The organism is Clostridium sp. SHJSY1, assembly GCF_031626875.1.
Classification (GTDB): domain Bacteria; phylum Bacillota; class Clostridia; order Clostridiales; family Clostridiaceae; genus Clostridium.
The window spans coordinates 1-57671 of record NZ_JANDMF010000034.1; the positions used below are offsets into that span (position 1 = coordinate 1).

Here is a 57671-nt window from a genome sequence, read left to right on the forward strand (position 1 = left end):
TAATTTAAGTTTATTTTTCTATAAAAGTAGTTCATGAAATACTTTAAATACTATCTATTTTTCTACACTAGATTTTTTCATTTTAATTTTTATAAAATAGCATATCATATTTTATCTTAAGTAAAATAGGGAGGTAATGTTACTTCATAAAGACAAAAGATTCAAATTCAAATAAATGTCTTCCTTTAAACATATCAGTAAACCAGCCACCAAAGTTGTCATTTACAACAAAATATATAGCATGTCTACCAGTTACATTCTTCACAATTGCATTGTAAACACCATCATCGGGACCTATTTCACAGCTGCCTATTTCTTCTCCAGTTTTATAATCATCAAGTAAAATTTTAAATTTTGATTTGCATCCAGTCCCTTTTACTAAAGCAATAAATTTCATGGTTTTGCTAGAAAAATCATTACCGAAATCAAAATACTTGTAGCCAATTATACAACCACTTGTAATAGATGTAATTAGTCGTGAAGTTACATTTTTCTCTGTTATAAAGCAGTTTCCTTTTAGGGTGCAAGCAATTTCAGCAGGTGTAATTTTATAGGGAGAAAGGGAATCTTCAAAGCCCAAAGATGTCATTTCAACTTCTGGGATAGTTCCATCAGGTAGAATTTTAATTTTCTCTACACAACCACGTCTTGACATAATTGTGTTATTTGTCATACGGTGATAGAAAATATACCACTGATTATTAATATGGCAGATAGAACCATGATTGTTTCCACCTGGATAATCAATACTATTGTCAATAATAACACCCCTATATTCAAAGGGACCTTTTGGTGACTTAGATGTTGCATATACAAGTCTACTGCTCTTTCTTGGGCAATAGATCAGATAGTATGTATCTTCTATTTTTCTTGGAGAACAAGCCTCAAAAAATGTAAATGGTTCTTCTATAGGAATAATATCATATTGATATGTTCCATCAATAATTTCATACATATTATTTGGGTTGATTTCTGCAACAAAGGAACGCTCATATCCACAGTAAATGTACACTTTTCCATCATCATCAACAAGTACACCAGGATCAATAAACCAGCCATTGTTGAAGGCTTCTTTGTCCATATTGTCTGAGATATTGTATTTATATTGTGAAATTAATTGAAAGGGACCTTCAGGTTTATCACTTATAGCAACACAGCCCTTTGCATTCATAATGTATGCATAAAGATAGTATTTCCCATCTTTTTCAACTACATCAGGGGCATAAAGATCACAGTCTGTCCATGGAGTATCTGATTTATGATCTCTATCATCTCTTGTATGAAATATATGACCATGGCAAGTCCAATCGTTTAGATTATCAAGTAGTGCTGACCATACTTTAAGTTTATAGTCACAAAATTTATCTGAGCCTGCATTATCATGAGAGCCATAAATATATACACGTTCACCAAAAACTCTAGGTTCACCATCAGGAATATACTCCCAAAATGGAAGATATGGATTTGACATAAAAATACCTCCTAAAAATTATAATTTATGCTATACTTTGTATATTAGCATGTTCAAATGTTAAATTCTATGAGGATTACAACGTCTTATAGCACAAAACGGACAAAAATAAAGGAGGATATATGTTTGAAATGAAACTCGGTTATTTTACAAATGATGAAAGTTTTCCTCTTTTCATTCAGTATGGATATCATGATGAAGGGATTTTCAGGCACAAACATAAGGATTTTTCAGAGCTTGTCATTGTAATAAAAGGCAGTGCAAATCATATTGTTGATGATGAGAAATTTTATATTAAAAAAGGAGATGTATTTGTTATTAGTAATGATACTATCCATGGTTATGAAGAGACTGAAAATTTTAGAATTATTAATATAATGTATCGTCCTGAGATTTTATTTTCAGCTGATTATGATATTAAGAAAAGTGCAGGGTTTCATGCATTATTTGTATTAGAGCCATATTGTACTAAAGAACATGGATTTAAAAGTAGACTTGGGCTTAAACCAAAGGATTTTGATAGAATTAATGTTCTAATAGATTTTATGGTTTCAGAGTATGCAAATAAAGCTGATGGGTGGCAAACATTATTAGGAGCAAATTTTATGATTTTAGTTACAATATTATCAAGGCTATATAGTTTTGATGATAGACCTGAAAAAAGTAATATAATTAATATTGCTAAGTCTATTTCATATATAGAAAATCATTATACAGAAGACATTTCTATAGATGTCCTTGCAGAAACTTCACATTATTCTTCAAGACATTTTTCAAGGATTTTTAGTGAGACTTATAATACAACACCATTAAACTATATTCTTTCACTAAGAATAAACAAAGCATGTAGACTATTAAAAGAAAGGGGTCTTACTATATCTGATGTAGCATTTCAATGTGGGTTTAGTGATAATAATTATTTTAGTCGTATTTTTAAAAAAAGAGTGGGACTCACACCAAAACAATTTAGAGTTTCACAATAAAATGTATAAAAACAGTCCAAGAGCAATATATTATTTTAATGCACTTGAACTGTTTGTTTTAATTTATTATCAATTCAATTTATTCTTTTAATAAGGAGCTACTTGAAAATCTATCATCTGTATTTTTAGAAATATTAGTTTTATATTCTAAGTTATAATTATAATTCATCTTAAATAAACAAGAATATAAAATATCTAAGATTAAATGAATAGAATTATTACTAGAATATGTTCCAATCTTTGAATAGAGTTTTTCACGTGTTGTTATAGTAAAAGTACAATCAGCAAAAGTTGTTAAAGTATTTTCACCCATACTTGTTAGTACAATCATTGGCGTTTTTCGTTCCTTTAGAATATTTGTAATTCGTATTAATTCATCTGATTCTCCTGAATATGAAATTAATATAGCACAGTTAGCAGGAGTAGAATTTGAAGCCACAACAAGCTGTTCACCAGGTAAGTTCATTATTTCAACGTGGCGATTAATTCGAAGCATTTTATGCTTAAAATCATAGGCCATAAGCAAAGAATTACTTATTCCATATACATTAATTGTCTGGGCTTTACATAATAAGTTAACTGCTTTTTTTAGGTCATCATGGTTAAGTAGTGATAATGTATCTTCAATACTTGTTACAGCGAGATGAGAAACCTTTGAAGCAATATTCATAAATGTATCATGAGCTTCAAATGGGAAATTAGGGTCAATTTCAGAAAAATGTTGATTTAAATATTGAAGTTCTTTAAGGTACTTTTCTTTTAATTCATTCCATCCACTAAATCCTAATTTTTGAGATAAACGAACTACAGTTGATGGGGAAGTGTAAGTTGCATTTGCTAAGTCTTTAGTAGATAAATGTTCAATGTTTTCCTTTTCATTAAGGATATAATTAGCAAGAACTTCTTCAGATTTAGATAAAGAATCCATAGATTCAAGTTTATTTGAAATTAGCATATATACACCTCTTTTCTATAAAATGATATATATTTAGAATAGTATTTCATTATTTAATACAAAAAAACTAATAAAAATGAAATCTCATTTCAATATGCATATAAAATATTTTAATTTAATCAATAGTCATATATGATTATAGCATAGAAGTAAGAAAGTTATTTTTATTTAACAAAAATACTCAATATCATTGGATTTAAAGGGTTAGTATAAATTAGATATTTATTAACATATGAGGAGGAAAAAATAATGATAGGCGTAATAGCGGCATTTTTAACAACATTTTCATTTGTACCACAAGTAATCAAGGTGCTGAAATCAAAAGATGCTTCAGCAATATCTTTAGGAATGTATTCAATGAGTGTAATTGGTATATTTTTATGGATGGTACATGGAATTAGAATTGGTGATATGGCACTTATAGCAGCAAATGCAGTTACATTTGTTCTAGCATCTATTATTTTAATTTGTAAACTTAAGTATAAGTAAATTTCTAATATAAATAAAAAATATATAAAAGTTAATTGGTTAAATAAAATATAAACAACATGGGTAAATTTATAATACATAAATAAATTAAATTTTAACATTGATTATCCAAAGTTAAAAAAGAGAGGAGATTATAAAAATGGGATTTAGAAAAGATTTTTTATGGGGTGGCGCTACAGCTGCTAATCAATTTGAGGGAGGATACTTAGAAGATGGTAAGGGATTAAGTACTGCTGATGTTATGACAAATGGTAGTCATACATCTGCAAGAAGAATTACTTATACAATGCCTGATGGAACTAAGAAATCACAAGGAGTATTTCCCTTTGAATCAATTCCTGATGGAGCTATATTAGAATGTCATGAAGGAGAATATTATCCAAGCCATCAAGCTATTGATTTTTATCATCATTATAAAGAAGATATAGCACTATTTGCAGAAATGGGTTTTAATTGCTTTAGACTATCTATTAACTGGGCAAGAATTTTTCCAAATGGTGATGATGCAACACCTAATGAAAAGGGTTTAAAGTTTTATGATAATGTATTTGATGAATTATTAAAATATAATATTGAGCCTGTAGTGACAATTTCTCACTATGAAACTCCACTTGCTTTGACCAATAAATATGGAGGATGGTTAGATAGAAAGGTAATTGATTTTTATGTAAAATACTGTGAAACTATTTTTAATAGATATAAGAATAAGGTTAAATATTGGATGACATTTAATGAAATTAATATAATGGATCATATGCCTACTTTTGCAGGAGGAGTTATTAAAAATGATCCTCAATCAAGAGCACAAGGAGTCTATCATCAGTTTTTAGCGAGTGCAAAAGTTGTACAATTAGGCCATAAGATTAATTCTGACTTTAAAATTGGTATGATGACAGCTTATGGGTCTACTTATGCACTTACATGCAATCCAGCAGATGAATTAAAGCTAATGAAAAGTGATCAGCAAAGACATTTCTTCTCAGATGTTCAATGTCGTGGTTTCTATCCTGAATATAAGTTAAAGGAATATGAGAGATTAGGCGTAAAATTAGAAAAACAAGATGGTGATGATGAGTTATTAAAGAATGGTACAGTTGATTATATTGGATTTTCTTATTATTCAAGCTCAGTTGTAAGTACAGATGAATCAAAAAAAGTTACTGATGGAAATATGGTAACTTCAGTTTTAAATCCTTATTTAAAGGCAACAGATTGGGGATGGCAAATTGACCCTATAGGTTTAAGACTTGCCTTAAATAGATTACAAGAAAGATATAATTTACCACTATTCATTGTTGAAAATGGCATGGGGGCAATAGATAAAGTAGAGGCAGATGGGTCTATTCATGATAATTATCGTATTGATTACTTAGCTAAACATATTGAAGCAATGAAGGAAGCTGTTGAAGAGGATGGGGTTGACTTAATTGGATATACTCCATGGGGATGTATTGACCTTGTATCTGCAGGTACTGGAGAAATGAGAAAACGTTATGGATTTATTTATGTAGATAAAAATGATGATGGGAATGGTCCTCTTACAAGAAGTAGGAAAGATTCATTCTATTGGTATAAAAAGGTTATAGCATCAAATGGAGAAGATACTAGTCTTTAAAATATATTATTAATGGAAATTACAAAAGCTGATTCTGTTTAATACAGAAATCAGCTTTTGCAATTTGAGGAGTTATAGTTCCTTTTTAGTTGCTGTAATGAATTCTTTATATTTTTCTACACGTCTTTTATATTCATCTGTTCTCTTTAATTCAAAAACTTTTGCCATATTGTTTTCAATATCAGCAGCATGAAGTAATTTTCCAGGTAAAAGATCATGTGCATGTTCTAATTGTTCTTCTGGGAATTCAAATTTAATTTTTCCATCAATAATCTTAATTTCACCTTCAATACCACATAAACAACAATTAGCCTTTGTTGTTTCACTATCTAAGAAAAAGTTTTTTGAATGACAGTGTGGACATATTCCTTCTTCTCCTTGATATGAAGCATTTTCAATATCCTTTGCAGCATTTGCAATGTTTATTCCTATTTGATGTATTCTTTTAACTTGTTCATCATCCATAATAATTCCAGTGGACCAAGAGAATCTTTCATTATTTATAACTTTCCAGGCAGGTGTCATTGCCTGCATAGCTGCATCACATTGAAATCTAGTAGTCCAATCAGATCCTCCAAGACCAATATATGAAACTACTTTATCTTTTAATATTCTAGGGTCAACCCTTTTTCCACCAGTTTCCTTAGAAATTTTATCTGCAACTACATTACATCCTCTATCCATTCTTGGGCCAAAACGATCAGTGATTGTTCTAAATATTCCTGCTACACCTTTTTCAAAAATTGGAATTGAAAAAACAACTCCATCTGCATCTAACATTTTATCTAATAACCAATCAAAATCATCTTTTAATGCACATAAATTTCCTTTTCCTGTTCCTTGAGCAATACAACATGCATTACATCCAGTACAGTGCTTTATATTTAAATCTAAAAGCCTAATAAATTCAATATCTGCTCCCATTTCTTTAGCTCCCATTAGAGCTTCTTTACACATTGAATCATTATTACCATTTTTAGTTCCAGCAGAAATGCCTAAAATTTTCATATCTATTCCTCCAAAATTCTAATTATTATTTCTTGGTATTAATTTTAGCATTAGAGAAATACCTAAATAATCCATTGGAGCATTTTTATAATGGTAAGTTTCTATAAATATTATTTTTAAAATTACTTAGGATTTTTTGTGTGTACATAATTTTGCATATTAAATGATTGAATTTTACAGTCCTAATTGTTATTTTACAATTATAATTAATATGTGATTGTTTTATATGATGTAAATATTTATTAGAGTATACTTAATGGAACTTATATATTGGGGAGGTATTTTTATGGAATATAATCAAAAAAAATTAAATTTCAAAATTTCTTCATCTGTGGATTTATCTATATATTCTATTAAAAAATTAGAAAGATTTTGGCATCAAGAAATTGAATTAATATATGTACTATCAGGGTCTATCAATGTTAGATGCAGAAATATAGAATATAATTTATATGAAGATGATATTATACTTATAAATATGTTTGATATACATACCTTATCTGCAAATGATAGTGAGATTTTATCATTAAAAATTAATATTTCTACATTAGATTCAGAAATCTTTCATTTTTCACAAAATAGATTTGATTGTAATTCATCTATAGATTTAGACAAATCAAAATTCATACCTATAAAACAGCTTTTAGCCTCACTTGTGAAATCTAATGTTAATCTAGATGATAATTTAGAATTTATAAATAAATCTTATATTTATAAACTGTTATATATATTAACTACATATTTTAAGATTGAAGATAATCATTCAAATTATATAAATAAAAGTTCAGAGAAAATAGTAAGTATTTTAAATTATGTAAATGATAATTTTAAAAATAAGATATCAGTAGATGATTTAGCTAACTCATCATATATTTCTAAATCATATATTTCAAAACTATTTAAGAAATTTATTGGTCTTAGTTTTAGTGAATATTTAATGGAAGTTAGACTTTCTTATGGAGTAAAAGATTTATATAATCCTAATTTAAAGATTGAAATTATTGCTGAAAAAAATGGTTTTCCCAATACACGTTCTTTTGTTGCAGCCTTTAAAAATAAATATGCTTGTCTTCCAAGTATATTTCGTAAAGAAATAAATAATAGTTCTTTTAAAGAAGAAAAAAGTCACACTATGAGAATTAATTATTTAACTTTGCAACATACCAATTCTTTTAATAAATTAGTAGATTATCTCAAGGAGGATGCTAGTATTCCAGAGAAGAATACTAATTCTACTAGGGTTTATGAAATAAGTCCAATAGATGTTTTATCAAAAGGTACATTATTAAAGCATAAATTTAAAAAGCTTATTTGTATTGGAAAAGCTAAGCACATATTAATTTCTGAAAATAGAGATATGCTTAATGAACTACAGAAAGATGTAGGTTTTGAATTCATTCGCTTTCATGGCTTGCTTGATGATGACATGATGCTTTATTCTGAAGATGAAAAGGGGAAGCCTCAGCTTAGTTTTAATTATATTGATTTAGTAATAGATTATATTCTTTCAATTAAATTAAAGCCCTTTATAGAACTTTCTTTTATGCCAAGAGAACTAGCCGAAGATCCAGATCGTACAATGTTTTTTATTCATTCAATTATTAGTTTGCCTAAAGATATGGATAAATGGACTTATATGATTGAAGAACTTATTAAACATCTTATTGTGCGATATGGTAAAAAAGAGGTTGAGTCATGGCCAGTTTTTCTATGGAATGAACCAGATGTTACAGATATGTTTGGCTTTGAAAATAGATATGACTTTTTCAATTTTTATAAAGAAACATATAATGCAGTAAAAAAAATTAATCCTTCTATTTCTTTTGGAAGTCCTCCTGTTTTTGGAAGTACATTGGAAGGTTCAAATGATTGGATAGATACTTTTATGAATTTTTGTGAATTAAATGATTGTTCTCCAAATTTCATTAATACACACTTTTATCCTATGGAACTAAATGGTGGTGATTCAACTAGTATTTCAAAAGATTCTCATATAGAAATGAGTAAATCTCTTAAATATGTGGAGTCAGAAAATGCATTGAAAGAAACTATTAAAAGCATAAAGAAAAGGGTTAAAAAGAATGATTGGAAAACTAATAAGATATTTTTAGCTAGTTGGAATTCTTCTATATCTCACAATGAATTGTTAAATGATACTGTATACAAAGCAGCTTACACAGCTAAAAATATATTAGAAAATTATGATGAACTTGAAAGTTTTGGATATTGGCAGATATCAGATTTCACTGATGAGGTAAAAGTAAAAAATAAATTGTATCATGGTGGACAAGGTCTTTTTACCTATAATGGAATTAAAAAATCTCACTATTATGTTTTTAAAATGTTTAACAAACTTGGAGATAAATTAATTGAAAAGAAGGATGGTTACTTTATAACTACAGATGGGTCTTCATTTCAAATAATTTTATATAATTATCAGCATTATTCAAAGTTATATGCATCAGGAGAATTATTTGATATGACTTTTGAAAATAGATATGCACCATTTTCTAATCCCCATACAATGAAAGTAATTCTTCCACTTACCAATATTACTGAAGGAAGCTATCAATTAACAGAAACAATAGTAAATGAGAGGCATGGAAGTTCTTTTGATAAGTGGATTGAACTGGGAGGTGTTGATTTGGAAACTAATGAAGATATTGAATATTTAAAATGTGCCTCTATTCCAAGGATACAGAAAAAAACACTTTTCACAGAGGATAACTCTTTAAAAATAATTGCAGAATTGAAACCACATGAGGTACGTTTAATAGAAGTAAAACCTATTAATAAATTGATTTAAACTAAAATAATCTTGAGATTTCCATTAAAAATATAATATTAATAAAAATTAGAAAAGCTGATTTCTTCAATACAGAAATCAGCTTTTACTAATAAGTGAAAAGATAATATATTAATTATTATTTCTCTCAAATATAGCTTTACCAGCACAAACTTTAGATTGTCCAAACCACATACATTTAGCACATTTTAAGCACTTACCAGTATCCTTACCTTCCTTAGCATCATTTGCCCAGTTAGGATTTATAAGAGCACCTCTACCAATGTCAACTAAATCTACATTTGTTTCATTTAATATTTCTTCGGCATTTTCAGCTGAATTGATTCCATCAACTGCAAATACTGGAACAGAAACTTCTTTCTTAATTTCTTCAGCTGCATAAACTGCATTTGAGAATTTATATCCTTCAGGTGTATTCATTTCTAGTTCACTAAAGAAGCCATAAGAAATATCAAGGAAGTCTATGCCACTCTTTTCTAATGCTTTAGCATGACGTAATCCATCTTGAAGTGTTGGTTCAAATCCACCTAAACGAATTCCTACAACAAATTCTTCAGGAGTTACTTTTCTAATTCCTTCTAATATTTCTATTACAAAGTTTTCAGGATTCTTTCCATATGCATCAGTTCTTTTATTTACTCTCTTATTTAAGAATTGGCTAATTAAATATCCGTGACATCCATGAAGTTCAATCCCATCATAGCCAGCTTCATAAGCCCTTCTAGCAGCTTGAATGTAGTCATTTTGTATAGATTTTATATCTTCTATAGTCATTTCACGTCCAACAGCAGTTTTTAATGGATTTCTATATTCATAAGCGCTTGGACATAATGGAGCTTCAGATATTCCAACAACTCCTGCATGATGAATTTGAATAAATATAGCACAGTTTTCTTCATGAACTACATCAACTATAGTTTTTAATCCTTCAATTTGCCCATCTTCCCATATTCCAAGCTGTTTTGGAGATAATCTTCCATCTGTATTTATACATGTAGCTTCTTGAATTATTAATCCAGAACCACCTTGAGCTAACTTTTTATAACGTTCAACATTTTCAGGTGCCACATATCCATCAGGTGAAAATCCAACTACCATTGGAGGTATACATACACGATTTTTTACTTTCACATTTTTAATATTAAATTCTGAAAACAACTTTTTCAAAGATCCCACTCTCCATTTCATTATTATTTACATTAAATTTGATATTTGATATGTTATTAGTATATTTTACATAGAAACAAAATATCAAGTACGCACATTTTTGTGCCTTACTTTTGGGGGGAGACTTATGGAAGAAAAATTAGAAGAAATAGTAAATACTTGTCATAGAGAATGTCCTGTTGTTGATGCACTTGAAGTTATTGGGGGGAAGTGGAGAATTCCTATAATTTGGAGTTTATATACTGAAAAAAAACTAAGATACAATGAACTTAAAAGAAGTGTACCTGGAATAACTAATATTAAGTTAACTCGTTCTTTAAAAAATTTTATAAAAAAGTGAGCATCTCATTAATTTTTGTATATATCTTAGATGAAATATATTAAAGGGAGATTGATGAGAATGAAAGAAAGAAAATACGTAAAATTAAGAGTTGATATGTATGAGGATACTAAATTTAAAATGATAGATATGAAACCAGAAAGGGACCTTATACATTATGTTTGGTCTAGAATTATTACTCTAGCTGGAAAGGTTAATTTAGAGGGGGAGCTATATCTCTCTAAAAATATGCCATATACAGAAGAAACATTAGCTATTGAATTTAATAGAGATGCTTTTCAAGTAAAATCAGCACTAAATATATTGATTGAGTTAGAAATGCTTGAATTAAGTGAAGAAAAGGTATATAAAGTAAAAAATTTTGCAAAGCATCAAAATATAAAAGTAACTGAGAAAAAGAAGGCTCAACATAAAGAAGAGATTAGAAAAGATGAAACTATTGGAGAAAATGATAATGTTAATAATGAGAAAGAACAAGTTGAGAAAGAGATAAATAATGAAAAAATCATAGAGGGCAATATTGTAACTGAAATTTCTGATAATGATGCATCTACTAAAAAAGGAACTAATATAATAGCTGATGATTTCCTAGGAAATTTTCAGGTTAAAAAAGATAAGAAAGTATATAAAAGTAAAAATAAATCTAATAAGAAAGAAAATGTGGATAGTATCACAGATGAAATATCAGAAGATTTTCTAGAAAGCTCTTTTACAGATGGAGATTCAAAAATCGAAGGAACTATTGTTAATGATTGGGATTTTTGTTCTTCATGATTAGAGTTTACAAAATAATGGTTTCTAGATAAAATTAAGGCATATATGGGGATTCTAAAAAGATTCATAAATACTGTTATTATTGTGATTAATCAATTTAGAACAAAATAAAAATTTAAATTGAATAGAGGTGATTTCTTACGAGAAAATATATGGTAAAATCTAGGTTTTTGAGGCAAATAGTTAAATCGTATTCAATTGTATTAATAATAATTACTTCTATATTTACATTAGTATTATATTGTTTTGTTGAAGCAAGGATACAAAATTCAACGATTCAATATCAAAACGAACTTACGGAAAAAACTACAAGGCAGATAGATGACTTCTTAGGAAGAATGGATGATGTGGCTAATCGTGTGACATCTGATACTGATACAGTTGTACTTTTTTCAAAATTAAATAATGAAAATCACATAAATAATTATTTTAAAGAGAATGTGGTGAAAGCAATTGATATAGGAAGTAAATTGAAAACCATTAATGGATCAACAGATCCAGTGTGGCGTATAAATGTATATAATCAATGTGGCGATTTTATATCATCAGGAGCTATTACGGAAGGTTATGATGAAATTAAAAAAACACTAAATACAATGAATATAGGTGATACTATGATGAATTTGAAATATTCTAGTAGAATTGTATTGCCGCCCAATAAAGATAGATGGTCTAATTATTTTAAATCACAATACATATCTATATTTCGTCCAGTTATGAATAAGTATGGAAAAGATGTATATGCAGTTGTAGAAGTTCAGGAGGATATATCAAAACTTGAAAGTTTAATACAAAGTGGAGTTAATAATATGCAAGTTCGTATATATGATAAAGATGAAAGATTGATTATATCTCAAGGAGAAATCCCAGATATAAATAAAGGGCTTCAAACTACTTCTAAGTCAGAAATTTCTGGTTGGAGAGTAGAGATTATTTCAATCAATCAAGGTAAATCTTTTTATGGTATTATAGGAATTTTTATACTTACCTATTTGCTATTCATAATGTTTATTTTCTTAATAACATATCTTATTGCAAGTAAAATAACACGTCCTTTGCAAGAGTTACGATTAGCTGTTAAAAGAGTTTCACCAACTAATATCTCAATTAAAACAAACAAAGGTGTTATTGATGAAATAAAAGAACTCAGTGATGCTTTTTCAGATGTGCTTATAAGAATAGGAGATGCAGCTATTCAGGAAAAGAAGGCATATCTACTAGCAATGCAAGCACAGATGAACCCGCATTTTGTATTTAATATATTATCTGTAATAAGTGTGGCAGGTATGGAAGTTGGAAGTGATAAGATTGTAGATATGTGCCAGCAGATATCAGATATACTCAGATATGTTGCTTCATATGAAAGTTCAGTAGTACATTTTAGGGATGAAATAACTCATACACAGAATTACCTAAATTTAATGAAGGCAAGATACGAAGATTGTTTTTCTTATGAAATAATTGTTGATGATAGAATTAATGACATTATGATACCAAAGTTAATTTTACAACCTCTAGTGGAGAATTGTTTTAAAGATGCTTTCAGTGAAGTTGAACCACCATGGAAAATTAATATAGTATTAGGGATAGAAGAAGATTTTTGGTATATTAAGGTTGAAGATAATGGGATTGGATTCTCAGAAAGCAAAATAAAAGATGTTGATTTAAAAATTGAACGATTTAGAAAAGGTATAAATGAGAACTATAAAGAGTTAAAAATTGGAGGATTAGGATTAGCAAGTACTATTACTAGACTTAGATTATCATGTGATACAGATGTAGAATATAATATTGAAAATTTATGTGGAAAGGGGACTAGGATTATTATTAAAAGTAAAATAAATAAGTTAAAATATTAAAAAAATAAACAAGCACACGAGATAGGACAAGGAGTGGTAAAAATGATAAGATTACTAATTGTTGAAGATGAACCACCAATTATGCGTGCAAATGTATCAATAATTAAATCATTTAATGAAGAATGCAAGGTAGTTGCTACAGCTATTAATGGCAAAAAAGCAATTGAAGAATTAGAAAAGCAAAAAATAGATGTTGTATTTACTGATATTAAAATGCCAATTATGGATGGATTAGAGCTTGCAAAATATATTAGAGAAAATTATCCTGAAATAATAACAGTTATAACAAGTGGATATTCTGATTTTGAATATGCGAGAAAAGGAATAGAGTTTAAGGTCATGGATTATATATTAAAACCTATATCAAAGGCAAAAGTAGTAAAAGTTTTAGAAAATATAAAACATGAAATTAGTAGGCGAAATTATGAAAAAAAGAAGGAAATGCTGTTTGAAAGACTAGAAGATGATGATTCTGAGATAATGAATTCACAATGCTCTGTGATTTTAGCTTGTGCTGGACCACTTCCTATATATGGAAGTGATATGCTGATTCCAGCAGTAGCATTTTGGGATAGAATAGATCTTAATAAAGTTGTATCAGATATTTTGAGGACAGGAGAAGAGTATATTATTTCTAGAGGACATACTATTGCAGAACAGGTAATTGTTATTGAATCAATAAAAAGTAATATTATAAAAAAATTTCTTGAAGAATTGTTTAATACACTTAGAAATGATGAGATTACAATTACTCTTGAATATAAAATAGGTGTTAAGATGTCAGAAATGAATAAAGTGATAGGTGATTTACATAATGATTTGAGCAGAAAGATTATTTTAACCAAGTCGCAAATATTGTGTAGTAATGACTCCTTGGAAGTTCATATTGAACAGAGATATTTTAAAAATCAAATAGAGTTTATAAGAAAATGGTTAAAAAAAGGAGATAAGGATAAGGTAAAAAGTTCTATTTTAGAAGTGTTTAAAATAATGGAAAATAAAAATGCTACACAGTATGAAGTGATAAATTTTTTTGATATGATTATAAATTATTTCTATTTTAATGAAAAATTAGTAAAAGGAGAAATAAGCGTAATTATAAAGGAACTTTATGAAACAATAAATAATTTTGAGGATTATTATAGTGCGGCAGAGGATATGGCATCAGTTCTTTTGGATATTGTTGAAATTGATAAGACAGGTAAACAACCAAAACTTATTGAGGATATTCAAGAGTATTTAAAAACTCACTACCAAAAGAGTATAACAAATATGGTACTCTCAAAGGAATTTGGATTTGTACCATCATATATAAGTCAATTGTTTAAACAGTATAATAATGGAATATCACCAGGAGAATATTTAAGTAATTATAGGATTGAAATGGCAAAGAAAATAATGGAGGAACAGCCAGAGTTATTAGTAAAAGAAATTGCAGATATGGTAGGATTTCATGATGCATATTACTTTTCTAAAATTTTTAAGAAGAAAACTGGAATGTGGCCAACAAATTATTACTAGAATAGAGAAATGATACACTAAATAGGATGATTTTTATGTTTTTACAAGGTACCTATTTATTTTTTAAATAAATTGTTTAGATTTTTACATCTTTAGTTTAAAATATTACATTTATAAATCTTAATGTAAATGATATCATGAGTGAGTGGACAAGCAAACCATAAATTTAAGAGAGTGTGGTGATGGGGGAGATAGTGAATATGAGAAGAGTTTTATCTGTTTTTTTTAGTGTAATGTTAAGTATTTTTTTACTAGCAGGATGTGGAGTGAAAACTGAATCTGATGGTACAAGTGATAAGGATAAAGAGAATTTACATGTCACATATGCATTTGTAGCAAAGGAAGCAGAAAATCCATACATGAAAAAGGTTTATGAAGGCTTTGAAAAAGCATGTAAGGAAAATGGTGCAATATCGCTATATAAAAGCCCAGAAGAAGCAACCTCTGAAAAGCAAAATGAAATAATTAATCAATTAATAGAAGAGAAAGTATCAGGAATTGCTATAGTAGCTAATGATGCTAATACCCTAGAATCAACGTTAAAAAAAGCCATGAAAGCAGGAATAAAAGTAGTTTCAGTTGACTCAGCTGTAAATGCAGAATCAAGAGAAGTACATATACAACAAGCAGATTCTGAAAAAATTGGTAGAGGGTTAATTCAAGCAGCTTATGAAATGATAAATGGTAATGGTGGTATTGCAGTACTTTCTACAACAGAGCAGGCTGCCAATCAAAGAGTGTGGATTAGTTGGATGGAAGAGGAAATAAAAGAACATCCAGATAAGTATGCCAAAACACCACTTGTAAGAATTTCATATGGTGAAGATGATCCAGTGAAATCAAAATCAGAAGCACAAGATATTTTGAAAAGCACAAATGCAAAGATAATAATTGCTCCAACATCAGTTGGGATGTTAGCAGCAGCTAAGGTAATAAAAGGTAATAATTCGAAAGTTCTATTAACTGGTCTTGGATTACCTTCAGAGATGGCTACATTCATAGAAAATGGTACTTGCCCATGGATGTATTTATGGAATCCAGTTGAAGTAGGTTATCTTGCAGGTTACACAATCAATGAATTAAAAAAAGGTGAAATTTCTGGGGTGAAAGGTGATACTTTTAAAGCAGGCATACTTGGAGAAAAAGCTATAACTGAGGTGGATTATGGTGGAACTGAAGTTATGCTAGGTGATCCTTTCAAATTTGATAAGAGCAATATTGATGAATGGAAGGATGTTTATTAATTATAAAGTTTTTATTTAGAAAAAATGTTTTATTTAGATTAAATGTAAAGGATTAAAGGAGGAATAGCTAATGAGTACTATTAGTAGAAAACAGTCATCTTGGAAAAATACCATTGCTGCATCAATGACAAGTTATATTGATGCAGGATCAATAGTTGCAGGATCTGCAGGGTTATCACTTTGGACTTCTTATCTTGGAATGAATGATTTACAAATTGGTTTATTGGGAGGATTAAGTGCAAATGCAGTTTCAGCAGCTGTTGGAGCATTAATTGGTGGATATCTTTGTGATAAATTTGGACGTAAATTAGTTTATAAATATGATTTATTATTTTATATGTTAGGTATGTTAATAGTAATTTTTTCTAGTAGTTTTCCAATGTTACTTACTGGATATATAATTGTAGGATTGTCAGTTGGTGCTGATGTTCCAACTTCTTGGACAGTTTTAGCTGAAAGTGCACCTGCAGAAAATCGTGCAAAACACTGTGGCTCAGCACAAATAGCATGGTCACTTGGGCCAGTTGTGGCATTAGTTCTTTCAGTTTCGTTGGGGAACTTAGGATTACTTGGTAATCGAATTGTGTTTGGACATTTAGTGGTAGTTGCATTTATTACATGGCTATTAAGAAGGGGAGAGACAGATTCAGATTCCTGGAAAATTCAAAAGCAAAAAGAAGAAGAACTTATTGCAAAAGGAATAATGAAAAAATCTTCTCCAAAAGATTTATTAAAACCAGTTAATCTTAAATCAATGCTATTTTTAGTTGGGGTATATCTATTTTGGAACTTAGCAGCAGGAACAATGGGATTCTTCATGCCATTAATATATCAAACAGTTGGTGGTGTTTCAGATACAACTGCTAATTTACTTCAAGCAGGGTTATTTGTATGTACAGCTATAGGTACTTACTTAGTATTTATGCGATTAGGGGATAAAGTAAGTCGCAGAGGTATTTATGCGACATCAGCTATAATGGCAATTGGTGCCTGGTCAATATTTATGCTACCACAATCTAGTATGAAACCTAGCATGCTTTTAATATTTGTTGTTGGATATGGATTTTCTTGTGGATTTGGACAACAAGCATTTTATCAATTATGGTCAAGTGAATTATTCCCAACAAGATATAGGGCATCTGCAGCAGGTGTAATGTTCTGTGCAGTACGTGCAACACTTGGAATATGGAGTGTTATTGTACCAACGATTATGACACGGTTTGGCTTCCAATTAGCAGCAGCCTGTATGGTAGGATTCCTTATAATTAGTGCAATAGTTGGTATTGCATTTACACCAAATACTTCAGGAAAAACACTTGAACAAATTGAAAAGGAACGTTATGGAGATTTAACAGCTTAATAAGTCTTGTAACAATTACAGTGGTTATTAAATGTAAAATTATTTTAGTTAGATTGTACTATTATAATATGAGTTTATAAATAGTAAAATATAATGTGAAAATATAAAAGATTTGTTTTGGGGGAAGAGGTTATGTTAATTAAAAAAATTCAATTATGGGAAGGCAATAAGAATGTAAATTTAGTTACATATCTATTGGAGAATTCAAAGGAATTTAAAACTGATAAAAAAAGACCAGCTATAATAATTTGCCCTGGAGGAGGATATTTGGGACTTTCAGATAGGGAAGCAGAACCTATAGCAATAAAGTTTTCATCAGAAGGATATCATACATTTGTACTTAGATATAGTACTTGCTTTAATGAAATGTCAGTGGATTTTAATAATTTGCCAAAATTAAATGAAAGATCCATATATCCAGGTCCATTATTTGATTTAGCAAAAGCTTTTATGATAATAAAAGAAAATGCTAAAGAATGGTTTGTGGATAGTGATAGAATTTCTATATGTGGATTTTCAGCAGGGGGACATTTAGTTGCAAGTATGGGAGTTCATTGGCAAGATGATTTGTTAAAAGAGAAATTTGGAGTAGATAGTGATATGTTTAAGCCTAATGCACTTATTCTTGGTTATCCAGTAATAGATTATACAATTATGAAAGAAAAAGTAGATGAAGAATCAAATGAATTTCTAAATGAATTCTGGAAAATTTCTAATAAAGCGATTTCAGGAAAAGATAATCAAACTATGGAGGAATTATCAAAACTTAGTCCTACAAAGTATGTAACTAAAAATACACCTCCAACATTTATTTGGCATACAGCTGATGATGGAATGGTATATGTGGAAAATTCATTAGCTTTTGCTTCACAGTTAACTAAACATAAAGTTCCATATGAATTGCATATTTTTGAAAGTGGACCTCATGGTTTGGCTTTATGTGATGAAACAACAGCAAATCAAGATATTCATATTAGTTCACATTGTGCTATGTGGTTTGATTTAGTTAAAAGTTGGCTTAAAAAGTATTAAGGTTGAAAAAATGAAAATATATATAAAATAAAAATCGTGAATCGTGCATATTTGCACGATTTTTATTTTATATATTATTAATATTTTATGAAAAAGATATAACTTTTATAGTTATTTATTTCTAATAATGTTATATAATTATAGTGTTGCACCTTAAATTTCAATAAAAGATAAAATTATGTAATTAAGAAAATTTGCTTATGGTTTGGGGGGAGAGAAATGTTCAATAATAAAGCAATAGATGAGGGTGGCTATAAAAAAATATTTAACTTAACCAAAGAAATATTATGTGCATTTTATTTTAATGGTGAACTTGAATATTCGAATTCTGCGTTTAACAATATCTTTGGATATGACACTACTGATATAGAAGAGTTAAATATGTTTTCTATTCTACATCCACAGGATGAAAGTATCTTAAAAAATAGGATATTAGAGATGAAAGAAGGACAAGACATTGTAAATTTGAGGTTAAGATGTAAGTGTAAAGATAAAAAATTTAAATGGATTTCTTGGAATGCAAAATTTGAATTAAAGGAAAAGATTATTTATGCAGCTGGTCATGATATTAGCGATAGCATAGAACTAGAACAAACAGTAATTGAAGGGAATGAAAAGCTTAATACAATAATTGAAAACATATCAGATTTACTATTTATTTGTGATAAACAAGGAAAATATACTAAGTTTAATAAATCAGCTAGAAATATATTTCCTTTCATGAATCACAAGTCAAGCAAAATAGGAGATAGTCTTAAAACAAATACATATTATGATCTTTCAGGAAATTTGGTTACATACGAAGATATTCCAGGGGTTAGAATATTAAAAGGAGAAAAAGTAATAGGATATAGAGTCATGAGGGATGTGGAGAATATCAAAACTTATTATGATATAAATGCAAGTCCTATCTATGATGATAAAGGAAATTTTATTGCAGGAGTACAGTGCTGGCGAGATATTACAAAAGAGGCTATTGCTAAACTTGAATTGGAAAATAACATGAAAATGCAGGAAGAGTTCTTTCTAAACATATCTCATGAGCTTAAAACTCCACTGAATGTAATTTATGCAACCATTCAGTTATTTAATTTATACATAAAAGATGGTTCTCTAACAGACAATAGTGAGAAATTTAATAAATATATAAATATTATAAAACAAAACTGTTATAGGCAAATAAAATTAGTTAATAATTTAGTAGATTTATCTAAAATTCAATCTGGATTTTTTAAGTTACACTTATCAAATCAAGACATAGTTAGTATTATTGAAAATATTGTTCAATCTGTATCAGAATATGTTGAAACTAAAGGGTTAAAAATTATATTTGATACGAACATAGAGGAAAGAGTAATAGTTTGTGATCCTACCAATATTGAAAGAGTTATGTTGAATCTTATTTCGAATGCAATAAAATTTTCTAGTATTGGAGACGAAATACTAGTAAAAGTTCTTGAGAAAGGGGATAAGATTGAAATATCAGTAAAGGATACAGGTATAGGAATTAATGAAGACGATTTGATGGAAATATTTAAAAGATTCAAACAAGTAGATAAATCATTATCAAGAAATTCAGAGGGAAGTGGTATAGGTTTATGTCTTGTTAAATCAATAGTTGAACTACACCAAGGTAAAATCAGTGTAGAAAGTCAAATAGATAAGGGAAGTAAATTCATAATAGAACTTCCAAACAAAACATTAGAAGTTCCTTATCACAGGAAGAAAAGCATAAAAAGTAAAATTGAAACTATTAATATAGAGTTTTCAGATATTTATTCATAATGTCTATTAAATCCATCTAATGTAAATATAATTAGGTGGAATTTTTTTGCCTCTTGATAAAATTGAGATGTCATTTATAATATAATCTAATTAGACAAATTTTTAGTAAAGGTTGTGATTAATATGATAAATAATATGATGGTGAGAGAATATTAAGAAAAAGCTAGGATAATAGCTTAAAATAATTATTCTCTCAATAAGAAAAGTAGTTTATATATTAAAGGAGAGAATATTTTAATGCATAAAATAATATACACAGAAAAATCATGGATGGAAAGTGAAGGAATAGAACAGGTAAAAAAATTATCAACACTAAAAGGAGTTGTTTTAGCTGTAGGGTATCCAGATTTACATCCAGGGAAAACTCCAGTTGGCGCAGCATTTATTACAGAAGGTATAATTTATCCTCATTTAATAGGAAATGATATAGGATGTTCTATAAGCTTATTTCAAACATCTACTTTAAGAAAAAAATTTAAAGTAGAAAAAGTGATGAAGAATTTAAATAATATAGACTTGATAAAAATTTCAGACAGGGATAAATTTAACCTTGGAACTATAGGAAAAGGGAATCATTTTGCAGAGTTTACTATAGTTGATGAAGTAGTAGATAAAGAAGAATTTAATGATTTAAATTTAGATAAAAATAGAGTGCATCTATTAGTTCATAGTGGTAGTAGAGGGTTAGGTGAAAGTATTTTAAGAAAGCATATAGAACAATTTAGTTGTCAAAATGGTTTGGTAGAGGGCAGTAAAGGATTTCGGAGTTATATTAATGATTATAATGAAGCAATAACTTTCTCTAAAAGAAATAGGGATTTAATAGCTGAAAGGCTATGTGATGGCATTAATAGTTCAGTAGAAAAACTTGTAATTGAAGCTATTCATAATGGGATAGATTATAAGGACAAGTATTATATTCATAGAAAAGGAGCAGCACCTGTAGATAGTGGATATGTTGTTATAGCTGGATCTAGGGGAACTGGTTCATATATAGTAAAACCTATTAATGGATGTTTGGATACAGGATTTTCAATTGCACATGGAGCAGGTCGTAAGTGGCAGAGAAATGGTTGTAAAGAAAAGCTTTTTGGGAAGTATTCAAAAAAGGATGTTAAAAGTGGAAACTTTAATTATAATCTAGTATGTAAAGATTATAATTTAATATATGAAGAAGCTCCAGAAGCATATAAAAATATAGATAGAGTAATTGAAGACCTTATTAAATTTAACATGATTAAGGTAGTAGCTAAGTTGAAACCAATCATTACTTATAAAGATTAAATTACTTAATATATATTATGATAATTGTAGTTGTTTACGAAGAGTGGTACAATATTCACATTATAGTTTTGTTTTTAAAATTATTTTTATAACAAGAGATTCCATAATTTTGGGGGGACATAGGAAATGAAGGATGAAAAACAAGTTTCAAGTGAAGAGTTACATAGAGGCTTAGAAGAAAGACATATTCAATTAATGGCCATTGGTGGTGCCATTGGAGTAGGATTATTTTTAGGATCGGCAGGAGCAATAAATAAAGCAGGTCCAGCATTGATATTAACATACATAGTTGCAGGAGCTATATTATTTTTTATAATGCGTGCTCTTGGAGAAGTTGCAGTGGAAAAGCCAGTTGCTGGTTCTTTTAGTTCTTATGCAAATGACTACATATCTCCTCTTGCAGGATATTTAACAGGATGGACTTATTGGTTTATGTGGATTGTAACTTGTATGGCAGAAGTTACTGCAGTAGGTGTTTACATTAACTTTTGGTTTCCGTCTATTCCACAATGGTTATCAGCACTTGGCGCAGTTATTTGTATGACACTTGTAAATTTAGTTGCAGTAAAAGCTTTTGGTGAATTTGAATTTTGGTTTGCTCTTATCAAAGTAGTAACAATTGTTGCAATGATTATTGTAGGAGTAGTAATGATAACTACTGGATTAGGTAATGGTGGTGTGGCCACAGGAATTTCAAACCTTTGGAGTAATGGAGGTTTTCTTCCAAATGGAATTAGTGGACCTATTAGTGCTTTAGCTATGGTGGCTTTTGCTTTTGTTGGAATTGAACTTATTGGAGTTACAGCAGGTGAAGCAAAGAATCCAGATAAGACTATACCATCAGCTATAAACAAAGTTTTTTGGAGAATTATGATATTTTATGTAGGAGCATTAGCTGTTATGATGTCTATATATCCATGGGACAAGATAGGAACTCTTGGTAGTCCATTTGTTTTAATATTTAATAATCTTGGAATTAGTGCTGCAGCTGGAATTATTAACTTTGTTGTATTAACTGCTGCATTGTCAGCTTGTAATAGTGGTATTTTTACAACAGGACGTATGCTTTATAACTTATCTCGTGAAGGTTCAGCACCAAAAATGTTTGGAGAACTTAGTAAATCACAAGTTCCTAAAAAAGGAATTTTAGTTTCATCATTTTGTATGCTTATAGGAGTTTTCCTTAACTATGTTGTTCCTGGTAAAGTATTTTCATATGTAACAAGTGTTGCAACATTTGCAGGAATATTTGTATGGTTTATAATTTTACTTGCACAAATGAAATTTAGAAAGAAGCTTAATAAAGAGCAAGTATCTAAATTAAAATTTCCAATGCCATTATATCCATTAACTAATTATATAAGTATGGCATTCTTACTTTTTGTACTTGTAGTAATGTGCTTTAATCCAGATACTTTAATAGCAGTTATTGTTGGACCAATATGGTTATTAATATTAGTTGCTTGTTACTATGGATTTGGAATAGCTAAAAAGGCAAATAAGGAAATTGCAGCTGAAGAAGAAATTAGTAAAGTAAGTTAACTATATAATTACTAACAAACAATAAAAAATATACAGTTTATTTAAGTGGGTTTAATACTTTAGGGTATTGGCCCATTTTTTATATGCAAGCATTTTAGAAATATTGAAGCAAATGAGAAATGAGGATAAGTTAGAATCTTCCACTAGATCATAAAAAATTGAGTCATTAAAAGTAGAAAAGTATGCATTATATTCGTATAATTCCAATGATTTCGTTAATAATTGCAATTTTCAGCATAATTAAATTGCAATTTTCAGCAAAATATATTGAAAAATACTGTATTCAATCCCATATCTAATGGTATAATAATATGAGTAAAAAACACCGAATTAAGAAGGGGGCATAATTTTGAAAAAATTTAAAAGAGTTTTAGTGGCAAATAGAGGAGAAATTGCTATTAGAATATTCAGAGCTTGTAAAGAGCTAGGAATAAGAACAGTTGCAATTTATTCTAAAGAGGATAAGGTTGCGTTATTTAGAACAAAAGCAGATGAGGCATATGAAATTGGTAAAAATAAAGGACCTATTGAGGCTTATTTAAATATTGATGAAATCATTGCTGTTGCATTAAAAAAGGGTGTAGATGCAATCCATCCAGGTTATGGATTCTTATCTGAAAATGCTGAATTTGCTAGAAAATGTGAAGAAGCAGGTATTGAGTTTATTGGACCTACTGGCGAAATGATAGAGATGATTGGGGATAAAATAAAATCAAAACTAGTTGCCAAAGAAGTTGGAGTTCCAACTATACCAGGAGTTGAAAAGCCTATAAATACTGAAGAAGAAGCAATAAAATATGCAAACTTTTGTGGATATCCAGTAATGTTAAAAGCTGCAGCTGGTGGTGGCGGAAGAGGTATGAGAATTGTAAGAAAAGAAGAAGAGCTATTAGAATCATTCAATAGTGCAAAGAATGAAGCTAAAAAAGCTTTTGGAATAGATGATATATTTATAGAAAAATATATTGAAAAACCAAAACATATAGAAGTTCAAGTATTAGGAGATAAAAATGGAGATATAGTTCACCTATATGAAAGAGATTGTTCTATTCAAAGAAGACATCAAAAGGTAATAGAATTTACTCCAGCTTTTGCTCTTACTGAGGAAAAAAGAAAAGAAATATGTGAAGATGCATTAAAGATTGCAAAGCACGTTAAATATAGAAGTGCAGGAACATTAGAATTCTTAGTAGATGCTCATGGTAATCATTACTTTATAGAAATGAATCCAAGAATACAAGTTGAGCATACTATAACAGAATTAGTTACAGGAATAGACCTTGTACAAAGTCAGATTTTAGTAGCAGAAGGTTATGGCTTAAAGTCTAAAGAAATAGGAATATTTAGTCAAGATGATGTAAAAACAAGAGGATATGCAATACAATGTAGGATAACTACAGAAGATCCATCTAATAACTTTGCACCAGATACAGGGAAAATTGAAGAGTACATAACAGGTTCAGGTTTTGGAATTAGACTTGATGGGGGAAATGGTTTTACAGGAGCAATTATAAGTCCATATTATGATAGCTTACTTGTTAAAACATCAGCTTATTCAAGAAACTTTAATGATGCTTCAAGAAAAGCTATTCGTGCAATAAAAGAATTTGTTATAAATGGTGTAAAGACAAATGTAGACTTTGTAATTAATGTATTAAATCATCCAACATTCTTAAATGGAGAATGTGATACAAACTTTATAGCAGATAATCCAGACCTTTTCCTAACAACACCAAAGGTTGATAGTGAATTAACTATACTTAAGTACATAGGAAATAAAGTTGTAAATGAAACTCTAGGTACTAAAAAGGATTTTGACGTTCCTAAGGTGCCTAAGATACATTTGACAGAACCATTAAGTGGAACAAAGCAAATATTAGATACACAAGGTCCTGATGGAGTTGTGAAGTGGATAAAAGAGCAAAATAAGTTGCTACTTACAGATACAACAATGAGAGATGCTCATCAATCATTAATGGCTACAAGAGTAAGAAGTACAGATATGATTAAAATTGCTCAGGCTTCGGCAGCACATGGAAAGGATTTATTCTCATATGAAATGTGGGGAGGAGCTACTTTTGATGTAGCATATAGATTCTTAAAGGAAGATCCTTGGGAAAGGCTAACAGAGCTTAGAAAAAGAATTCCTAACGTATTATTCCAAATGTTAATTAGAGGAGCAAATGGAGTTGGATATAAGAATTATCCAGATAACGTTATTAGAGAGTTTATTAAAGAATCAGCTAATTCAGGTATAGATGTATTTAGAATATTTGATTCTTTAAACTGGATAAAGGGAATGGAAGTTGCAATTGATGAAGTTATTAAAAATGGTAAGATAGCAGAGGCTTGTATATGCTATACTGGAGATATTTTAGATAATAAGAAAGATAAGTATAATTTAGATTATTATATTAAGATGGCAAAGGAGATTGAAAAGACAGGAGCTCATATACTTGCTATAAAGGATATGTCAGCTTTATTGAAACCTTATGCAGCATTTAAGTTGATTAAAGCTTTAAAAGAAGAAGTTTCAATGCCTATACATCTTCATACTCATGATACAACAGGAAACGGTGTTGCTACAGTATTAATGGCTGCTGAAGCTGGTGTTGATATAGTAGATACAGCATTTAATAGTATGTCAGGATTAACAAGTCAACCTGCACTAAATTCTGTAGTTGCAGCATTAAAGAATACAGATAGAGATACAGGAATTAATTTAGAGGGTATTCAAAAGATATCAGATTATTGGGGTGCTGTTAGACCTGTATATGAAGCCTTTGAATCTGATTTGAAATCAGGAAGTGCTGAAATCTATAAGTATGAAATACCAGGAGGGCAATATTCAAACTTAAAACCTCAAGTTGAAAGTTTTGGATTAGGACATAGATTTAATGAGATAAAAAGTATGTATAAGAAAGTAAATGATATGGTTGGGGATATTGTTAAAGTTACTCCTTCTTCAAAGATGGTAGGTGACATGGCAATATTTATGGTTAAAAATGATTTAACACCTGAAAATATCGTTGAAAAAGGAAAAGGTATGGCTTACCCAGATTCTGTTACAGCTTACTTTAAAGGTATGATGGGTCAACCAATGGGAGGATTTCCTAAAGAATTACAAAAGCTAGTTCTTAAAAAGGAAGAGCCAATAACTTGTAGACCAGGAGAACTTCTTCCACCAGAAGATTTTGATAAGATTAAAAAACATTTAGACGAAAAATTTAATATAGATTCTTCAAGGAAAGAAATCTTAAGTTATGCTCTTTATCCAGATGTTTTTGATGAATATATGAAAAATGTTAAAGAGTATGGAAACTTAAAGAGAATGGGTAGTGATATCTTCTTCCATGGATTAAATGAAGGTGAGACTTGTGAAATTGAAGTATCTGAAGGTAAAGTATTAATTATTAAATTGCTTGAAATAAGTAAGCTTGATAATGAAGGTAAGAGAACTGTTGAATTTGAAGTAAATGGTAACAGAAAAGAAATTAAAATACAAGATAAATTAAGTACAGTTAAAGCAGAAACTATTGAAGTTCCAATGGCAGACCCAAGTAATAAATATGAGATAGGTTCAAGTATTCCAGGAACAGTTGTAAAGGTACTGGTTGCAGAAGGGGATACAGTTGAAGAAAATCAAAATGTTATAGTGGTTGAAGCTATGAAAATGGAAACAATAATCAATACTTCTGTTCCAGGTAAAGTTAAAAAATTATTTGTTAAAGAAGGGCAGCAAGTAAAGACAGGTCAGGCTTTAATGATTTTAGAATAAATAAGAGGTAGAATATGAGTAAGATAATATTTATTGATGTAGATGGAACATTGGTAGACTATGAAAATAATATCCCAGAATCAGCTATTCAGGCAATTAGAAAAGCAAGAAAAAACGGACATAAGGTATATATAAGTACAGGAAGAAGCAGGGCAGAGGTTTATCAAAATCTTTGGGATATTGGATTAGATGGAATGATAGGTGGAAATGGAAGCTATGTTGAAGATAATAATAATGTGATAATGCATCAACTAATTACAAAAGAGCAGTGCAAGAGGATTGTGGATTGGCTACATTCTCGTGGTCTTGAGTTTTATCTTGAAAGCAATAATGGCTTATTTGCTAGTGAAAATTTTGAAACTAGAGCAGATTCTACTATAAAAGAATATACAAAGAGAAAAGGCAAAAATCAATCAGAAGAGGTTACGGTGCGTAAAGCTTTCCCTGAGATGATTTTTAATGAAAATCTATATAGAGATGATTTAAATAAAGTTAGTTATGTTTTAGATTCTTATCAGGATTTTTTGGATACCAAAGATGAATTCCCTGATTTAGAGTGTAGGACTTGGGGAGGAAAAGGTGAAGAAGCACTTTTTGGAGATTTAGGTGTAAAGGGAATTAACAAGGCAAATTCCATTGAACATTTACTAAAACATCTAAAAGCAGATATATCTGATACCATTGCATTTGGTGATGCAAAAGTTGATATTCCAATGCTATCTTATTGTGCATATGGTGTTGCAATGGGAAGTGGAGGAAAGGAAATTAAGGAAATGGCTGATTATATTACAGATGATGTTGATAAGGATGGATTATATAAAGCATTTGTAAAATTAAATTTAATATAGTATCCATATTAAAACCTTTTACTAAAAAAATATTATGGCTCAACATTAAAATATGTTGAGCCATAATAATATACTTTTATTTAGTTGATAAACATATATTTGAAATACCATTTAAATGCCATACAACACTTTGATAATCTCCTTGTAAATCAGGGATGATAAGACCTGCATACATTAACTCATCGCCACCATAGATACTATCTTTATCTGACACTAAGTATTCTTTCTCTGAATCTAATCCTTTTAATTTAAGTCTTTTTATTGAGCCATTTGGTGATGCAAGAACTCTAAAGTATGATACAAGAGCTTCAGTCTTATCTTCTGATACAAACATCCACGCAGCTTCATTACCTTCAAAAGGACTTAAAAGACGATACATTTCTCCAAATTGGATAAGTTCTCTTAACTCTTTGTATTGTGATATTTGAGCTTTAACTTCTTCTTTTTCTCCATCAGTAAATTTTGTTAAATCTAATTCATAACCCAAGTTACCTGACATAGCAACATCTCCTCTCATTTTTAGAGAAGTATTTCTATGAACTTGGTGATTTGGAATTGCAGAAACATGGGAGCCCATAGTACTAATAGGGTATACAATGCTTGTACCATATTGTATTTTTAATCTTTCTACTGCATCTGTATCATCACTAGTCCAAGTTTGAGGCATATAGAATAGCATACCTGGATCAAAACGACCACCACCACCAGAACAACTTTCAAATAATACATTAGGGAAGCTTGATGTAATTTCATTCATGACTCTATATAATCCTAACATATATCTATGAGCTGTTTCTCTTTGTCTTTCTATAGGTAAAAGCTGTGAACCAATTTCAGTCATGTTTCGATTCATATCCCATTTTACATAGCTTATATTAACATTACTTAGAATATCTGATATGGATTTAATAATATAATCACAAACATCTTTTCTAGATAAGTCTAATATTAATTGTTTTCTACCTTCTGAAGGACTTCTATTTGGAACATGTAAACACCAATCAGGATGAGCTCTATACAAATCACTATTAGGAGATACCATTTCAGGTTCAAACCATAGTCCAAATTGTAATCCAATATCATTTACTCTATTTGCTAAATCATCTAATCCATTAGGAAGTTTTCGCTTATTAACAGACCAGTCTCCAAGTGAAGAATCATCATTGTCTCTTTTTCCAAACCAGCCATCATCTAGCACAAAAAGTTCTATGCCAAGTTCTTTCCCAACCTTTGCAATATCCTCAATTTTTTCAGCAGTAAAGTCAAAATAAGTAGCTTCCCAATTGTTTACAAGGATTGGTCTTGTCTTATCTCTAAATTTACCTTTGCATAATCTTTCACGGTAAAGCTTATGGTAGGTTCTAGACATATCACCTAAACCATTTGAAGAATAAACCATTACAACTTCAGGAGTTTGGAAAGATTCTTTTTCATTTAAAGCCAAAGTAAAATCAAATGGATTTATTCCAAGAGATATCCTTGTAGTTTCATATTGATCAACTTCAGCTTGAGCTAGAAAATTACCACTATAAACTAAGCTAAAGCCATAGACATCCCCATAATCTTCTGTAGCATCTTTACTTAAAAGAGCAATAAATGGGTTATGCTGGTGGCCACTTGCACCTCTTCTACTTTCAATAGATTGAGTACCTTTAAAAAGAGGTCTTCTTTCTATGTGTCTTTCTCTTGCCCATGAGCCATAAAGGTGCATAAAATCATAATTGGAATTATTAAAATCCACACTCATGCTTAATCCACGAAGAAGTTTAAGCTTTGTAGTTCCTGCATTTATAAAGCGTACATTTCTTGTAATAGCATCATAGTTTTTATAAGCTGTGTAAGAGAGAATAGCTTTTAGTCCAATTAAAGAATCTATTAATGTAATCTCTAAAGTTTCAGCTTCCTGGTCTTTTTCTACATAAGTAGCTGGCAATCCTTCTAAGGAAGGTTTTCCTTTAATGATCCTATGAGATTGATATCTAAGGTCGGTTATAGTTGTACCATTTTCTAACTGAACTGAATATGCTGGAGAACGAAGGTCAGTATTTCCGTATGATGGATACTCCTGTGGCAGAGTATCAAGTGTTAAAACTAGGTCATTAGGATCTGGATTTGCTGAAAAGGAGCATCTAGCTCTTACAGCTAATAATTCATCTGCATTTGCTTTTTTTAGTTTTCTTCCCCAATATAAATGAGATAAATAACCATTTTTGTGTACTTGGAAAATGTAACTAGAATTTTTAGCTTGCAAGTGGAAAACTTTTGTTGTTTCATTATAAGTTATACTCATATTAGAACCTGCCTTTCATTATTTAAAGTAACTTCTTAATAAGATTAATTATAAAACTGTCACATAAAAATAGAATGGAATATGATAATATAAACATGGTATAATTTAAGATATTTATATTCTGATAGAAAGGCAGTGGAAAATTCATATGGAAGAGAATACTGATATAGTTCAATTTTTAACTGGAAATCAAGAAGGTGTTGATCTTATAGTATATCAAGGCGGTATGGAAAAATGTAAGGAATCACATTCGTATGGACCAGCTGTCAGAGATCATTTTTTAATACATTATATACTTGAGGGAAGTGGTACTTTTTATGTAGATGGAAAGTCATATAAATTACATAAAAATCAGGGATTTCTTATATGCCCAGATGTTATTACCTACTATGAGGCTAATGATAAAACTCCATGGACATATACCTGGATAGGCTTTAGAGGGATTAAAGCAGAAAATTATTTGGAATTTGCTGGTTTAGACAGATATAATCCTATATTTGAATATAAACAAAGTAATTTTGTGGAAAAATGTTTTGAAAATATGAGAGAAGCTGCAAAATTAAAATATGGCAGAGAATTGAGACTGCAAGGATTATTAAGCATCTTTTTATCAGAATTAATTGAGAAGGCAGAAAAGAATGTTGAATTAGGTAGCAGTTATAAGGATATATATATAAAGAAAACCTTGCAGTATATAGATAGAAATTTTGCTAGAAAAATTAAGATTAGTGAAATAGCTGAGAGTATAGGTTTAAATAAAAATTATTTTAGCTCTTTTTTTAGAGAAAACTTTGGGATTTCTCCACAAGAATATTTAATAAAATATAGAATAAACAAAGCTTGTGAACTTATGAAAAATGAAGCGCTTACTATTAGTGATATATCTAGATCAGTAGGGTATAATGATCCACTTGCTTTTTCCAAGATATTTAAGAAAGTAAAAGGAAAGAGCCCTAAAAAATATAGGCAAGATAAATAAAATTTGATTATATTTATCTTGCCTAATATAAAAAAAAATTCTTCAATATATATAGTTAAAAAATAGCTTAAAGCTGGATTTTTTCTAAATCATTTGGGACAAAAACATTTCCACTGAAAACTGTTTTAGCTTCATTTGTATATCTCATTTTTCTTTCTATAAGATTACTATCTTCAGTATGATATAGAAGTAGATTTTTTATATTTAATTGTTCAGCTAATTTACCAGCATCAAGTGCTGTGCTGTGATATTTTTCATATGGTTTAAAAATATCTTTATCACTATATAAGCAATAAGCTTCAGAAAGCATCCAATCACAGTTTTCAACATAGATTTTATTAGATTCATTATATGGTTCATCTCCAAGACAAGCCAATTTCTTTCCGTTTGGAAGTGTTGTAGAGAATCCAAATTGTTTTTGCTTTTTAGAAGCTATATCAAAAAACTGAACATCTATACCCATAATTTTAATTTGTTCACCATTTACTACTTCACGAATAGTAATACCATTTCCAATCAAGTTGAATAATTTACCTGGAAGAGTCAACTCACAAAAAGTAGTTATAGTTTTGACTAATTCATCATGACAATATATAGTGAATTCTCCAGTATACTTGTTATTAGATATTAATGTAGCTATTTTTCTTACCATCCATATAACACCAAGAACATGGTCTGTATGTCCATGTGTAACAATCATATTATGAATATTAGTATATGGAATTTCTGCTTTTTCTAATTGAGCCATAATTCCATTACCACCACCTGCATCAACCATTAAATATTCATTATCATTTCTAAATGCAAAACACGTATTATAACATTTTGTTACCATTGCATGTCCTGTTCCTAGCATAACTAATTGCATGTCCATTTTAATTCTCCTTTGTAATCTTTTATTCCTTCTTCTTAACAATCATATATTATCATTCTGCATATATATTATCAATAATAGCATATTTTAGAGTATCACTATAGTTAGTTTTATCTTACCAAATGAATGGAATTATCTTTTTTGTTCTTTTTTTATATTCTTTATATGAATCAGAAAATGTTTTTTCTAACATTTTTTCTTCTACTCTAATTCGATACTTATAAATAATTGCAATAATAGCTATAGTTAGAATTATCCCAATAATATTTCTAAAACAAAATGATATTCCTATAAGAGATAGTATACTTCCGCTATATGATGGATGCCTTAAATATTTATAAGGACCAGTTTGAATTATTTTTTGTTCTGATGTAACTTGTACAGATAATGTGAAAAATTTACCTAAAGTCCATACAGAGTATATTCTAAGAAAAACTCCAGCTACAATGAATATAGTTCCTATCCAGAACAGAAATACAGGAGTAGTAAGAAAAAGAATATATTTTCGGCAAGCTACATTGAAAAAAATTGTAGATAAGACACCAAGGACTAGTAGTAGACAAGAATTTTTATCTCCTTTTTCTTTATTTTCACAACACTTTCTATTATTAATAGAAGTAAAAAACCAAATTAACATTTCTGAAACAATAAAAGATATAAATACTGCTTGAAATACATTTTTGATTACAGGTAATTCAAAATATGTGTCACCAAATAAATACATAGAGAAACCTTCTTTCATGGAAAATTTTTATAATTAATTATTTATTCTCTTGTAATTTTTTGTTTATATCATTTGCATCATTTGTACTATTTTTATATAAACTTAGGAAGGTAATCACATAAACTATAGAAATTATAATTATAATTTCTATTACAGAACCAGCAGAAAAAATGTTAAGAAGTTTGGTTGGAAGGCCAACAACAAATGTTATTATAACTGTTATTATGAAGTCTATAAAAATTTGAAGGGGTGGATATTTAATTTCAATATTTTCAGTTAAATATAAAACTATTTGGACCAATAGTATAACAGCAATTAGACTAATTTGTGATTTAACATTAATAGTTTCTTCATGATTAATAATGTGCAGAATAATAGTAATAATATTCATTACAGTAAAGGCAACACAGCCGCCATAAAAATACTGATTAAATTTTTTCATAATTTCCTCCATGATTAAATTTCTTATATTTTTAATATTCGTTTTATTTCAGCCACATAACTACGATTAATGATAAGATTTTCTTCATTTGATAAGGTAGCAAGCAGCCTTCCATTTATCTGACTTTTTACTTTTTTTAATTTCGAAATATTCAAAATACAGGATTTATTTATTCTACTAAATGAAGTATTTGCTAAATATTTCTCTAATTCATACAATTTCATATCGCTTTGATATACAGACTTATTACAATAAATAAAAGTTTTATTATCAACAACTTCAAAATAATAAATATCTTGTAGAAAGATTTTAGTATATTCATTGTCCATTTTTCCTTTTATAGTTACTTGTTCTTCTGTTAAAGTTGAGACTAAGTGTTCTACATATTTTGTTCTTTGTGGACATACAATTTTTATTTCAATGTCTTGAATTTGAGAATCCTCAATCACTAAAACTTTCATAAATTCACCCCTTCCAAAAAAAGGATAACACATACTTTATATCATGACAATTGCTATGAAATCATGTTGCAAATATCAGTATGTAAGTTGCTTTTTATCCTTATTTTTGTATCTACTTGCCGAATCTAAGTTTATTACTCAATGTTGTTTGCCAATGTACTCATAGTACTAGTTATATATTTATATAATTTACTGTAATAGTATTTATACGAGAAAGGCTACATTACCTAGATGTATACGTAAATTAAGTAGGTGTGCAGGTAGGTAGAGAAGAAATGTAAGGAGGATGGAGTTATGTTAGAAGGGAAATGTCCAGTGACAGGAAGAACAAGCAAAGCAGTAGCAAGTGAGGGAACAACTAATGAGTATTGGTGGCCAAAGCAGCTTAAGCTTAATATTCTTCGTCAAAACTCAGAACTAAGCAATCCTATGTCTAAAAGTTTTAACTACGCTGAAGAATTTAAAAAATTAGATTATTATGAACTAAAGAATGATTTATATAAGTTAATGACAGATTCTAAGGAATGGTGGCCTGCTGATTATGGTCACTATGGACCATTCTTTATTAGGATGGCTTGGCATAGTGCTGGAACTTATAGAGTTGGTGATGGTAGAGGAGGTGGAGGGCAAGGCTTGCAACGTTTTCCGCCACTTAATAGCTGGCCAGATAATATAAATTTAGATAAAGCACGTCGTTTACTTTGGCCAATCAAAAAGAAATATGGAAATAGAATATCTTGGGCTGATCTTATGATATTAGCAGGTAATTGTGCATTTGAATCTATGGGACTAAAGACAATTGGTTTTGGTGGTGGAAGAGAGGATGTTTGGGAACCACAGGAAGATATTTACTGGGGGAGTGAAAAACAATGGCTTGGAGATGAACGTAATAAAGAAGAGAAAGAGCTTGAAAATCCTCTAGCAGCTGTACAAATGGGATTAATTTATGTAAATCCAGAGGGACCAAATGGAAACCCTGACCCTAAGGCATCAGTGAAAGAAGTAAGGGAAACATTCTCTCGTATGGCAATGAGTGATGAGGAAACTGTTGCGCTTATAGCAGGTGGACATACTTTTGGTAAATGTCATGGGGCTGCATCACCCAACAATGTTGGACTAGAGCCAGAAGCTACACCTATTGAACAGCAAGGGTTGGGTTGGCAAAATAGCTATAAAACTGGTAAAGGGCCAGATACCATAAGTAGTGGGCTTGAAGGTGCATGGAAGGCTGAACCAACAAAGTGGACAATGGGTTACTTAAAAACATTATTTAAATATGAGTGGGAATTAGTTAAAAGTCCAGCAGGAGCATACCAATGGTTAGCTAAGGATGTGGATGAAAAGGATATGGTAGTTGATGCTTATGATTCATTAAAAAAGCATAGACCAATGATGACCACAGCAGATTTAGCCCTTATTCATGATCCTATTTATAGAGCAATAGCAAAGGATTATCTAGAAAATCCTCAAAAGTTTGAGGAGGATTTTGCTCGTGCTTGGTTCAAATTAACCCATAGAGACATGGGACCAATATCAAGATATCTTGGGCCAGAAGTTCCAAAAGAAAGCTTTATTTGGCAAGACCCAGTACCAAAAGCTAATTATAGATTGATTAATAAAAAGAATATTTCAGAGCTTAAGAAAAAGATTTTAGATTCAGGCTTATCAATATCAGACCTTGTAACAACAGCATGGGAATCTGCATCAACATTTCGTGGGTCAGATAAGCGTGGAGGAGCAAATGGAGGAAGAATACGCTTAAAGCCACAAAGAGAATGGGAATCTAATGAACCAGAAAGACTTAACAAGGTGTTAAAAACTCTAGAAAAAATTCAAAGTAGTTTTAATAGTTCACACTCAAAGGATAGGAAGGTTTCTTTAGCTGATATTATTATATTAGGTGGATGTGTTGGAATAGAGCAAGCTGCCCAAAATGCAGGGTACAACATAACTGTTCCTTTTACTCCAGGACGAACTGATGCAACACAAGAGCAAACAGATATAAAGTCATTTAGTGTTCTTGAACCTAAGGGGGATGGATTTAGAAATTATATGAAAGACAGTTATGAAGGAACATCAGATGAAATGTTAATAGATAGAGCACAACTATTATCACTAACTATTCCAGAAATGACAGTATTAATTGGTGGTATGCGTGTTTTAAACACTAATTATAAGGAGTCACAGGATGGGGTGTTTACAAATAGAGAAGAATGTCTTACAAATGATTTCTTTGTAAACCTTCTTGATATTAATACTGAGTGGAAGGCTTTACCTGATATTAAGGAAATGTTTGTAGGTTATGATAGACAAACAGGAAGTGTGAAATGGACAGCAACAAGAGTTGACCTTATATTCGGTTCAAATTCTGAGCTTCGTGCAGTTGCAGAGGTTTACGCATCTAAAGGCAATGAAGAAAAGTTCATACAAGATTTTGTAGTAGCATGGAATAAGGTAATGAATGCAGACCGTTTTGATGTTTAAGAATATTTAACTTGTTAAAGACTTTTTAGCTCTAGGGAATGTCAGCAGATTGCCCTAATACCTCGTGATGAGAGCAATCTGCTTCCTTGCCTGATGAAAAATATTCATAGCAAATTTGGACTTGTTATTTATTTTCATGTCCCTTAATTAAAGGTAAAGAAATATTAATGGTAGTTCCAGTGCCTACTTTACTATGAATCTTTATTCCATATTCATCTCCATAAAGAAGTTTAATTCTATCATCCACATTTCTAATTCCTATACCTGTGAAATGTTTATGATTAGAAGAAGTTGAAGAATAGAGATTCAATACTTGATTTTCATCCATACCTATACCATTATCTGCTACTTCACAAAGTAATTTATTATTCTTTTCAGATATAAAAACATGTATGTGTCCTTCTTGATTTTCAGAAAATCCATGAAAGAATGCATTTTCAATAAAAGGCTGTAATATTAGCTTTGGCAATTTATAATCATTGCACTTTGGAAATACATGAAAACTAACTTTAATTTTATCGCCATATCTAGTTTCACTTATAAAAACGTAATTTTTTAGATTTTCTATTTCTTTAGATATAGTGATGGTTTCACTAGTATCACTAATTATATTTTGTAGTAAAGAAATAAAAGAATCTATGGTAGTGCTTGCATTTTCTTTTTCCCCTTTTAATACTAGCCATTTTATGCAAGCTAATGTATTGTAAATAAAATGAGGATTAATTTGCATCTGAAGAGCTGATAATTCAGATTTTCTTTGATTTCTTTCAGCTATTAAAAGTTTTTCTAAATAATCATTTAGTCCATCTAACATATAGTTGAAGGAGTTACTTAATTTTTTGATTTCATAACATCCCTCAAGATTTACACGATGATTCAAATTACCTTCAGTTACTTTAGACATTTCTTTTACCAAAACTCTTAATGGGTTTATAGTTCTTCTAGTAATTATAAATAATATTAAAATTGATATGGATATTATAGCTGAACAAGCAAAAACTATTTCATCAATGTTATACATATCTTCTAAAGCTAATTTTGTATCTATAGTGTTAATCAAATAGAAATCATACATAGGCATATATTCAGCTAAAATAGTATAATTTTTTTCCTCTAAATTAACACTTTGGGACTTGAGTTTATTAGTAGTTATATTTTTAGCTATGTTAAGTATATTTGTATTTTTTTCACCAATAATATCTTCTTTGCTAGAAGAAACGATTGTCCCATCTGTTGACATTACTAGAATATCATTGCCTGTTGTTGTGAAATTTGAATAGAACTTGCTAAACACATTTTCTTTTATAATCATATATAACATACCAAACTGTTGCTTTGTGCTTTGGTCATGTAATACTTTTGTAGATATTATAAAGTTACCTTTTTGTGTAGTGTTGGTAAAACCTGAATTACTATACTGATAAAGTATGTTATCTGGATTTTTAAGAGAATTTTTAGTTATTTGATTTTCTTTGATATCATTTGCATCTGTGGTTAATAAATCAGAGTTTAATAAATATGTTGAATTATTATTTCCAACCACCAAAAAATTAATATCTTCATTTTCAAGTACAGGTTTACTTGATTTAATGCTCTCTTGCAAATCATACAATAAAGTAAAATATTCCTTTGAACTATAGTTTGTGCCAGTAAGAAATTTTCTAAATGTCCAACTATTATTTATAGTATTCATAACATTTATTAATCTATCATTTAAAGCTTGAGTATTTAATTGTATTTGGGTCATAGATTTACTATTTGCAATGCTAAAATTATTAATAAAAAGATTTTTGGAGATATTCATTATTATTAATGCAGTGATGCTGGAAATGCTAACACTGCTAATTACCATAATTAATGTGAGTTTAAAAAATAAACTATTCTTTTTAAATTTTTTTATAATTTTATTCATAAGTATCACCTACTTTATTGCTTATAACATTTCTTCTAAATTTACTTGGTGTAATATTTTTAAACTTTTTAAACACTTTACAAAAATAACTGTGATCTGAGTATCCAACCATAAAGCTTATTTCTGAAACAGGAATTTTTTCATTCATTAATAGTTCAACAGCTTTTTCTACACGAATTTTATTAACATATTCGCTAAATCCTTCCTTGTTATGATAGCTAAAATATGATGATAAGTAATAATAGTTAAAGTGGAATTTATCAGCTACTTGTTTTAAATGTAATTGTTCTTTATAGTGTTCTGAAATGTAGTTAATAATTCTATTAATTACTTGGTTATTCATTTGCTTTTGGTTATTTTCTATTGACTTATTAATGTTTTTTGTAATTTTATCAAATAAATTAAGTAATTCATCACTAGATTGTGTTTCATCAATCATTTGAAAATATTCTATTTTTGAATTTTGAAGTTCATCAACATTAAAGTCTATCTCATCCAATATATTTATAAAATTGTACAAGGCATTTTGAAGAAGGGTTTTTAGTTCAAATTCTGTGTTACTACAATTTTCTATTGAAATATAAATATAATCTTTTAAGTATTTTAATGCAGTATCTATATTCAACATATAAATCTGGTCAGAGTAATATTTAAAATCAAACTTTTTCTTTGATCTATTATGTTGAAGTTGTCCATAATAAAGAAGATTAATATCTTTAAAATAAAACTTGTAATCAAATAATGGCTTAAAATTATTTGTATAAGTGCTCTTTAATTGGTGTAGGGAAGCAAATGTATTGCTTAGTACAAAAAATATTTTAGGAATCTCTTTTTTTATTTCTGAAATCATATAATTTATTTTTTGTAAAACATTCTCATAATTTTCTTCAGGGAAATTTAGTAACATTAAGAATAGATCACTGTTTAAGTGGATTTCATAATATACCACATCACTTAAATTATTTCTTGCAGCCTTTAACAAAATATTATTAATAAATGAAGTACTTATAGAGCTTATATTTGATAATTTTTTAATATTTTCTCCTATAATACAATAAGAAGTATGAGGAAAAATTTTTTTAATATTTTCTGATTCTAAATTCACATCAAAACCAGAAATTAATTTAGCTAATAGATTGTCTACATTTAATTTAGTGTTATTTTTAGCAGTTGGTAAGACGAAGTTAGGAATTTTGCCAGCAACATTTTCTAAAAGGGAAATAAAATCATCAGGGTTTAATTTAGGTTTTAGAATATAATCGTTTACACCGATTTGAAAAGTATTTTTTACATAATCAAAATCACTATGTCCACTTAAAATTACTATTTGAATTTCAGGATAGTTTTTTTTTATAACTTTTGATAATTCTACACCATCCATAGTGGGCATAACTACATCTAAAATTACTATATTAGGTTTAAACTCATGAATTAATTCTAAAGCTTCTTTTCCATTTGAAGCTTCACCTACAATTTCAAAACCTTTTTTAGTCCAATCAACTAAATGTTTAATGCCTTGTCTTAGTATATATTCGTCGTCTACAATTAGAATTTTGCACAAGTTACTCAATCATATCAAATCCTTTTAAATTTTAATTGCACTATTAAATAAGGAAATTATACCAGTTTAGTAGCTTGGTAGTAAGTTCCAGTAACATTATATAGTAAATTGTTAGCGATTTCAATGAACATATTTAATAGAGAAGTTATGTAAAGTTATATAAAGATATTTTTAGAATCTAAAAATATTACTAATTTTAAATTAACTAAAAAGATAACTTGCTTAAAATAGAACAAATTTATATAAACATATTACTAAAAAACTACAATGAAATTGTATAAAATAAGATTAGAAACTATAGAAAACGTTTCAATAATTTTAAGATGAATTTAGGGGGTTTTTAAATGAAGAAAAGAAAATTACTAGCAATTGCATTGACTGCTGTTATGGCATTATGTATTAGTGGGTGTGGAAGCAGTAGCGATGAAAAATCTACTTCTAGTGAAGATAATAATAAGCTTGTAATATGGGCTTGGGATGGAACTTTTAATGTTGTTGCTGCAAATGAAGCAAAAGCAACTTATCAAAAAGAACATCCAGATGTAGATGTAGAGGTTGTAGAAATGGCACAAAACGATATAGTGCAAAAATTAAACACCAATTTAAGTTCTAATAAAACAGATGGATTACCTAATATAGTTCTCATAGAAGATTATAAGGCTCAGAATTTCTTGAATTCTTATAAAGATGCTTTTAAAGATCTATCAAGTAAAGTTAATAAGTCAGATTTTATGGATTATAAGCTTTCAGTTGTTAGTCTAGACGGAAAGACTTATGGAGTTCCTTTTGATAGTGGAGTAGCAGGATTATTTTATAGAACAGATTTAATAGAGCAAGCTGGATATAAGGCAGAAGATATGAAAAATATGACTTGGGATAAATATATAGAAATTGGTAAAGCGGTAAAAGCTAAAACAGGAAAAGCAATGCTTACTCTAGATCCTAGTGATTTAGGAATATTGAGGATAATGATGCAATCTTCTGGAGAATGGTATGTAAAAGAAGATGGAAAAACTGTTAACTTAGAAAATAACCAATCATTAAAAGCAGGAATAAAAGTATATAAAGAAATGATGGATTCAGGTATAGTTGAACCAGTTTCAGATTGGAATACATTTGTAGCAGCTTTCCAAAAAGGAGAGGTTGCAACTGTTCCTACTGGCTGTTGGATTTCAAGTTCAATTAACAAAGCAGAGGATCAAAGTGGAAAATGGGCAGTTGCTCCTATTCCAAGGTTAAGTGGGGATTCTAAATCAGTAAATTATTCAAACATAGGAGGAGGAAGCTGGTATGTTCTAGATAAAGTAGGAAATTCAGAATTAGCTTCAGACTTTGTTACTGAAACTTTTGGTGCTAGTAAAGAACTTGCAAATACTTTAGCAGATAAAATTAATCTTGTAAGTACATTAAAAGCATCTTCAACTACAGAGAACTATGGGAAAGCTATTAATTTTTATGGTGGACAAAAATTAATGGAAGATTTCTCGAATTGGACAACAAAAATCCCAGCTGTAAATTATGGACTATTTACTTATAACATAGAGGATATAATGAAAGACGTTATTCAATCTATAGTTAAAAATAATGCAGATATAGATACAGCACTTAAAGATGCTCAAAAGCAAGCAGAGGCTGCTGTGCTTAAATAACAAGTAGTAAGTATTAATGAGCTAATCTTTTTAAAGATGTAAGATTAATGAAGGATTAGCTCATAATAAGGAGGTTAATAGCATGATAAATACTAGAAAAAAAGGTTCCTTAGAAGCAAGAAGAAATATTCTAGGCTGGGCATTTACTATTATAGGAATAGTATTAATAATAACTTTTGTATTTTATCCAATGGTACAAGCGTTTATTACATCATTAAAGTCGGGGTTGGGAAATAATTTAAGTTTTGTTGGAATTAAGAATTATAAAAATTTATTTACAGATGATATATTTATAACTTCAGTTAAAAATACATTTATTTATTTAATAGTTCAAGTGCCTATTATGATTTTTTTAGCTCTATTTATATCTGTGCTTCTAAATGATAAGGCTCTCAAAGGAAAGGGCTTTTTTAGAACCGCTATATTTTTACCTTGTGTAACTTCTTTGGTAGCTTATTCTGTAATATTTAAAAGTTTATTTTCTGATACTGGCTTAATTAATAAATTTCTTTTAGATTTACATTTCATATCTTCACCTATAGGATGGATAACTGATCCCTTTTGGGCTAAGATTACAATAATAATAGCTATAACTTGGAGATGGACAGGATATAATATGATATTCTATTTAGCTGGTTTACAAAATATTGATCCTGCTTTATATGAAGCAGCAAAAATAGATGGAGCTTCAAGAATAAGACAATTTTTTAGTATTACTGTTCCCATGTTGAAACCTATTATTTTATTTACTACTATTACATCAACAATAGGTACTCTTCAATTATTTGATGAGGTAATGAATATAACTAATGGTGGACCAGGTAATGCAACAACAACAATATCCCAATATATATATAACTTAAGTTTTAAATATAGTCCAAACTTTGGGTATGCAGCTGCAGTAGCTTATACCATTGTTCTTATGATTGTTATATTATCAATAATACAATTTAAAGTGGCAGGTGATGAAAAATGAGAAAAATATTAAGCCAACTTAGATATATATTTTTAGCTATAGCTTCTTTGATTTCAATTTTCCCATTTTTATGGATGATAGTCAGTATGACAAATAAATCAATAGATGTTACTAAAGGTTCAGTGATTCCAGGGGCATATTTTTTTGAAAATTTGAAAAGTCTGTTTACATCAGATTTAGGGTTTGGCAATGCATTATGGAATTCTGCGAAGATTTCAGTTTTAACCACTATAATATCTTTAATTGTGTGCTCTTTAGCTGGATATGGTTTTGAAATATTTAGAAATAAATTTAGAGATAGAATTTTTAATATGTTATTATTATCTATGATGGTCCCTTTTGCTGCATTAATGATACCACTATTTAAAATGTTTAGTAGCTTTAAGGTATTTGGGTTAAATACAGCAGCTGCAGTAATAATTCCTACTATTTCTACAGCCTTTTTAATATTCTTCTTTAGACAGAATACAAAGGCTTTCCCAAAAGAAATCTTGGAAGCAGGGCGTATTGATGGATTAAGTGAACTTGGAATATTTACAAAAATTTATTTTCCTACTATGAAATCTACTTATGCAGCAGCAGCTATTATTACATTTATGACTAGTTGGAATAATTATATGTGGCCACTTATAGCATTACAAAGTCCAGAAAAAAGGACAGTTCCATTAATTATTGCTACTATGAATTCTTCATATACACCAGATCTTGGAATGATTATGGCAGGAATTGTAATTGCAACTCTTCCTACAGCAATAATATTTTTTGTGATGCAGAAGCATTTCGTTGCAGGTATGTTAGGGTCTGTTAAAGGTTAGTTTATTTAAAAATTACAATATCATAAAAGGGAGGAACATTTATGAAGTATAGTACTTCAAGTATTGATTGGCTTTCTGATACATCAGTATTTGCTGTTAATAGGCTTAAAGCTCATTCAGACCATAAATACTATATAACTGAAGAAGAAGCAAAAAACGGAGAAATGACACTGAGGCAAAGCTTAAATGGAAATTGGAAGTTTAGTTTTGCATTAAATCCAAGTTCTAGGGTTAAAAATTTTTATGAACCAGAATTTGATTGTTATTCATGGAAAGATATAGCTGTACCAGGTCATATTCAGACTCAAGGCCATGATAAACTTCAATATATAAACACTATGTATCCTTGGGATGGACATAGCTGTCTTAGACCACCTGAGGTGTCAGAGGAATATAATCCAGTAGGAAGTTATGTTAAGTACTTTAATCTTAACGAAAATATAAATAGAAAGAACATAAATATTTCTTTTCAAGGTGTTGAAAGTGCCTTTTATGTTTGGTTAAATGGTAAATTTATAGGTTATAGTGAAGATAGCTTTACACCAGCAGAATTTGAGTTAACTCCATATATTAAAGAGGGAGAAAATAAACTTGCAGTTGAGGTATATAAAAGATCAACTGGAAGCTGGCTAGAAGATCAAGATTTTTGGCGTTTTTCAGGAATTTTTAGAGATGTATATATATACTCTGTTCCTAATACACATGTCCAAGATATTTTTATACAAACACCTTTGGATAAAGATTATAAAAATGCAGATTTAAAACTAGATCTTAAATTAGAAGGACAGATAAATGGTTCTATAGATTTAGAGTTGAAGGATAAAAAAGGAGTAGTTGTTGCAAGTTCTAAAGGAACTCCATTATCTGAGATTATGAGTTTAAAGTTAAATGTAACTAATGTGAAAGCTTGGAGTGCTGAAGAACCATATTTGTATAATCTAACTATTGCTGTTAGAGATGATAAAGGAACTATAGTGGAGATTGTTCCAGAAAAAGTTGGCTTTAGACAATTTGAAATGATAAATAAGATTATGCACTTAAATGGTAAACGAATAGTATTTAAAGGTATAAATCGTCATGAGTTTAATTGCCACAGAGGAAGAGCAATAACTAAAGAGGACATGCTTTGGGATATAAAATTCTTAAAACAAAATAATATAAATGCAGTAAGGACATCCCATTATCCTAATCAAAGTTATTGGTATGAGCTTTGTGATGAGTATGGTATATATCTTATAGACGAAACTAACCTAGAAACCCATGGCTCTTGGCAAAAGATGGGTCAAGTGAAACCAGATTGGGTTGTTCCAGGAAATAGGGAAGAGTGGCTAGATATTGTATTAGATAGAGCTGTTTCTATGGTGGAAAGAGATAAAAATCATCCATCTATATTAATATGGTCTTGTGGAAATGAATCTTTTGGTGGAAACGTTATATATAAGATGTCACAATATTTTAGAGAGAAAGACCCTTCAAGATTAGTTCACTATGAAGGAATATTTCATGATAGAAGTTTTAATGAAACAAGTGACATGGAAAGTAGAATGTATGCTAAGGTCTACGAGATAGAAGAATATTTAAAAAATAATCCACAAAAGCCATATATAAATTGTGAATATATGCATGCTATGGGGAATTCCTGTGGAGCAATGCATAAGTACATTGAATTAGAAGATAAATATGATTTATATCAAGGTGGTTTTATTTGGGACTACATAGATCAATTTGTAGTTAAAAAGGATAGGTTCGGTAATGAGGTTTTAGCTTATGGAGGAGATTTTGATGATAGACCAACAGATTATAATTTCTGTGGGAATGGAATAGTATATGCAGATAGAACCATTTCTCCAAAAGCACAAGAAGTAAAGAAACTTTATGAAAATATAAAGTTAGCAGTAGATAAAAAAGGAGTTAAGATTATAAATAAAAACTTATTTATAGACACTTCAGACTATATATTAGAATACTCCTTAGATTTTAATGGTAAAGAAATTTATAAGGATTTTATAGATGTAGTCATTAAAGCAGGAGAAGAAAAGTATATTGAATTTAAATTACCAGAAGTGAGTGCAGGGGGAGAATACTCATTAAATGCTTGTTTCAAGCTAAAGAATGATAACCTTTGGGCTAGTGATCAGCATATAGTAGCTTTTGGTCAATATGTTTTTTCTATAAAGGAAGAAGAGCCTAAAATAAAACAAAATAAATTTAAAGTAATTCATGGTGATATAAATATTGGTGTTAAAAATGAAAATTTCAGTGTTCTATTTTCAAGACAAGAAGGTGGAATAGTATCGCTTAGATATGATGGGAAAGAGATGATAACCCGTGCACCAATGCCTATATATTGGAGAGCAATGACAGACAATGATAAAGGAAATTCTCACGGATTTAGGTGTGGACAATGGCTCCAAGCAAGTATGTTCCAACGTCATTCTAATGTTGAAGTAGATGAACATGAGAATGATGTTACAATAAAATACACTTATATGGTACCAACAACTCCACAAGTTGAAGTTAAAGTTAATTATACTGTTTATAGTAATGGAGAAATTAAAGTAAGTTGTGACTATAAAGGAGTTCAAGGACTACCAGAACTTCCTATATTCGGACTAGCTATTAAGTTATCAGCTGACTATGATACTTTTAAGTGGTATGGCATGGGTCCAGATGAGAATTATGTAGATAGACTTCATGGTGCTAAGCTTGGCATTTATGAAAAATCTGTAGTTGAAAATGTGTCTAATTACATTGTACCTCAAGAAAGTGGAAATCATACTGGAGTGAGATGGGCTAAAGTAAAAGATAAAAATGGCTTTGGAATTGAATTTGTTTATGAGGATATTCCTTTTGAATTAGGGGTATCACCATACACAGCATTTGAACTTCAAAATGCACTTCATCATTATGAACTACCAGAAATAAATTACACTGTAGTAACTATTGCAGCAAAACAAATGGGTGTTGGTGGTGATGATAGTTGGGGAGCACCAGTACATGAAGAGTATCTTATTGATTCTTCTAAGGATATACACTTTGAGTTTATCATGAGAAAATGTATGGATGTTTAAATCTATAGATGCTTATGGTAATGATATGAACTTAAGAGAGCATTGAAGGGATATAAGGGAGTTATTTTTACTTGTATCCCATGAACCTTAATTTTATAGAGATGTAGTTACAGATATTTGGAACTGTGAGGATTGGACACTTAAGATAACTTAATGATAATCTAATAGATAATTAATACAAAAAAAGCTTCAAACCAGTAAGTTAAATGGTTTGAAGCTTTTTATTATTATGAAAAATATAGATTTTTACCCCTAGTAATATAGCTTATTACAGTGTAATAAGTTGACTTGCTACCTAGGTAGCAAGCTAGATTATTATATCTTTTATATATGATTTAATAAGTAAGTAAAATCTAAAAAATATAACAAGGTGATATTATATGATTAATGAGAAGAATGAATTGGAAGAGCTTACAAGTAGAGTATTTGAAAATATTAGAAAGTTGTTAGATGAAAGAGAGAAAGAAGAAATTTTAAATATCTTTGGAAATATATTGGACTTAGAGCAACAAATTTTAGTATTGAGAATAGAAAAGGAGTAGCATATCATGAATTTAGAAGAATTTTTAGATAAGAGATTAACAAAGGAACAGATAGAGCTATTAAATTTATTAGGGGATTAAAGAGAGATTTGAAGCTTGAAAATAAGAATACTAAGCAATAGATTTAAGAATCACAATTATAGATATTAGAGCATGGTTCTTAGAAGTTGGATTTATTCAAGTTTCTTTTTTGATATGTATCAAATTATATTAATTGGTAATTTTATGGTATAATTTGTTGTGAGAAATAAGGGTGGGAATTATGAAAGTGATTTATAAAATAACATATCCTAATGGCAAATATATACAGGAAAAGATTTAACCCATAGTATTAACTATTTTGGAAGTGCCAATAATGATTTAATAGAATTAGATTTTCCAAGAGAGAAAAAGAGAGATTTTACAGGAAGAAAAGAAATATTGTGGAAATCAGATTCGGCTATAGATAAAGAGGTTAATAAGAAAGAAATAAAGTTTATAAAATTATATGAATTTAATAACCCATCTATTGGATATAATAGAAATCCAAAGTATAAAGAGAAGTAAAGAATATAGAGGAGAAGAAATATGAAGCTATTTATAATTGGAAATGGGTTTGATTTAGCGCATGGATTAAAAACATCATATAGTGATTTTAGGGACTATCTTGAGGAAGAAGATTGGTCTTATTTAGAATCATTAGAGAATATGTATGGATTTTGTATTGATAGTAAAAAAGAATGGGTAAAGGAATATCTTTGGAGGGATTTTGAAACAAATCTTTCAGATATAGATGAAAGTGGAATAATAGAAGTGGGAGAAAATATTGATTTAGGATTAGAAGGTGGAGATATAGGGTGTGAAGATACGCTTAATGAATATTGGGATGAACAATATAGATTTATTGAAAGATTAAATGAATTTGTTATGAGTTGGATTAAGCAACTGGATATAAATACAACGAGAAAAACAGATAGAATTAATGAGGATATAAATGGACTTTTCATAACATTTAATTATACATTATTATTAGAAGAAGTTTATGGAGTTGAAGATTATGATATCTTACATATACATGGTTCAATTAGTGATAATGACTCAGACCCAGTAATTGGACATGGTAATAGAGAAAAAATAATTGAAATGAATGAAATTTCTAATGATGCAGGAGAAAAGTTTGAGGAGAAAAAATGCAGTATTTATGGAGCAGTAGCAAATTATTATGAGAGAACATTAAAGAATGTACAAGACTTTATTAGATGGAATAGTAGTTTCTTTTCAAGGTTAAATAGTGTTGATGAAATATTTATAATAGGTCACTCTTTAGGTGATGTTGATATGCCATATTTTAATGAAATAAAGAATAATGTTAATGGTAATACAATATGGAATGTTTATTATTACAACGAAGATGATGAAATATTATATAAAGAAAAAATTATATCTATAGGAGTAAATGAAAGAAATATTAGGATGTTAAAAACTGAGGCGTTCTTTAACATATAGTAATCTAGAATAATGAAAGTATGATTTAATTTATAAGGGGGTAAAAATGAGGATAGATGTTAGTGAAAATTCAACTTTAAATCCACTTTATCAGTATGAATATTCAGATATAAATAGGAAATGTCATTTTTATTATGATGAAACAAATAATCATAGAAAATTTTGGCTTGATAGATATAATTTTAATGCATCTATAAAAGAAGATTTTGTATTAGGAGGAGTATTTCATTATAATGATTTTTCAAATGCTGATGTTTCAAAACTTAAATCTATAGTAAGGTTACAAAAAACAGCAAAAGAAATTAAATTTCATCATTTAATAAAAAAAGGAGATGATTTTTTTTCTTGTTTAAATAGGATTAAAGTAAGACAATTATTAGAGTGGCTCTCAGAAACAGATTTGTATATTCATTTTTCTAATATAAATAATTTTTATTATGGCTTAGTTGATATAGTTGATACTGTGTGTGCAGATACTGATACTCACATAATATTTTATTCTCAAATGGAACGGTTAATGAAGAATGAACTATATAAACTAGCAATTAACTATTATGATGAATTTTATAACTATTTAAATAAGTATTCATTTCCTAATATTAAAAGTATAGATGTTTATGATTTCTGTGATGAACTAATAGGCTTCATTGAGAAGTATGATAACTATAATTCTAATTTTGAAATTGAATGTTTAAGACAATTATTGAAGCAAGCAAGAAAAAAAGAAGAATTATTATTTTTACAAGGAAATAAAGAGGATACAATAATTGATAATTATTATATATTTTATTTAAATAGAATAGCAACATTTAAAAATTCATTTCACACTTTTGATGAAGAGACTATGGTTCAATCTGAATTTGACAATATTCAATTATTTGATGGTGAAATAGAACTTGATAATTTTGAATTTGTAGAATCTTCTAAAAATGAATTAGTGCAGATATCAGATTGTATAGTAGGTTTGTTGGGTAAATTTTACATATGGATAAATAATATAGATTTTGATTATATTCGAAACCTAGATAAGAATCTTAATGAATATCAAAAAGATACATTATTATTATTAGCACAATTAATTAAAAAATCTGAAGATGAGTGTATTTTTAATATTCATTCTATAGAAAGTATAGATGAAAATAAAAAATGCTTTGAAATTTTGAAATTTGCATTAGAGTATGGGAATAAAAAGGTTTTATAGTAATATGAATCTTCTTTTTTGTGAAATAAGAAATGGATTTTATTTTGACTAATATAGGATATATTAACTATAAAAGATGATTATCACAATAAAAGTAAAAAAGTATAAGGAGAGATAACGTATGGGTAAAGAGTATTTTACAGATAGGGAAAATGGAGTTAAAGTTAGTGATACAGAAGAAATAGAACTTAATGTATTTAATGCCATAGTAGGTGTTTACATTCAGTTTCAAAATCAATTGGCTTACAATTTTAGTGAAAAAGATGATTATAATAATATAGTTAGATTCAATACTAATAGATTTAGAGATAGAATGTTAGGTGACATACCTGACTTTACATTAAATGAATATGGATGGATAAGTTCATTAGAAGAAGGTTCTGAATTTAACAAATATGCATTATTAGATTTTATTGAATTTTGTTGGGAAAATATTAAGGACTATAAAAAAGGAAGCTATGGGTTAGTATTCTATCATGATAAAGAAAAAGAAAAAAGTATTTTTCAAAACGAAGTTAATAAGATTTTTGAAAGAAATGGAATAGTTTTTAGGTTAAATAATGATGGGCAAATAGAACGTATATTACCAGTTCAATTAGATGTTTTAGTTAAGAAGTATTCTCATACTGGAAATGATAAAGAGTTAAATAAACTAATAGATGAAGCTATTAAGTATATAATTAAACCAAAGTTTGAAGATAGACAAATAGCTATAGAAAAGTTATGGGATGCTTATGAAAGAATAAAAACATATTATGGTAATAATAAGCGGGAATCATCAAAAAACTTGGTTAAAATTGCTTCAGAGGGTTCAGAAGAGTTTGAATCATTGATTAATGAAGAAATGGTAAATAGTTTAACTAAAATAGGAAATGATTTTAGAATTAGACATCATGAGAAAAATAAAATAAAAATAAATAGTGTCAAGCATATTGATTATCTGTTCTATAGGATGATGTCATTAATTAGTTTTTTAGTAGCGTATATTTAGGGGGTGCTTTGCAACCCATAAATAAAAACTGGTTTATTGGTGATTTTTTTGTTAAAATACTTTTATGAGACATATTCTGCACTCCTGTTGTTAATATTGTTGTGCAAAATAATTTATACAACAAAATGTGAAGTTTGTCTCTATTTTTTTAAAAAATTTTGTAACTGTAAATATATGTTATGAAATCTTCTCAACTATTATTGAGTCGAAAATTAATCATTGCAAACGGATTAGAACATTGAGTATTGCTGTAACACTGATAAATTTATGGAGTGCTTTTAATAACTTAAACAATCATATAAGATTTAAAAGTTCAGGAATCCTTGGCTGTAGCATTATTTCTTTTATTGTTACTTTCTTACTAGGTTTAGGGATATTCAAAGTGTCAAAGCAAATAAGAAAGCTTAAGAAAGAAAATGTAATCAGAGAATAAATAAAACACACCCTATATACTCTTTGTTGGATGACTAAGATTGTATAAATAATCCAAGTTGTGGATAAGTGTATAGTGTTATAAATGGTAGTGGAGTTATAGTTAAAAGCCCAGAAGTATTAATAAGTGGATTTTATAAAGATTTTGGGTATGGTTTTTATTGTACTAGTATTGAAAAACAAGCCAAAAGATGGGCTTTAACAAAAAGACCAAGCAGTATTATTAATAAATATATTTATAATGAAAATAAAGAATTAAAAATTCTTAAATTTGAGAGCATGACAGATAAATGGCTAGACTTTGTTGTTTCCTGTAGAAGAGGAATTAGTCATTTTTATGATATAGTAGAAGGACCAATGGCAGATGATACTATTTGGGATTATATAGAAGATTATATAGATGGAGAAATAACTAGAGAAGCTTTTTGGCTGTTAGTAAAATTTAAATATCCAACATACCAAATAGTTTTTTGCAACGATAAAGCATTAGAAACTTTAAAATATGAGGGAGCTTATTCATTATGATAAATGTATTTTTTGAAGATGAAGAAATAAAAGAAGATGATTTATATTTTATGTGTTATATGATTGAAAGAGTAGCTAGAACTTTACATGTAAGAAATAAAGATGTAGTAAACTCAATTGGATATGATGAACTTGCAAAAAAAATTAGCCTTGCAAGTGTATTACACTGTGAAAATCCACTTAAAGTAGTTGATGATTGGATTGAGGAATATAATTTAAAAAAAGGCAACTTTAATATATTAGATGTTGATAAAGAACTAGTTATGAAGGTACCAACAGAAACTCAAATGGGAAAAGTATATAAAAGATTAATAATTAATACATTAGAACCAAATGAAGATTATATTCAAGGGTTGATACGAGTATATAATCATGAAATTTGTAATATTATAGATAATTATAACAGTAGTGCTTATTATGAGCCAACACCTATAATTGTTAGAAGTTATTATAATTCTTCTTTTAATTAATTGAGGATTGAACAACTAAAATAGTTAAAATACAACTTATTTGATAGTTAATAAAAGCAGGTTAGACACTAGTGTTTAGGCTGTTTTTGTTATATGGGAATATAGGAAGAGTTATATTAGATGCTATGATATTAAGGTGATTATAAAGTGTTTTTGTACTATAATGCAACAACTTATCCTGTAATAATACTATGTGTTATAGGATTAGAAATGCTGTGTTTAGGTACTACACCAATGGCAGATTTAATGAAGCTATGTCAATAGGAAAAGCTAGTTCAGGCTATATTTTTGGTGTTGTGTATGAATATGGTAATGGTTATATGATTTTTATGATAAGTACTTTAGCATTTATAATAGCTATAATACTTTTGTTTAAGATAAGATGTTTTGATAATATGAATATAAAAAGAGAATAACAGATACAAATCTTCAAAAATACTACTACCTATTTGAATTATTATTAACAATTGGAAAAAACATTGAATGTTGTGGTTAAGTTTGGTAAAATGACTATAGAAAATGTTTACTATAAATTTTCTGTCAAAAATTCATTTAAAACATAGAGGACTGTCTAAATATCTTTATTAATACAATTTATAGTATGAAATTATTATTGTCATTATAGAAAAGGTTTTCTAAAGAAAAGTAATGAATTTTGTGATTGGACAACTATGGAAAACAAATTAACAATACAGTAGGAGGTAGTATTATGAAAGGATTAATGATGATTTCTTTTATCTTTTTTATGGGTTTAGTTGCAATGTTAACCTTTACGAAGATGAAACGTGGAAATCAGAAAAAAAATTCTAAGGATTCATATTTCTTAGGAGGTCGTAGTTTAACAGGAGGAGTAATAGGAGCATCACTTCTACTCACGAATTTAAGTGCATCAAATTTCCTTGGGATGAGTGCACAATCATTTACTGGAAACATGAGTAATATGGCATATGAGGTTACTTCAGGGCTTGTACTTGTACTTGTTGCTTTATTCTTAGTTCCAAGATATTTAAAACAAGGTATAACAACAATACCAGATTTTCTAGAGGATAGATTTGATAAAAACACAAAAAGTATTATTTCAATTTTATTTTTACTTTTATATGTTTTGAATCTAATTCCAACAACACTTTATTCAGGAGCAATAGCATTAAGTAATTTATTTGATTTACAAGGTACATTTGGAATAAGTTATGAATCAACTATATGGATAACTGTTATTGTTATTGGGGTAATCGGTTTCTTTTATGCTATCATAGGTGGATTAAAAGCAGTTGCTATTTCTGATACTTATAATGGGATTGGTCTACTTGTTGGTGGATTTATGGTTCCTATCTTTGGAATATTAGCTTTAGGAAAAGGTAGTTTTGGTGCTGGATTAAATCATTTACTTACAGCTACACCAGAAAAGTTTAATGCAGTTGGTACAAGCACTGATGTTGTACCATTTGGAGCAGCATTTACAGGATTAATATTAGTTAATTTATATTATTGGGGAACAGATCAATCTATTATTCAAAGAGCTTTAGCAGCTAAAAACCTTAAAGAAGGTCAAAAGGGAGTATTATTTGCAGGATTACTAAAGGTAATAACACCTTTAATAGTTGTAATACCAGGGATTATAGCATTCCAATTACTTGGCTCTTCAAATGGATCTGCAGATTTGATGTATACTAAGTTAGTTGGGGAAGTTCTTCCTAAACCTTTAACAGGATTTTTTGCAGCAGCCATGTTTGGATCAGTTTTAAGTGTATTTAATGGAGTGTTAAATAGTGCAGCAACATTATTTGCCCTTAACATATATGGACCTATCTTTGGAAAAGGAAAAAGTGATGCAGAGCTTGTTTCAAAAGGTAAGATATTTGGAGTTGTAATTGCTATTGTTGCAATGATTATAGCACCATCTATAATGTATGCTCCAGAAGGTTTATATCAATATTTACAAACAATAAATGGATTCTTTAATGTTCCTATATTCACAATAATATTTATTGGATATTTAACAAAGAGAGTTCCAGCTATTGCAGCAAAAGTATCTCTTGTGTTCTTTATAGGAGCTTATGCAATACTTCAATTTATAGTAAAGCCAGAGATGAGTTTCTTATACCAATTAACAATATTATTTGTAATAAGTTGTGTTATAATGCTTATAATAGGTAAAATTAAACCAAGAGAAACACCATATGAAATGCCTATAAATAACCAAGTAGAAATAGAACCTTGGGAACATAGATATGAAGCAAGTGGAGTAATAATATTTATTATGGTAGCTGCATACATCATTTGTTCAAAACTTGGTATTGCAGGTGAAGATGGATTTAATATAAAAACCGCTATATATGTTGGTGTAGCAGCCATAATCGCAATAGTTTCAGTTGTTCTTTTAAAGGGAAGAAATAAAAAGATAAATGAAAGTTCACTTGAAACTGTTAGAGAATAGGATAGTGTTACCCAACTAATAATTGATATAAAGATTTTGGAGGGAAACTATGATTTATAAGTTAGAAAATGATGTCTTAGAAATTCTTTCATCAAGTGATGGAGGAGAACTTATTAGCATAAAAGGTAAGAAAGACAATCTAGAATATTTATGGACAGCTGATTCAAAGTTTTGGGGAAGACATGCACCTATACTATTTCCTATAATAGGGAGAGTAAAAGATAATAAGTATAGAGTTGGTGAAGATGAGTTCGAATTAGGACAACATGGATTTGCAAGAGATTGTGAATTTGACCTATTAGAAAATAGGGGGAATACTATTTTATATAAGTTAGTAAGTGATGAAAATAGCTTGAAAAAATATCCTTATAAGTTTGAACTATATATTCAATATACGCTAGAAGAAAATAAATTAAATATATCTTATAAAGTTAAGAATATAGATAAACAAAAGATTTATTTTTCTATAGGAGCCCATCCAGGATTTAATTGTCCTTTATTAGAAGGGGAACAATTTGAAGACTATTATTTAGAGTTTAATAAGAGTGAAGTAGCAAAAAGAGAGTTTTTAGACGAAGAAACACTTCTATTGACAGGAAAAAGAGAAGTAGTTTTAGAAAATACAAATATATTAAAATTATCTAGAGAATTATTTACACTAGATGCATTAATATTCAAAGATTTAAAGTCTAATAAAATAACTTTAAAAACTGATAAAAATAATAAAAGTATTTCTATGGATTTTGGAGATTTCCCATGCCTTGGAATATGGTCAAAGAATAATAATGCACCATTTGTTTGTATTGAACCTTGGTTTGGACACGCTGATCTTGAGGAATTTGATGGAGATTTTAGTGAAAAAACTGGTGTAATTGATTTAGATATAGAAAAAGAATTTAATTGTAGCTATAGTATATCTATAGAGCAATAGTGATTAAAAAATGGTAGGCAAGTTAATTGTCTACCATTTTTTTGATTGTTATAGTTAATTATGATTTTCCAAGCAACTTATTTGTTATCCAAGTAATTGCTGCATTATTAACATCTTCACCTTGTGCACCATGAGGAGCTTGAGAGTTACTCATAAATATATTTTCAACTCCAACATGATTTAAGGAGTCTCTAAGCCTTAAACTTTGTTGAATTGGAACCAGGGTATCCTTTCCACCATGTACAATAAACATTGGAGGATCATCTGAAGTTACATTATTTATGGGGCTAGCAAGTTCTGCTAACTTTACTTTTTCCCAATAAGGTGAATTAGTCTGATTTTTATCTTTAATATCCCTAAGAACACCTATACCTTGTCCAATTCCGCTAAAACCAAGAAGCTTAGATTCATTTGCATTTGGAGAATCATGTGCTTCTGCTGCTTCTTCATGAGATTGAAGAGTTGGATCCATTTCAGGCGCCATTGTTAACAAATCAGTTGGACCATAAAAATCAACAGCAGCCATTACTTTACTTGAACAATCAAGATTACCACCAACATCGCCTTCAAGTTCTTTTAAATCACCAGTTGTTGCAAGTTCAGCAGTTAAATGTCCACCAGCAGAGTTTCCTGCTACTGCTATTTTATCTGGATCAATACCATATTCTTTAGCATGTGCACGTAGATATCTAATACTACCTTTAACATCATAAATTTGAGCTGGAAAAGCAGCTTCTGAATTTAGACGATAATCTATAGATACAAAAGTAATTCCACTATTTAATACCTTTTTGAAAACTTTGTATGCTGAATCACCAGCTATTTGATCTGTAGCTTTTTTAGGTGAAGTTCCATTTTGTTGTGGAGTAGGTGGCAATGATTTCTTTGAATCTTCTGGGGCATCATCACATTGATAATCTCCCATAGCCCATCCACCTCCATGTATATAGACAAGAACAGGAGTTGCTTCAGTAGCATTTTCAGGTTTAAATATATTCATTTTTAAATCCCTATTTTCTCCATTATCTTTTTTTACAGTAGCAAAAACTACATCTTTATATGTAGGTGAGGCACTAGTTTGATCTGTAGTTGAAGAATCAGAAGTTTTTGATGTGCTCTTAGTCTGTGAGCATCCTGATAAAGATAATGTAAACATTAATGTTAATAGGATAAATAGAGATATAAATCTAATTTTTTTATTCATGCTATTTTCTCTCCTCTTTATATAAGATTAAGAATATAGCAATTTTATTTAAACAAGCTATTTCTTAATCTATTTATTTTGATTTTGAAATTCTAATAAATTATCTAGAGTTCTTCTTAAAAAACTGTCATATAATTTAATTTCTTCTTTACTAAATCCTTTATAAAAAATATCTGCAGTATCATCTATAATTTTTTTGTTTAATGATACTAAATTTTCATTTCTATTTATAACCTTAACAAGAGTTTTTCGCTTATCATCCTTACATGGAATAAGTTTAATATGTCCAGCTTTTTCTAATTTAGATAATGTGCTTGTTAAGGTTGATTTTTTTAGATTAGTTATCCTTGAAACCTCCTGTATAGGTATTTCATCCTTTTGCCAAAGTAGAAATAAAATCCTTGCTTGTGCTGCAGTTAAATTATCAACATTTGATTCTCTATGTTTTTTTGATAGAATTCTATCAAGTAATGCATCTATTGATGCAGATAGAAAAATAGAAGCTCCTTTTAAAATTTCCATGTTTACCTCCGTAATAAAATTGGTTTGATATAGTACTATATTTTAATTATAGTACTATATCAAACTAATTTCAATTTATATTTTGTAATTATTAATTAATTTTGGATAAATATAAAATATTATGAATTTCGATATTACAGTAATAAAAAAACATCTTAATAATAATTTCAGAAAGTCCTCAAACTTTTCTCACAATTTTTACATATTATTTGAATGTAACCAAATAATTAATAATGGAGGGAAAATTATGTTAAAAAAATTTATAAAATGTTTATTATGTTCTTTATTGGTGGGGTCTTCTATGATATTTGTTAGTAGTAATTGTTTTGCTTCTGAAATGTCTAAAGCTGATGAAAAAGTGGCTGCTCCACCTTCTGCCATTCATGATGCAACACCTATAGAACCAACTAAAGTTTTTGATAATTTATATTATTTAGGAACTAATGGTGTAGGAGCATGGTTGATAGAAACATCTGATGGATTAATTTTAATTGATGCAATGAATAATAGCGATGATGCTAAAGATATCATAGTGGGAGGCATGGAGAAATTAGGATTCAATCCATATGATATTAAGTATGTAGTAGTAACTCATGGACATGGGGATCACTATGGTGGAGCTCAATACATACAAGAAAATTATGGTGCAGAAATACTTATGAGTACTATTGATTGGGATTATATGAATGCTACTTCTGGAGGAGCAAATGATTCTAGATTTCCTAAACCAACAAGTTATACACCAGTTACTGATGGTGAAAAGCTAGCATTAGGAAATACTACTATTACAATTGTTTCCACTCCAGGCCATACTCCAGGTGGGATATCTTTG

At 29.0% G+C, this 57671-nt stretch carries 46 protein-coding genes (1 of these 46 running past the window's edge); 33 read left to right on the forward strand and 13 right to left on the reverse strand.

Going from position 1 to position 57671, the window contains the following annotated elements:
• Positions 1 to 139 precede the first annotated feature (139 nt).
• Positions 140 to 1471: a family 43 glycosylhydrolase gene (locus NNC19_RS15205; RefSeq protein ID WP_310939520.1), complete on the reverse strand. Its 1332-nt coding sequence runs from the start codon at positions 1469 to 1471 to the stop codon at positions 140 to 142.
• A 122-nt stretch (positions 1472 to 1593) separates the two neighbouring features.
• Between NNC19_RS15205 and NNC19_RS15210 the strand changes: the two genes are divergently transcribed.
• Positions 1594 to 2454, forward strand: coding sequence for an AraC family transcriptional regulator (locus NNC19_RS15210; protein ID WP_310939521.1), 861 nt, complete (start codon positions 1594 to 1596; stop codon positions 2452 to 2454).
• A 79-nt stretch (positions 2455 to 2533) separates the two neighbouring features.
• Here NNC19_RS15210 and NNC19_RS15215 read toward each other — a convergent pair whose 3' ends face one another.
• Complete coding sequence (locus NNC19_RS15215) at positions 2534 to 3409, reverse strand: MurR/RpiR family transcriptional regulator (protein ID WP_310939522.1); 876 nt, start codon at positions 3407 to 3409, stop codon at positions 2534 to 2536.
• 249 nt (positions 3410 to 3658) lie between these two features.
• Between NNC19_RS15215 and NNC19_RS15220 the strand changes: the two genes are divergently transcribed.
• Complete coding sequence (locus NNC19_RS15220) at positions 3659 to 3898, forward strand: SemiSWEET transporter (RefSeq protein ID WP_310939523.1); 240 nt, start codon at positions 3659 to 3661, stop codon at positions 3896 to 3898.
• Positions 3899 to 4037: 139 nt separating this feature from the next.
• Positions 4038 to 5513: a 6-phospho-beta-glucosidase gene (locus NNC19_RS15225; RefSeq protein ID WP_310939524.1), complete on the forward strand. Its 1476-nt coding sequence runs from the start codon at positions 4038 to 4040 to the stop codon at positions 5511 to 5513.
• 72 nt (positions 5514 to 5585) lie between these two features.
• Here NNC19_RS15225 and NNC19_RS15230 read toward each other — a convergent pair whose 3' ends face one another.
• Positions 5586 to 6521: a flavodoxin family protein gene (locus NNC19_RS15230; RefSeq protein ID WP_310939525.1), complete on the reverse strand. Its 936-nt coding sequence runs from the start codon at positions 6519 to 6521 to the stop codon at positions 5586 to 5588.
• 286 nt (positions 6522 to 6807) lie between these two features.
• On the opposite strand from NNC19_RS15230, the gene NNC19_RS15235 reads away from it, so the two are divergent.
• Positions 6808 to 9327, forward strand: coding sequence for a GH39 family glycosyl hydrolase (locus NNC19_RS15235; RefSeq protein ID WP_310939526.1), 2520 nt, complete (start codon positions 6808 to 6810; stop codon positions 9325 to 9327).
• A 111-nt stretch (positions 9328 to 9438) separates the two neighbouring features.
• Here the strand turns inward: NNC19_RS15235 and NNC19_RS15240 are convergent, their stop codons facing one another.
• Positions 9439 to 10494 (reverse strand): NADH:flavin oxidoreductase, encoded by a 1056-nt coding sequence (locus tag NNC19_RS15240; RefSeq protein ID WP_310939527.1) that lies wholly within the window; start codon positions 10492 to 10494, stop codon positions 9439 to 9441.
• 127 nt (positions 10495 to 10621) lie between these two features.
• Here NNC19_RS15240 and NNC19_RS15245 point away from each other — a divergent pair, with 127 nt between their 5' ends.
• The 12 genes from NNC19_RS15245 (at position 10622) to NNC19_RS15300 (ending at position 27861) form a co-directional block, all read left to right on the forward strand.
• On the forward strand, positions 10622 to 10834 hold the full coding sequence (locus tag NNC19_RS15245) for a winged helix-turn-helix transcriptional regulator (protein ID WP_310939528.1): 213 nt from the start codon (positions 10622 to 10624) through the stop codon (positions 10832 to 10834).
• Positions 10835 to 10894: 60 nt separating this feature from the next.
• Complete coding sequence (locus tag NNC19_RS15250) at positions 10895 to 11608, forward strand: phage replisome organizer N-terminal domain-containing protein (RefSeq protein WP_310939529.1); 714 nt, start codon at positions 10895 to 10897, stop codon at positions 11606 to 11608.
• 152 nt (positions 11609 to 11760) lie between these two features.
• The gene (locus tag NNC19_RS15255; RefSeq protein WP_310939530.1) at positions 11761 to 13467 is read left to right on the forward strand and encodes a histidine kinase; all 1707 of its coding nucleotides are present in this window, start codon (positions 11761 to 11763) and stop codon (positions 13465 to 13467) included.
• 42 nt (positions 13468 to 13509) lie between these two features.
• A complete protein-coding gene (locus NNC19_RS15260) occupies positions 13510 to 14988 on the forward strand; it encodes a response regulator (protein ID WP_310939531.1) in 1479 nt (492 codons plus the stop codon).
• Between the two features lie 200 nt (positions 14989 to 15188).
• Positions 15189 to 16232, forward strand: coding sequence for a substrate-binding domain-containing protein (locus tag NNC19_RS15265; protein ID WP_310939532.1), 1044 nt, complete (start codon positions 15189 to 15191; stop codon positions 16230 to 16232).
• Between the two features lie 70 nt (positions 16233 to 16302).
• Positions 16303 to 17592, forward strand: coding sequence for an MFS transporter (locus NNC19_RS15270; RefSeq protein ID WP_310939533.1), 1290 nt, complete (start codon positions 16303 to 16305; stop codon positions 17590 to 17592).
• 132 nt (positions 17593 to 17724) lie between these two features.
• Entirely contained in the window at positions 17725 to 18624 is a 900-nt protein-coding gene (locus NNC19_RS15275) for an alpha/beta hydrolase (RefSeq protein WP_310939534.1), read from the forward strand.
• A 219-nt stretch (positions 18625 to 18843) separates the two neighbouring features.
• Entirely contained in the window at positions 18844 to 20409 is a 1566-nt protein-coding gene (locus NNC19_RS15280) for a PAS domain-containing sensor histidine kinase (protein WP_310939535.1), read from the forward strand.
• A gap of 237 nt (positions 20410 to 20646) precedes the next feature.
• Positions 20647 to 21693 carry an RNA ligase RtcB family protein gene (locus NNC19_RS15285; RefSeq protein ID WP_310939536.1) on the forward strand — a complete coding sequence of 349 codons (1047 nt, stop codon included), beginning with the start codon at positions 20647 to 20649 and terminating at the stop codon, positions 21691 to 21693.
• A gap of 126 nt (positions 21694 to 21819) precedes the next feature.
• On the forward strand, positions 21820 to 23235 hold the full coding sequence (locus tag NNC19_RS15290; RefSeq protein WP_310939537.1) for an amino acid permease: 1416 nt from the start codon (positions 21820 to 21822) through the stop codon (positions 23233 to 23235).
• A 349-nt stretch (positions 23236 to 23584) separates the two neighbouring features.
• Positions 23585 to 27013: a pyruvate carboxylase gene (locus NNC19_RS15295; RefSeq protein ID WP_396136439.1), complete on the forward strand. Its 3429-nt coding sequence runs from the start codon at positions 23585 to 23587 to the stop codon at positions 27011 to 27013.
• 14 nt (positions 27014 to 27027) lie between these two features.
• Complete coding sequence (locus NNC19_RS15300; protein WP_310939538.1) at positions 27028 to 27861, forward strand: HAD family hydrolase; 834 nt, start codon at positions 27028 to 27030, stop codon at positions 27859 to 27861.
• Between the two features lie 76 nt (positions 27862 to 27937).
• Here NNC19_RS15300 and NNC19_RS15305 read toward each other — a convergent pair whose 3' ends face one another.
• A complete protein-coding gene (locus tag NNC19_RS15305) occupies positions 27938 to 30151 on the reverse strand; it encodes an alpha-galactosidase (protein WP_310939539.1) in 2214 nt (737 codons plus the stop codon).
• 148 nt (positions 30152 to 30299) lie between these two features.
• On the opposite strand from NNC19_RS15305, the gene NNC19_RS15310 reads away from it, so the two are divergent.
• Entirely contained in the window at positions 30300 to 31130 is an 831-nt protein-coding gene (locus NNC19_RS15310; protein ID WP_310939540.1) for an AraC family transcriptional regulator, read from the forward strand.
• A 67-nt stretch (positions 31131 to 31197) separates the two neighbouring features.
• Here the strand turns inward: NNC19_RS15310 and NNC19_RS15315 are convergent, their stop codons facing one another.
• The 4 genes from NNC19_RS15315 to NNC19_RS15330 form a co-directional block, all read right to left on the reverse strand.
• Positions 31198 to 32004 (reverse strand): MBL fold metallo-hydrolase, encoded by an 807-nt coding sequence (locus tag NNC19_RS15315; RefSeq protein ID WP_310939541.1) that lies wholly within the window; start codon positions 32002 to 32004, stop codon positions 31198 to 31200.
• 115 nt (positions 32005 to 32119) lie between these two features.
• The gene (locus NNC19_RS15320; RefSeq protein ID WP_310939542.1) at positions 32120 to 32728 is read right to left on the reverse strand and encodes an isoprenylcysteine carboxylmethyltransferase family protein; all 609 of its coding nucleotides are present in this window, start codon (positions 32726 to 32728) and stop codon (positions 32120 to 32122) included.
• Between the two features lie 37 nt (positions 32729 to 32765).
• Entirely contained in the window at positions 32766 to 33170 is a 405-nt protein-coding gene (locus tag NNC19_RS15325) for a DUF3021 family protein (protein WP_310939543.1), read from the reverse strand.
• Positions 33171 to 33193: 23 nt separating this feature from the next.
• Entirely contained in the window at positions 33194 to 33631 is a 438-nt protein-coding gene (locus NNC19_RS15330; protein WP_310939544.1) for a LytTR family DNA-binding domain-containing protein, read from the reverse strand.
• Between the two features lie 294 nt (positions 33632 to 33925).
• On the opposite strand from NNC19_RS15330, the gene katG reads away from it, so the two are divergent.
• Positions 33926 to 36115: a catalase/peroxidase HPI gene (gene katG / locus NNC19_RS15335; RefSeq protein ID WP_310939545.1), complete on the forward strand. Its 2190-nt coding sequence runs from the start codon at positions 33926 to 33928 to the stop codon at positions 36113 to 36115.
• Between the two features lie 124 nt (positions 36116 to 36239).
• Here katG and NNC19_RS15340 read toward each other — a convergent pair whose 3' ends face one another.
• Together NNC19_RS15340 and NNC19_RS15345 are read right to left on the reverse strand one after the other, a co-directional pair.
• On the reverse strand, positions 36240 to 38027 hold the full coding sequence (locus NNC19_RS15340; RefSeq protein WP_310939546.1) for a histidine kinase: 1788 nt from the start codon (positions 38025 to 38027) through the stop codon (positions 36240 to 36242).
• A complete protein-coding gene (locus NNC19_RS15345) occupies positions 38020 to 39597 on the reverse strand; it encodes a response regulator (protein WP_310939547.1) in 1578 nt (525 codons plus the stop codon). The genes NNC19_RS15340 and NNC19_RS15345 overlap by 8 nt, the downstream gene beginning before the upstream one ends.
• A 335-nt stretch (positions 39598 to 39932) precedes the next feature.
• On the opposite strand from NNC19_RS15345, the gene NNC19_RS15350 reads away from it, so the two are divergent.
• The 14 genes from NNC19_RS15350 to NNC19_RS15415 all read left to right on the forward strand — a co-directional run bounded on the left by NNC19_RS15350 (position 39933) and on the right by NNC19_RS15415 (position 55113).
• Complete coding sequence (locus NNC19_RS15350) at positions 39933 to 41237, forward strand: extracellular solute-binding protein (protein ID WP_310939548.1); 1305 nt, start codon at positions 39933 to 39935, stop codon at positions 41235 to 41237.
• A gap of 85 nt (positions 41238 to 41322) precedes the next feature.
• Positions 41323 to 42213 (forward strand): carbohydrate ABC transporter permease, encoded by an 891-nt coding sequence (locus NNC19_RS15355; RefSeq protein ID WP_396136440.1) that lies wholly within the window; start codon positions 41323 to 41325, stop codon positions 42211 to 42213.
• Positions 42210 to 43028 (forward strand): carbohydrate ABC transporter permease, encoded by an 819-nt coding sequence (locus NNC19_RS15360; RefSeq protein ID WP_310939550.1) that lies wholly within the window; start codon positions 42210 to 42212, stop codon positions 43026 to 43028. The genes NNC19_RS15355 and NNC19_RS15360 overlap by 4 nt, the downstream gene beginning before the upstream one ends.
• Before the next feature lie 41 nt (positions 43029 to 43069).
• Positions 43070 to 46099 carry a glycoside hydrolase family 2 TIM barrel-domain containing protein gene (locus NNC19_RS15365; protein WP_310939551.1) on the forward strand — a complete coding sequence of 1010 codons (3030 nt, stop codon included), beginning with the start codon at positions 43070 to 43072 and terminating at the stop codon, positions 46097 to 46099.
• 380 nt (positions 46100 to 46479) lie between these two features.
• Positions 46480 to 46641 (forward strand): hypothetical protein, encoded by a 162-nt coding sequence (locus NNC19_RS15370; RefSeq protein WP_310939552.1) that lies wholly within the window; start codon positions 46480 to 46482, stop codon positions 46639 to 46641.
• A gap of 420 nt (positions 46642 to 47061) precedes the next feature.
• Entirely contained in the window at positions 47062 to 47187 is a 126-nt protein-coding gene (locus tag NNC19_RS15375) for a hypothetical protein (RefSeq protein WP_310939553.1), read from the forward strand.
• Between the two features lie 21 nt (positions 47188 to 47208).
• Entirely contained in the window at positions 47209 to 48126 is a 918-nt protein-coding gene (locus NNC19_RS15380; protein WP_310939554.1) for a bacteriophage abortive infection AbiH family protein, read from the forward strand.
• A 46-nt stretch (positions 48127 to 48172) separates the two neighbouring features.
• Complete coding sequence (locus NNC19_RS15385) at positions 48173 to 49327, forward strand: hypothetical protein (RefSeq protein WP_310939555.1); 1155 nt, start codon at positions 48173 to 48175, stop codon at positions 49325 to 49327.
• Between the two features lie 121 nt (positions 49328 to 49448).
• Positions 49449 to 50318, forward strand: coding sequence for an AbiJ-NTD4 domain-containing protein (locus tag NNC19_RS15390; RefSeq protein ID WP_310939556.1), 870 nt, complete (start codon positions 49449 to 49451; stop codon positions 50316 to 50318).
• Between the two features lie 501 nt (positions 50319 to 50819).
• Positions 50820 to 51275, forward strand: a complete 456-nt coding sequence (locus tag NNC19_RS15395) for a DUF3990 domain-containing protein (RefSeq protein WP_310939557.1) — start codon at positions 50820 to 50822, stop codon at positions 51273 to 51275.
• Entirely contained in the window at positions 51272 to 51745 is a 474-nt protein-coding gene (locus tag NNC19_RS15400) for a hypothetical protein (RefSeq protein WP_310939558.1), read from the forward strand. The genes NNC19_RS15395 and NNC19_RS15400 overlap by 4 nt, the downstream gene beginning before the upstream one ends.
• A gap of 254 nt (positions 51746 to 51999) precedes the next feature.
• On the forward strand, positions 52000 to 52161 hold the full coding sequence (locus NNC19_RS15405) for a hypothetical protein (RefSeq protein WP_310939559.1): 162 nt from the start codon (positions 52000 to 52002) through the stop codon (positions 52159 to 52161).
• Between the two features lie 293 nt (positions 52162 to 52454).
• Entirely contained in the window at positions 52455 to 54182 is a 1728-nt protein-coding gene (locus tag NNC19_RS15410) for a solute:sodium symporter family transporter (RefSeq protein ID WP_310939560.1), read from the forward strand.
• Between the two features lie 49 nt (positions 54183 to 54231).
• Positions 54232 to 55113, forward strand: a complete 882-nt coding sequence (locus tag NNC19_RS15415) for an aldose 1-epimerase family protein (RefSeq protein ID WP_310939561.1) — start codon at positions 54232 to 54234, stop codon at positions 55111 to 55113.
• 58 nt (positions 55114 to 55171) lie between these two features.
• Here NNC19_RS15415 and NNC19_RS15420 read toward each other — a convergent pair whose 3' ends face one another.
• Both NNC19_RS15420 and NNC19_RS15425 read right to left on the reverse strand, forming a co-directional pair.
• On the reverse strand, positions 55172 to 56317 hold the full coding sequence (locus NNC19_RS15420; protein WP_310939562.1) for an alpha/beta hydrolase: 1146 nt from the start codon (positions 56315 to 56317) through the stop codon (positions 55172 to 55174).
• A gap of 69 nt (positions 56318 to 56386) precedes the next feature.
• Positions 56387 to 56839: a MarR family transcriptional regulator gene (locus tag NNC19_RS15425; protein ID WP_310939563.1), complete on the reverse strand. Its 453-nt coding sequence runs from the start codon at positions 56837 to 56839 to the stop codon at positions 56387 to 56389.
• 247 nt (positions 56840 to 57086) lie between these two features.
• Between NNC19_RS15425 and NNC19_RS15430 the strand changes: the two genes are divergently transcribed.
• Positions 57087 to 57671 carry the 5' portion of an MBL fold metallo-hydrolase gene (locus tag NNC19_RS15430; protein WP_310939564.1) on the forward strand. The gene runs 324 nt beyond the window's last position, so only the first 585 of its 909 coding nucleotides appear in the window; the start codon lies at positions 57087 to 57089; the stop codon falls past the right edge of the window.

Excerpts from the sequence above, each read along its gene's own strand:
- NNC19_RS15380 (WP_310939554.1), top strand. The coding sequence starts at position 47,209 with ATGAAGCTATTTATAATTGGAAATGGGTTTGATTTAGCGCATGGATTA.
- NNC19_RS15250 (WP_310939529.1), top strand. The coding sequence starts at position 10,895 with ATGAAAGAAAGAAAATACGTAAAATTAAGAGTTGATATGTATGAGGAT.
- NNC19_RS15370 (WP_310939552.1), top strand. The coding sequence starts at position 46,480 with ATGATTAATGAGAAGAATGAATTGGAAGAGCTTACAAGTAGAGTATTT.
- NNC19_RS15285 (WP_310939536.1), top strand. The coding sequence starts at position 20,647 with ATGCATAAAATAATATACACAGAAAAATCATGGATGGAAAGTGAAGGA.
- NNC19_RS15225 (WP_310939524.1), top strand. The coding sequence starts at position 4,038 with ATGGGATTTAGAAAAGATTTTTTATGGGGTGGCGCTACAGCTGCTAAT.
- NNC19_RS15245 (WP_310939528.1), top strand. The coding sequence starts at position 10,622 with ATGGAAGAAAAATTAGAAGAAATAGTAAATACTTGTCATAGAGAATGT.
- NNC19_RS15320 (WP_310939542.1), bottom strand. The coding sequence starts at position 32,728 with ATGTATTTATTTGGTGACACATATTTTGAATTACCTGTAATCAAAAAT.
- NNC19_RS15215 (WP_310939522.1), bottom strand. The coding sequence starts at position 3,409 with ATGCTAATTTCAAATAAACTTGAATCTATGGATTCTTTATCTAAATCT.
- NNC19_RS15425 (WP_310939563.1), bottom strand. The coding sequence starts at position 56,839 with ATGGAAATTTTAAAAGGAGCTTCTATTTTTCTATCTGCATCAATAGAT.
- NNC19_RS15390 (WP_310939556.1), top strand. The coding sequence starts at position 49,449 with ATGGGTAAAGAGTATTTTACAGATAGGGAAAATGGAGTTAAAGTTAGT.
- NNC19_RS15205 (WP_310939520.1), bottom strand. The coding sequence starts at position 1,471 with ATGTCAAATCCATATCTTCCATTTTGGGAGTATATTCCTGATGGTGAA.
- NNC19_RS15340 (WP_310939546.1), bottom strand. The coding sequence starts at position 38,027 with ATGAATAAAATTATAAAAAAATTTAAAAAGAATAGTTTATTTTTTAAA.
- katG (WP_310939545.1), top strand. The coding sequence starts at position 33,926 with ATGTTAGAAGGGAAATGTCCAGTGACAGGAAGAACAAGCAAAGCAGTA.
- NNC19_RS15220 (WP_310939523.1), top strand. The coding sequence starts at position 3,659 with ATGATAGGCGTAATAGCGGCATTTTTAACAACATTTTCATTTGTACCA.
- NNC19_RS15300 (WP_310939538.1), top strand. The coding sequence starts at position 27,028 with ATGAGTAAGATAATATTTATTGATGTAGATGGAACATTGGTAGACTAT.
- NNC19_RS15415 (WP_310939561.1), top strand. The coding sequence starts at position 54,232 with ATGATTTATAAGTTAGAAAATGATGTCTTAGAAATTCTTTCATCAAGT.
- NNC19_RS15275 (WP_310939534.1), top strand. The coding sequence starts at position 17,725 with ATGTTAATTAAAAAAATTCAATTATGGGAAGGCAATAAGAATGTAAAT.
- NNC19_RS15330 (WP_310939544.1), bottom strand. The coding sequence starts at position 33,631 with ATGAAAGTTTTAGTGATTGAGGATTCTCAAATTCAAGACATTGAAATA.
- NNC19_RS15410 (WP_310939560.1), top strand. The coding sequence starts at position 52,455 with ATGAAAGGATTAATGATGATTTCTTTTATCTTTTTTATGGGTTTAGTT.
- NNC19_RS15290 (WP_310939537.1), top strand. The coding sequence starts at position 21,820 with ATGAAGGATGAAAAACAAGTTTCAAGTGAAGAGTTACATAGAGGCTTA.
- NNC19_RS15210 (WP_310939521.1), top strand. The coding sequence starts at position 1,594 with ATGTTTGAAATGAAACTCGGTTATTTTACAAATGATGAAAGTTTTCCT.
- NNC19_RS15235 (WP_310939526.1), top strand. The coding sequence starts at position 6,808 with ATGGAATATAATCAAAAAAAATTAAATTTCAAAATTTCTTCATCTGTG.
- NNC19_RS15260 (WP_310939531.1), top strand. The coding sequence starts at position 13,510 with ATGATAAGATTACTAATTGTTGAAGATGAACCACCAATTATGCGTGCA.
- NNC19_RS15315 (WP_310939541.1), bottom strand. The coding sequence starts at position 32,004 with ATGGACATGCAATTAGTTATGCTAGGAACAGGACATGCAATGGTAACA.
- NNC19_RS15360 (WP_310939550.1), top strand. The coding sequence starts at position 42,210 with ATGAGAAAAATATTAAGCCAACTTAGATATATATTTTTAGCTATAGCT.
- NNC19_RS15405 (WP_310939559.1), top strand. The coding sequence starts at position 52,000 with ATGTCAATAGGAAAAGCTAGTTCAGGCTATATTTTTGGTGTTGTGTAT.
- NNC19_RS15270 (WP_310939533.1), top strand. The coding sequence starts at position 16,303 with ATGAGTACTATTAGTAGAAAACAGTCATCTTGGAAAAATACCATTGCT.
- NNC19_RS15280 (WP_310939535.1), top strand. The coding sequence starts at position 18,844 with ATGTTCAATAATAAAGCAATAGATGAGGGTGGCTATAAAAAAATATTT.
- NNC19_RS15255 (WP_310939530.1), top strand. The coding sequence starts at position 11,761 with ATGGTAAAATCTAGGTTTTTGAGGCAAATAGTTAAATCGTATTCAATT.
- NNC19_RS15265 (WP_310939532.1), top strand. The coding sequence starts at position 15,189 with ATGAGAAGAGTTTTATCTGTTTTTTTTAGTGTAATGTTAAGTATTTTT.
- NNC19_RS15365 (WP_310939551.1), top strand. The coding sequence starts at position 43,070 with ATGAAGTATAGTACTTCAAGTATTGATTGGCTTTCTGATACATCAGTA.
- NNC19_RS15310 (WP_310939540.1), top strand. The coding sequence starts at position 30,300 with ATGGAAGAGAATACTGATATAGTTCAATTTTTAACTGGAAATCAAGAA.
- NNC19_RS15350 (WP_310939548.1), top strand. The coding sequence starts at position 39,933 with ATGAAGAAAAGAAAATTACTAGCAATTGCATTGACTGCTGTTATGGCA.
- NNC19_RS15400 (WP_310939558.1), top strand. The coding sequence starts at position 51,272 with ATGATAAATGTATTTTTTGAAGATGAAGAAATAAAAGAAGATGATTTA.
- NNC19_RS15305 (WP_310939539.1), bottom strand. The coding sequence starts at position 30,151 with ATGAGTATAACTTATAATGAAACAACAAAAGTTTTCCACTTGCAAGCT.
- NNC19_RS15420 (WP_310939562.1), bottom strand. The coding sequence starts at position 56,317 with ATGAATAAAAAAATTAGATTTATATCTCTATTTATCCTATTAACATTA.
- NNC19_RS15385 (WP_310939555.1), top strand. The coding sequence starts at position 48,173 with ATGAGGATAGATGTTAGTGAAAATTCAACTTTAAATCCACTTTATCAG.
- NNC19_RS15230 (WP_310939525.1), bottom strand. The coding sequence starts at position 6,521 with ATGAAAATTTTAGGCATTTCTGCTGGAACTAAAAATGGTAATAATGAT.
- NNC19_RS15325 (WP_310939543.1), bottom strand. The coding sequence starts at position 33,170 with ATGAAAAAATTTAATCAGTATTTTTATGGCGGCTGTGTTGCCTTTACT.